Genomic DNA, 53,951 nt, shown 5'->3' with positions numbered 1-53,951 from the left:
CAGCCTCACCCCGTACGGAGGATCCCGCACCGGGCCGGGCGGCCCGCTGGGTGCCCCGGTCGGCCCTGGCGCCGGACGCCGGCGAGCGCCGAGGCTGAGGTGAGGGGGGTCCCGCGCGGCGGGATCCGCCGCGCCGGCACCGGAGGTGCGTGATGAACGGACCGGTCGTCGTCGGACTCGACGGTTCTCCCGCAAGCATGACAGCCGTTCGGTGGGCCGCGCGCGAAGCCGTGACGCGACGGCTGCCCCTCCTGCTCCTGCACTCCTGGACCACCCAACCGCTGGATGTACCGACCGCTCAGGATGCGGAGCGGCAGCGGTACGGCCAGGACCTCCTGCGGCAGGCCGCTGCCGGACTGCGGCACCGGCACGGTGGCCCGAACCTCACCACGGACCTGGTCGCGGCGCCCGCCGCGCAGGCCCTGCTGGAGCGCGCGCAGGACGCCTCGTTGCTCGTGGTGGGCTCGCGTGGACACGGCTCGCCGGCGGGCTTCCTCCTCGGCTCCGTCGCCATGCACGTCCTGGGCCTCGCACGGTGCCCGGTCGTCGCCGTACGGGCGGACGGCCCGGAGGGGGGAGGAACGGACGAGATCGTCGTAGGGATAGGGCGGACCGGGCCGGCCGCGGACCCGCTGCTGGAGTTCGCCCTGGTCACGGCCGCGGCGCGCGGGCTGGGCGTGCGGGCCGTGGCGGCCGTCCCGGGGACGGCCGCGGGGACGCGGCCGGCCGACGCCCTGGAGCCTTGGCGGGATAAGTTCCCCGAGGTGCCCCTCACCGAGCAGGCCGTGCCCGGATCGGCCGCTCAGGTGCTCCCGGCCGCCTCCGCGGGGGCCTGCCTGACCGTCGTGGGACGCGGGCACCGGTCCTCGCGCCCGGTCTGGAAGCTCGGGCCGGTCGCCCACGCGGTCCTCCACCACGCGCCGGGGCCGGTCGCCGTCGTCCCGCACGAGTGAGTAAGGGCGCAAACGCGTGATCAGTCCGGCAGCGTCAGCCGTGCCGTCTTCCCCGGCTCGACGACGACCGTGCGGTCCGGCAGCCGTACGTCGATCGGAGACGCGGAGGAGGACGGGACCGCGATGTCCAGCTCACCGCGCTCCAGGTGCAGCCGTACTCCCCAATGCCCTTGGTAGCGCAGGGCGAAGCCGTAGGAGGAGAGCTCCGGCAGGGGCACCGGGTCGAGCCAGAGCGCGCCCTCGCGGGTCTCCAGGCCGGTCAGTCCGCGCTGCACCAGGTCGAGAGTGCCGGCCATGGCACCGAGGTGGATGCCCTCGCCGGTGGTGCCGCCCTGGATGTCGGCGATGTCGCCCTGGAGGGCCTCCTGGCAGAACTTCCACGCCTCCGCGCGGCGGGCGCGGGCCAGCACCCACCCGTGGACCAGGCCGCTGAGAGTGGAGCCGTGGCTGGTGCGGTGGAGGTAGTAGTCGACGGTGCGGTGCCAGAGGTCGTCGTCGAGGTCCGTGCCCAACCGGCGGAACAGGCCGCGCAGTTCGGCGGGTGCGAAGAGATAGCCGAGCATCAGGACGTCGGCCTGCTTGGAGGCCTGGTAGCGGTTGACGGTGTCGCCCTCCGCCTCCAGGATCCGGTCCAGGCGCCGGATGTCGCCGTAGCGCTGCCGGTACTCCGTCCAGGGCAGCTCGGCGAGGTCGCCGTACCCCTCGAACTGGCTGATGACGCCGCCGTGGAAGGGCACGTGCAGGGTGCGCGAGACGTCCTCCCACCGCTCCAGCTCACTGTGGTCGAGGCCGATGCGTTCGGCGAGTTCGCGGTGCCTCGGCTCGGGGAGGATGTCGACCAGCTCCAGCGCCCGACTGAGCACCCAGGCGGCGGTGACGTTGGTGTAGGCGTTGTCGTCGAGGCCGGGCGCGGTCGCGTCGGGATAGGCCTCGTGGTACTCGTCCGGCCCGACCACGCCTTTGATGCGGTGCCGTCCGAGGCGGTCGTCGTACACGGCCGCGTCCGCCCAGAAGCGGGCGATCTGCAGCAGCATCTCGGCGCCCTTGGTGTGCAGGAACTCCATGTCGCCGCTGGCCTCGCAGTACTGCCACACGTTGTACGCGATGGCCGAACCGACGTGGTACTGCAGCCGGGAGTGGTCGGGCAGCCAGCGCCCGGAGCGGGGGTTGAGATGGAGCTGCTGGGTTTCCTCGCGGCCGTCGCTGCCGCTCTGCCAGGGATACATGGCGCCCCTGCGGCCCGCGGCCAGAGCCGATGTGCAGGCCTGTTCCAGGCGACGGTGGCGGTAGCGCAGCAGAGCTCGGGAGACCTCGGGGAAGTGCAGGTTGAGAAAGGGCAGCACGAACAGCTCGTCCCAGAAGACATGGCCCCGGTAGGCCTCACCGTGCAGACCCCGGGCGGGTACGCCGACATCCAGGTCGGCGGTGTGCGGGGAGAGGGTCTGCAGGACGTGGAACAGGTGCAGGCGCAGGATGCGGCCCGACTCCCCGGCGACGTCGAGGGCGGCCCGGCGCCACAGTTGGTTCCAGGCCGTGCCGTGGGAGGCGAGCAGGGCGTCGAAGCCGGGGGCTCTGCCGACCCGGTCGACCGCTGCGTGCAACGGGTCGCTGATGGCCGGGTCGCGCGAGGTGTGCAGGGCGACGGTCTTGTCGACGGTGCTGGTCCGGCCCTCGGTCAGGGGCAGGACGGTGTGCTGGGTGGTGCGCGGGTTCCTGTTCCGGATGGTGACGAGCGCGTCGGAGGTCAAGCGGGCGGCCATGCCGATCCGCAGGTCGGAGGTACGGGTGCGGCAGCGCAGCCACACCGTGTCCGGGGTGGCCGTGCCCGCGTGCGAGTGGATCAGGTGGCGGCCGTCGAGGTCCCGGTACCGGGCCACGCCGGAGTTGGTCACGCCGCCGTCGAGGGAGGCCTCCACCTCCAGCTCGCCGGAGAAGCCCTCGGCGGTGAACTCGGTACGCAGCGCGGCCAGATGGGGATCGCCCATGTGGACGATACGCAGCTGGCGCACCGCCAGAACCCGTCCTTCGCCGAGGTCGTACCGGGTGTGGCGTTCCAGCATCCCGGCGTCCAGGACGAGCTGCATGCGGTGCTCCAGCACCGGCGCGGTGTCGGGCGTGAGCCATGCTCCGCCGCGCAGCCGGAAGCGCAGCGGCAGCCAGTTCGGGAGGTTGACCATGTCCTCGTTCTCGACCTGGCGCCCGGACACGTCGGTGGTGAGCCGGTTGTAGCAGCCCGCGACGTACGTCCCCGGGTAGTGGGTGTCGTCGGCGGAGCACTCCGGCAGCGCGCCCCGGGTGGCGAAGTAGCCGTTGCCCAGGGTGCACAGGGACTCGCGCAGGCGTTGGTCCGCGGGCTCGTAGCCCTCGTACTCCCAGGTCCATTCCGTCACGGCGACTCCTCACCGAGCAGTTCCGCCAGATCCCGTACGACGATGTCCGCGCCGTGCCGGCGCAGTCCGGCCGCCGAGTCCCCCGCGGCGGCCCGGTCCACGCCCACCACGAGCGCGAATCCGCCCCGCCTGCCCGCCTCCACGCCTGCCAGGGCGTCCTCCACGACGGCGGCGCGGTCGGCGGGGACGCCGAGTCGGTCGGCCGCGGTGAGGAAGAGGTCGGGGTGCGGCTTGCCCGGCAGGCCCAGTCGGGCCGCCTCGCCGCCGTCCACGAGCACGTCGAACAGATCACGGACACCGGCCCGGTCCAGCAGTTCGCCGGCGTGCCGGGAGGCCGAGGCCGCCGCCACCGGCACGCCGACCCGGCGCAGGGCGCGGACGACCCGGACGGTGCCGGGAAAGGCCTGCACGCCGTCCTCGCGCAGCCGCCGGGTGAACAGTTCCTCCTTGTCGGCGGCGACCGCGGCCACGGTCCCGTCCGAGGCATCGATGCCGCGTGCGGCGAGGAAGGCGGCGGCGCCGTCGAGGCGTGATCTGCCGTCGACGTAACGCAGATAGTCGTCCCTGACGTCGAAGGGGCGGCGCTGTGCGGGGTCGGCGGGCGGATGTGCCCGCAAGTAGGCGTCGAACGCCTCCTTCCAGGCCGCCGCGTGCACCCGGGCCGAGTCGGTGATCACTCCGTCCGTGTCGAACACGACGGCGCGGACCTCGCTCAAGGGGGTGGCGAGCTGCTCCATGGTCACTCCGGTTGCGGGACGACGGCGACGGGGCAGTGGGCGTGGTGCAGGAGGGTGTGGGCGACACGGCCGAGCTGGAGCCCGAAGTGGCCCGACCGGTGTCGCGCCCCGATGATCACGAGGTCCGCGGCGGCCGAGCGGTCGAGCAGCACCCTGCGCGCCGGGCCTTCCACCGTAGCGCGGCGCAAGCGGGTGCCCGCGTGATCGGCCATCGGTTCGTGCAGCAGGCAGTCGAGCAGTGCGGAGGCGCGTTCCTCGTGTTCCCCTGCCGTCGTCGCCCGCGCGGGATGACGCCAGGCCCGTACGACGTCCAGGACACAGCCGCGTGCCGCGGCCTCGCGGAAGGCGAACCGCGTCGCCTCACCCGCGACGGCGGGGTCGGCGGCGCCGAGAAGGATCCGCCCGTGGGTGCCCGCGAGGCCCGCTCTGTCGCCGCGGACCACGATCACGGGTCCGTGGGCGCGGGCGGCGACGGTCAGTGAGACGGACCCCAGGAGCAGTCCGGCGAGTCCGCCCCGGCCGCGCGAGCCCGTCACGACCGCGAAGGCGTGGTGGGCCTCGCCCAGCAGCGCGTGGGTCGCCTCGTCGGGGACCACCTCGACGGAGACCCTCGCCGCCGGGTCGAGGCGGCGGGCGCGCTCCGCGGCGGTCGTGACGATATCCTCGGCGAGCTTCTGATCGGACGGACGGCCCGGGTCACCGCCCGGCGCCTCGCCCTCGTAGCGCTCCCACAGCGAGGCGTACACCAGGCGCAGCGGCAGACCGTGTCGCGCGGCCTCCGCCACGGCCCAGTCCACCGCCTGGAGGCCGTCGGCCGATCCGTCGACGCCCACGACCAGGGGCAGCTCCATCGTCGCCCACCGCCTTCCGTCGGACTACAGCGTGCGGGGCGGTACCCGCACTCCACCGTCGCACGGGTGACCGGGTCGACGCAGTGGGTGAGCCGACCGGAGGACCGCCGGGCCTCACGACCACGACCGCGGACGACCGCGTTCGGCGACACGGATGCTCAGCAGCTGACCGACGGGCGATGAGAGGTGGTCCGGGGCCGTGGCGCGGCCACCGCCGAGGTGGCCTGTGCCCTGTGCGCCCGGCGGCTCCGTCGACGCAGCACCAGCGCGTCGAAGAGCGCGGCGAGCGCGAAGGTCACCCCCGTCGCCGCGAACAGCAACAGCGCGAACCGCTCCCAGAACTCAGGTGTGAGACTCGTACCCATGGTCCTCTCCCCCTCGGGTCGGTGCCGTTCCTCCTCACCTCCAGCCTTCTGCGCCACGGCCTCGGCCGCATGAGCCGTGCGTCCCGGTCTCGGGGCCGGACCAGCCCTTGCGCACCGGGCAGGGCCGGGCAGGGCCGGTCGGCCCTGGTGGTTCCGCGGGGGGTGTGGTGTGCTTGAGGTGCGGAAAGGACCCCTCAGGCGCGGGGAAGCGGCTTCGGGCCGTGCACCGCGCAATCAGGATCCGCGAGAAGTGGATGGGTCCTTTCCGCCTTTTCGCGAGGCCTTCGAGCAGCGCTTCGGGGCGCGCCCGGAAGCGCCTGGCCCCGACCGGTCAGGATCTGTCGGAGGCCGCGACCCGGCGAGGGCGTGGCGCGTCGGTGCGGCTTCGGTAGACCAGGTAGGGCCGCACCAGATAGCCGACCGGCGCACTCCACACATGGACCAGGCGGGTGAACGGCCAGGCCGCGAAGAGCAGGCACGCGGTGAGGGCGTGCAGTTGGAACAGCAGGGGCGCGTCGGTGATGGCCTCGGGTTCGGGGCGGAGGGTGAAGACACCGCGGAACCAGACGGAGACGGTGGTGCGGTAGTCGTACCCGCCCCCGAAGACGTTGTGGGCGGCCGTCGCACTGATGCCGAGCAGCACCGCGGCCGACAGCAACGGGAAGAGGAGTTTGTCGCTGCGGTCGGTGCCCAGGCGGATCCGCCGGGTCAGCAGGCGGCGCGCGCAGAGCATGCCGAGGCCGGTGACCATGGTGACGCCGGCGATCGAACCGGCCCAGACGGCCACGGTGTGGTACGCGTGCTCGCTGATGCCGACGGCCTCCGTCCAGGAGGCGGGTACGGCGAGGCCGACCACATGTCCGGCGATCACCAGGAACGCGCCGAGGTGGAACAGCGGGCTGCCCCAGCGCAGCCCGCGGTGTTCGAGGAGCTGGCTGGTGTGGGTGGTCCAGCCGAACTGGTCATGGCGGTAGCGCCAGACATGGCCCGCGGCGAACACGGCGAGGCAGATGTAGGGGAAGGCGACCCACACGAGGAGGTCCGCTCCTGACACGTTCATCGGTGTTCCCCCTGAGGGCTCACGGCATAGGGATCGAGGCCCACGGCCTCGGCGGGAGGACCCTGCGCGGCCAGTTCGGCGACCGCCCGCAGATCCGCCTCGGTCGGTGCCGGGAGCAGGGCGAGCAGCGCGGCCAGGACCTGCCGGTAGGGCGAGCCGGCGTCCGTCAGCGAGCGGTGGATCAGCTGCAACCCGCGCCGGTGCTGACGCAGCGGTGCCTCACCCGGGCCGGGTCCGGACAGCGCCGCGAACTCCAGCACCACCGGAAGATGGTCGGGAAGTTCCCGGCCGTCGGTGTCCCAGCCGGCGGCCCGGTACCGCTGGGCCAGCGCGAGCAGGGCCATGCCGCGGCGGCGGGTGTCGCCGTGCAGGTAGTAGGTCAGGTAGAGGCTGCTCTTGCGGCGCAGGTCGAACATCTCGACGTAGTGTCGGGCGAGTGCGTCGGGGTCCTCCCGGGTGAACCAGTCGGTGAACTCGCCCAGTTGAGCGACAGCCCGGGACTGCGGGCAGGCGGCCACGGCAGCGGCCACCGAGGGCCGGGCGGCGACGAGTTCGGCGTCCGGGTACTGCAGCAGGAGGGACATCAGCCGCAGCAGCAGGGCACGGCGTTCGTCCGCCACGGGGTCGACGCGACGACGGACGGCGGCGCGGATGCGGGTGCGGACGATCGCCGGCACGGTGGCGGGCAGAGGGCTCATTCGGGGTCTCCCGTCGGGGTGCGGCGCAGGGTGGGCATGCCGAGCGGCACACGGGGGTCCGACGGCTCGACCGGGCAGCGGCTCTCCATCGCCGTCAGCGCCGCCGCGTCCTCCTTGTGGGCGGCGGGGACGACGTAGCGGTCCTCGTACTTGGCGACGGCGAGCAGCCGGTGCAGGTCCTCCGCCTCCCGCACGGTCAGCCCCACGGCCTTGAGCGCGGCCTGCGCACCGGCCTCGCCGAGCGTGCGCGAGCGCATGTGGGAGCGCAGTGCCGTCAGCTTCATCAGTACGCCCGCGACGACGCCGGTGTCCCCCGCCGTGAACAGGCTCGCCAGGTAGTCCAGCGGAATCCGCAGCCGGGTGACAGCGGCGAACACGTGATCCGGGTCGTCCTGGTCGCCGCCCGCCTCACTCACCGCGTCCAGGACGGGCGAGAGCGGCGGCACGTACCAGACCATGGGCAGGGTGCGGTACTCCGGGTGCAGCGGCAAGGCCACTTTGTGGCGGGAGACCAACTCGTACACGGGCGAGCGGCGGGCCGCCGCCAGCCAGTCCTCGGGAATTCCCGACGCACGTGCCGCCGCGGCGACTTCGGGGTCGTGCGGGTCGAGGAAGACGTCCCGCTGGGCGTCGAGGAGGTCCTTCTCGTCGGGGGTGGCGGCGGCCGCTCCGACGCGGTCGGCGTCGTAGAGGAGCAGACCGAGGTAGCGGAGCCGGCCGACGCAGGTCTCGGAGCAGACGGTGGGCTGTCCGGCCTCGACGCGCGGGAAGCAGAACGTGCACTTCTCGGCCTTGCCGGTGGCATGGTTGACGTAGACCTTCTTGTACGGGCACGCCGACACGCACATCCGCCAGCCGCGGCACCTGTCCTGGTCGACGAGGACGATGCCGTCCTCCACCCGCTTGTACATCGCGCCGGACGGACAGGCGGACACGCAGGCGGGGTTGAGGCAGTGCTCGCACAGGCGGGGCAGGTGGAAGAGGAAGGTCTGCTCGAACTCGAAGCGGACCTTCTCGGCCCACTCCCCCGTCAGGTTCGGGTCCTCGCCGGCGTGCTCCGGTGCGCCGCCGAGGCCGTCCTCCCAGTTGGCACCCCAGGTGACGGCGGTGGGTCTGCCGGTGAGGACGGAGCGGGGCCGGGCGACCGGGAGATCCTGGCCGGCGGGGGCGTTCACGAGCGTGTCGTAGTCGTACGTGACCGGCTCGTAGTAGTCCTCCAGGGACGGCAGGTCGGGGTTGGCGAACAGCGACAGCAGGCGCTTGACGCGGCCACCCGAGCGCAGGACCAGACGTCCGCGCCTGTCCAGCGTCCAGCCGCCCTTCCAGTGATCCTGGTCCTCGTACCGGCGCGGGTAGCCGACACCCGGTTTGGTCTCGACGTTGTTGAACCAGGCGTACTCGACGCCCGGCCGGTTGGACCACGTCTGCTTGCAGGTGACCGAGCAGGTGTGGCAGCCGATGCACTTGTCGAGGTTCATCACCATCGCGATCTGGGCCATGACGCGCATCTCAGTACTCCACGTCCTGCGAGCGACGGCGAATGACGGTGACCTCGTCGCGCTGGTTGCCGGTCGGGCCGTAGTAGTTGAAGGCGTACGTGAACTGCGCGTAGCCGCCCGCGAGATGGGTGGGCTTGAGCAGCAGCCGGGTCAGGGAGTTGTGGATGCCGCCGCGCCGCCCGCTGACCTCGGTCTTCGGGACGTTCACCGTGCGGTCCTTGGCGTGGTACATGTACACCGTGCCCTCGGGCATCCGGTGCGTGACGACCACTCGCGCCGCTACGACGCCGTTGCGGTTGTAGGCCTCGATCCACTCGTTGTCCTTGACGCCGATCTTCTCGGCGTCCGCGGCGGACATCCAGATGACGGGGCCGCCGCGGGACAGGGCGAGCATGTACGCGTTGTCCTGGTACTCGGAGTGGATGGACCACTTGGAGTGAGGGGTGAGGTAGCGGACCGTCACCTCCGCCTGACCGTCGCGCAGATGCTCGTCGCCGTAGTGGCGCCGCGCGTCCAACGGGGGCCGGTAGACCGGTAGTTGTTCGCCCAGCTCCGCGATCCAGTCGTGGCTGACGAAGAAGTGCTGGCGGCCGGTGAGGGTGTGCCAGGGCTTGAGGTGCTCGGTGTTGATGACGAACGGCGAGTACCGGCGGCCGCCGGTCTCACTGCCCGACCACTCATACGACGTCATGACCGCCCGGGGTTGGGTGCGGGTGTCGGCGAAGGTGATGCGTTCCGCCTCCCGCTCGGCGGCGAGTTCGACCAGTCCCTCGCTCCCGGTCCGTGCCTGCAGTTCCCTGAAGCCCTCGGTGGCGAGCCGGCCGTTGGTCGTGCCGGACAGGGCGAGGATCGCCTCGCACATCTGCGTCGCGGTGGCCAGTGAGGGCCGTCCGGCCGCCGCCCCCTCGCGTTGCGTGCCGCAGCGGCGGCGCAGTTCGTCGATCTCGCGGTCGGGGTGGACGGTGATGCCCTTGGTGGTGGTGCCGAGGGTGTCGAGAAGCGGGCCGACGGCGCGGATCTTGTCGGCGACGGCCGCGTAGTCCCGCTCGATGACCACGAGCCGCGGCATGGTCTTGCCGGGAACCGGTTCGCACTCCCCCGTCCTCCAGTCCCGTACGACGCCGCCGGGCTGGGCGAGTTCGTCGGGGGTGTCGTGCAGCAGCGGCACGGCCAGGACGTCGGTGCGGGCACCCAGATGGGTGCGGGCCAGCTCGCTGAACCGGTCGGCGATCGTCAGGAACGTGTCGTAGTCGGTGCGGGCCTGCCAGGGCGGGGCGATGGCCGGGGTGAAGGCGTGCACGAAGGGATGCATGTCCGTGCTGGACAGGTCGTCCTTCTCGTACCAGGTCGCGGCCGGCAGGACGACGTCGGCGAGCAGGCCCGTGGACGTCATCCGGAAGTCCATGGTGACCAGCAGGTCGAGTTTGCCCTCGGGAGCCTCCTGCCGCCACACCACGTCCGTCGGCCGTTGCCCGGGCGGGGTCTCCTCGGAGCGGACGGCCGCGTCCGTGCCCAGCAGGTGGCGCAGGAAGTACTCGTTGCCCTTGCCGGAGGACCCGAGGAGATTGGCGCGCCAGACCGTCAGGACCCGTGGGAAGTTGGCCGGGTCGTCGGGGTCCTCGGCGGCGAACTTCAGCCGCCGGGACTTGAGTTCGTCCACGATGTGCTCGGCGACCGGCTTCCCTCGGGCCGCGGCCTCGTCCGCCAGGTCCAGCGGGTTGCGGTTGAAGCCCGGATGGCCGGGCGTCCAGCCGAGCCGGACGGCCTGGGCGAGGCAGTCGGCGAACCCCTTGCCCGCGAACCGCCCCGCCCCCAGCGGCGAGGCCAGCTCCTCGGGCCCGAAGGCCTCGTACCGCCACTGGTCGGTGTTCAGGTACCAGTAGGAGGTGCCGGCCATGTGCCGGGTGGGCCGTTGCCAGTCGAAGGCGAAGGCGAGGTGCTGGAGTCCGGTGATCGGGCGGATCTTCTCCTGGCCGACGTAGTGGGCCCAGCCGCCGCCGTTGACGCCCTGGCAGCCGGTCATCGTCGTCAGCGCCAGGAAGGCGCGGTAGATGGTGTCGGAGTGGAACCAGTGGTTCGTCCCCGCACCCATCGCGATCATCGAACGGCCCTCGGTGCGTTCGGCGTTACGGGCGAACTCGCGGGCGATCCGGGCCGCCTGCACGGCCGGTACGGAGGTGATGGTCTCCTGCCAGGCAGGGGTGTACGGCTGGGTCGCGTCCTCGTACGACTCCGGCCAGTCGCCCGGCAGTCCGGGGCGGTGGACGCCGTACTGCGCCAGCATCAGATCGAAGACGGTGGTGACGAGCCGCCCGCCGATCCGGCGGACCGGAACGCCCCGGACCATGGTCGAGCCGCCCTCCGTGGCGCCCTGGTCGAAGCGGGGCAGGGCTATCTCCACGGTGTCCTCAGCCGTGTCGATCAGGCTCAGCTCCGGCACAACCTCGCCCAGATCGAGGTTCCAGCGGCCTCGCCCGGCCTCCCCCCACCGGAAGCCGAGCGAGCCGCCGGGGACCACCGGTTCGCCGGTGGCCCGGTCCAGAAGAACGGTCTTGAAGTCCGCGTGCTCCTCGCCGCTGCCGAGATCGGCGGCGGTCAGGAAGCCGTCGGGGACGAGGCCGTGGTCGTGCTCGCGGAGGGTCACCAGGAAGGGCGCGTCCGTGAAGGAGCGCAAGTACCGCCGGAAGTACGGCACTTCACGATCGACGAGGAACTCGCGCAGAATCACGTGCCCCATGGCCATCGCCAGCGCCCCGTCGGTGCCCGGGTGCGGGGCGAGCCACTCGTCGGCGTGCTTGACGTTGTCGGCGTAGTCGGGACTGACCGCGACGACCTTGGTGCCGTTGTAGCGAGCCTCGGTGAGGAAGTGCGCGTCGGGGGTGCGGGTGACGGGGATGTTGGAGCCCCACATGACCAGATACCCGGCGTTCCACCAGTCGGCCGCCTCGGGCACGTCCGTCTGGTCGCCGAAGACCTGCGGTGAGGCGATGGGCAGATCGGCGTACCAGTCGTAGAAGGACAGCAGCGTGCCGCCGATCAGCGACAGGAAGCGGGCGCCGGACGCGAAGGACGCCATGGACATCGCCGGGATGGGTGAGAAGCCGGCGACCCGGTCGGGGCCGTACGCCTTGATGGTGTGCACGTGGGCGGCGGCGATCAGCTCGGTCACCTCGTCCCAGTCGGCGCGCACGAGGCCGCCCTTGCCACGGGCCCGCTTGTAGGCGCGGGCCTTCGCCGGATCGCCGGTGATCTCGGCCCAGGCCGCGACGGGATCGCCGAGCCGCGCACGGGCCGCGCGCCACAGCTTCAGCAACTCGCCCCGCACGTACGGGTACCGGACGCGGCTGGGCGAGTAGGTGTACCAGGAGAAGGACGCCCCGCGGGGGCAGCCGCGCGGCTCGTACTCGGGGCAGTCCGCGCCGATCGACGGGTAGTCGGTGGCCTGGTGCTCCCAGGTGATGATGCCGTCCTTGACGTACACCATCCACGAGCAGGAACCGGTGCAGTTGACGCCGTGGGTGGAGCGCACGACCTTGTCGTGTGCCCAGCGGTCCCGGTAGAAGCCCTCCCACGTGGGGTCGCCCGCCCCGAACACGGCACGGCCGTCGGCCGACACCTCACGGCGGGTCAGGAGCCTGCGCGCGGCCAGGGGCCAGCCCTCCGCGGCGCGCCGGTGCGGCGGTCGCGCTGTCTCGTCGTTCTCCATGGCCGGGAACGCTAAGCGCCTGCGCGCGCCGCCACCTTGGGCCGAAGGTCCCTCCCGGCGGCCCCGTCGGCCCCGCGCTTTGACGCCTGCCCGGGGCCGCCCGGACCGCGGGCGGGGCCCTTCGGCCCACGGGCTGCGGGAGGGGGGTTCGGCGAATCTGATCACAGAGCCGCCCGCACACCGAAAGGGATCCCGTGATGCCCCCGTCAGCGCCCCCCAAGCCCCCGAGCAGCCAGGTGCCTTCGCGTGCCTGGCTGATGCTGACCCTGGCCACCCTCGGGTTCGCCGTGAACTTCTGGGCATGGGCGCTGCTCAGCCCGCTCGGCCCGCGGCTGAAGGACGACCTGGATCTGTCCTCGTTCGAGCAGTCCCTGCTGGTGGCCGTTCCGGTCGTGGTGGGGTCGCTGGGGCGGATACCGGTCGGCGCGCTGACCGACCGCTTCGGCGGCGGCACGATGTTTGCGCTGGTGTCGGCGGCGACGGTCGTGCCGGTGCTCTTTCTCGGGCTCGCCGGCCACTCCTCACTGACCGCGCTGCTCATCGGCGGGTTCTTCCTCGGGATCGGGGGGACGGCGTTCGCCGTCGGCGTGCCCTTCGTCAGCGCCTGGTTCCCGCCCGAGCGGCGAGGTTTCGCCATCGGTGTCTTCGGGACGGGCATGGGCGGTACGGCGATCAGCGCGCTGACCACGGTGAAGCTGGTGGACGCGTACGGCACCGCGAACCCGTTCCTCGTCACGGCCGCCGTCCTGCTCGGCTACGCGGTCGTGGCCGCCGTGTTCCTGCGCGACGCACCCGGGCGGTCGACGCCCGTCGAGCCGCTCGCGCGCCGACTGGCGGCCACCGTGCGCATGGGCGTCACCTGGCAGGCGTCCGCCCTCTACGCGGTGACGTTCGGCGGCTATGTCGCCTTCTCCGTGTACCTGCCGACGTACCTCAGGACCGGCTACGGACTCGGCCAGGCGGACGCGGCGAACCGCATGGCCGGGTTCGTGCTGCTCGCGGTGGCGATGCGGCCGGTCGGCGGCTGGCTGTCGGACCGGTTCGGGCCGGTGCGGGTGCTGGCCGCCGCGCTGGCGGCGGTGGTCGCGGGCGCGCTCGCCCAGGCCTTCACCCCGGCGCTGACCCCCGTGGGCACCCTCGCATTCCTGACCATGGCCGCGGCGCTGGGTGCCGGCAGCGGGGCGACGTTCGCCTTCGTGGCCCTGCTCGCCCCGCCGGAGCGCACCGGCTCGGTGACCGGCGTCGTCGGGGCGGCGGGCGGCCTCGGCGGCTTCCTCCCGCCCCTGCTGATGGGCTCGCTCTACGGCGCCTACGGTTCGTACGCGCTGGGCCTGTTGCTGCTCGCCGCGGTCGCGGCGTCCGCGCTGGTCTTCACGGGAACCGGAGTGCGCCGTGCGGCGATCCGGCGAGTCCCGGCCGCCCAGCTGCCGTGAGTCGCGGCAAAGGGCCGTTCGACCCTGGGGACGGGCCGTGGCGGCCCCTGTCGGACGCGATCGCGGCGCGGGATCCTGACAGTGCGGGACCCGCACACCCGTGTGGGCCGCGCTCCGGGAGGTGTCGGTCATGCTGCGCCCCGTCGTCGTAGGACTGGACGGTTCACGTGAGAGCCTCGCCGCGGCCGACTGGGCGGCCCGGGAGGCCCTCAGACGCGGTCTGCCGCTGCGTCTGGTGCACGCCTGGGAGGGCGGTGCCGCGCCCGGCGAGTCGGACCTGCCGGAGCTCGAGGCTCCGCGCTACTGGGCGCGGCGCGTCCTGCGGAGTGCCATGGACCGTGTCAACGAGCGTTACCCGCAGGTGTACCTGAGCGCCGACCAGGTCTCCCGCTCCCCGGTCGACGCCCTGCTCGCGGAGGGCGACGAGGCCGAGCTCCTGGTCCTCGGCAGCCGGGCGTTCAGCGGTCTCGGCGGCTTCATGGCCGGTTCCGTGGCCCTGGCGACGGTGGCCCGTGCGACGCGGCCGGTCGTGCTCGTCCGGGCCGACCAAACCCTCGCGGACGAGCACGAGCCGGACGGGGCGGGCACGCCGTCGGCGCACACGCCGTACCGGCCGGTCGTCGTCGGCGTGGACCCGGCGCACGCGTGTGAGGAGCTGCTGGCCTTCGCCTTCGAGAGCGCGGCGTCGCGCGCCGCGCCGTTGCGGGTGGTGCACGCCTGGCGCCTGCCGTACGTGCCGACCGCGCTGGAGGCGAAGGCGCACCGAGAGGTCCGGCGAGCCGCCGAACGGGCGGTCGAGACCGTGCTGGCTCCGTGGCGGGAGAAGTATCCGGCGGTGCGGGTCGAGGCGCTGGTCGGGGAGGGGCGCCCGGCGCAGGGGCTGCTCGACGCCGCCCGGGACGCCGGGCTGCTCGTCGTCGGCCGCAAGGTCCGTCCGGCCAGGATCGGCACCCACACCGGTCCGGTGGCACACGCGGTGATGCACCACGTACGGTGCCCGGTCGCGGTCGTGCCGCACGGGTGAAGCGGCGCCACTGGTTCTGTGCAGGAGTGGCGCACAGGCTGCACACCGTCTGTCGAAAGGCTCGCTACGGTTCTGGCCGATCACTCCCATGTGCGCGGAGGTCCCACGTGCGGATTGACACCCCGTAGGGACCGATGCCGGGCGCGGATCGGTCCCCCAGGCGAACCCCGAATCAGGAAGACCGCGGATGGACTACTGCTCCACATGCCGTCGGCATCTCAACGGCGCCCTGGTGTGCCCCGGGTGCGGCGCCTACGCCCCGGACATCGCGCCTCCCCTGCCGATGGCTCCCGCGGCACCCCTCGCCCGCGACCCGTGGGACGAGATCGCTCTCCCCGCCCAGGGCCCGGCCGCGGCGCCCCGGGCGGAGACCGACCCCATGCCCGCCGCGCCGCAGGGACGTGCGGCTCGGCGACGTCAGCGGGCCCGTTGGAAGAAGAACCAGCGCAAGGCCGTGGTGGCCACCGCTGTCGCCCTGGTCGGCGGCGGTCTCACCGTCGCCTCGCTGAACGGGCAGTCGGCGAACCGCGCCCAGGCGACCACCGCGCCGGACGACACGGCCATGGGCGTGACCCAGGAGCAGGCCTCGGCGCTGCCTACGGAGGCGTCGACACCGACCGCCCCGCCGCCGTCCCGGCCCAAAACCCCCACCGCGCCCCCGACCGCCACCAACGCGCCCCGCGAGCAGTCCGTCGCCACCACACCCAGCACGGCCCAGCCGCGCACGCCCACCTCGCCCGCGACGACCGCGACCTCGGCCGCCCAGTCCCAGCCGGTCACGGCGACGATCCCGGAGCCCACGGCGGTCCCCGCCACGCCCTCGGCCACCGCCACACAGCCCGCCTCGCCGGCCCCCTCGCCCTCCGCCACGTCACCCTCGGGGCTGTGCGTGCTGGTGCTGTGCGTCAACTGATCCCGGGGGCGAAGCACTACCGCCCGAACCGGGTCCTCACTCCCCGGGCGGAACCGGAACCCGCCACAACAACCGGGTCCCTCCGCCCTCCGGTGCGCTCAACTCCAGGTCGCCGCCGAGTTGTCGGGCCCGCTCGGCCATGTTCCGCAGACCGCTGCGGCGGCCCTCAGGCGGGATGCCCACGCCGTTGTCGGTGACCGACAGCCGCACCTCACGGCCGTCGGTCTCCAGCACCACCTCGGCCCGGCCGGCGCGGGCGTGCCGCGCGACGTTGGTCAGGGCCTCGGAGAGCACGGCCATCACCTGGTCGGCGATCTCCCGGGGCACGTCGGTGTCGACCAGGCCCTCCATCCGCACACTGGGCGCGAAGCCCAGCACGGGCGCAGCCTCCCCGGCCGCCCGCACGACGCGGGCGCGCAGCCCGGTCCCGGCCCCCTCCTCGCGCACCCGCAGCCCGAAGATGGTCGACCTGATGATCTTGATGGTCTCGTCCAGGTCGTCCACGGCCCGTGCCACCCGGTCCCCGGCCTCCGGGTGCTCGATGAAGCGACCCGCGCTCTGCAGGGTCATACCGGTCGCGAAAAGCCGCTGGATCGCCAGGTCGTGCAGGTCGCGGGCGATCCGGTCGCGGTCCTTCAGCACCGCGATCTCCTCGGCGTCCCGGCGCCGCTCGGCCAGCTCCATCGCGATGGCGGCCTGTGCGGCGAACCCCCGCAGCGGCTCGGTCTCCTTCGCGGAGAAGACCGTCCGGCCCGTCGCGCGCACCAGCAGGACGACGCCGCGCGCCCCGTCGCCCGTTCCGATGGGCACGGCCACGGCCGGTCCGAGCCCGGTGTACCGGGGGCCGCCTTTCGCGACGCGCTCGTCGCGCGTGACGTCCGCGCTGGTGACCGGAGCGGCCGTGGCGAAAGCCCGGCCGATCAGGCTCTCGTCCACCGGCAGGACCAGCCCCCGATGGGCCTCCGCGCCCTTGCCCACGGCCAGCTCCACCCGCAGCGCGTCGGTGTCCTCCACCGGCATCGCCACCACGGCCAGGACGGCACCGGTGATCTCCTTGGCGCGCCGGGCGATCAGTCCCAGCGCCTCGCCCCGCGCGGCCCCGGACATCAGGCTGTGGGTGATCTCGGCGTTGGCCTGGAGCCAGCGCTCCCGCAGCCGGGACTCCTCGTACAGGCGGGCGTTGTCGATGGCCACGCCGGCCGCCACGGCGAGGGTCGACAGGACCGACTCGTCCTCCTCGTCGAACTGCGCCCCGCCCGCCTTCTCGGTCAGATACAGGTTGCCGAAGATCTGGTCGCGGACCCGGATCGGGACGCCGAGGAAGGTGTTCATCGGCGGGTGGTGGGGCGGGAAGCCGTAGGAGGCGGGGTGCTCGGAGAGCTTCGTCAAACGGAGCGGCTCGGGGTGGCGGATCAGCTCCCCCAGGATGCCGTGCCCCTGGGGGAACGGGCCGATCTTGGCGATCTGTTCCTCGCTGACGCCGATCGTGTGGAAGGCGGACAGGCGCTTGCCGTCCGCCCCGATCACCCCGAGCGCCGCGTACTGGGCGTCCACCAGCACCGCCGCGGCCTCGACGATGCTGTGCAGCGCCTGTTCCAGATCCAGTTCCCGCCCGACCGACAGCACCGCCTCCAGCAGGCTGTGCACCCGGTCCCGGGTGCCGCGGGCCGCGTCCAGGCGGGCCTGGAGCTCCTCCAGCAGCTCGTCCAGCTTCAGCTGCGGCAGCCGTACCCGGGCCTGGCCGGCCTGCTCCTGGCTCTCCACCGGTTCCTCCACGTCCCCTCGCCCCGTCTCTCAAGGGCCACCGTAACGGTCGGGGACGGGTGGCGACACAGCATCCGGCCAGGTCGAAAGGTTGACGGACCACGTCGTGGCGCTCCGGATCGTACGCGCCCTCGTCGACACCCGTCACGGGATGGGGACTAGTGCCCCTCCTGTCGCCGCAGCCGGTCCTGGGCCTGGGTGGCGATGACGGCCGCCTGGATGCGGCGCTCCACACCGAGCTTGGCCAGCAGCCGGGAGATGTGGTTCTTGACGGTCTTCTCCGCGAGGAAGAGCCGCTGGCCGATCTGGCGGTTGGTCAGACCCTCACCGATGAGGGCGAGGATCTCCCGCTCCCGCCCGGTGAGGCCGGGCAGCGCGTCCGGCTCCTCCTCCTGCCGCTGGTCGTGCCGGAGCCGCGCCATCAGCCGGGTGGTGGCGCTCGGATCGAGGAGCGACTGGCCCGCGGCGACGGTCCGCACGGCCGACACCAGGTCCGAACCCTGGATCTGCTTCAGCACGTAACCGGACGCCCCTGCCATGATCGAGTCGAGCAGGGCGTCCTCGTCGTCGAACGAGGTCAGCATCAGACAGGCCAACTCGGGCAGGCGGGAGCGCAGCTCACGGCAGACGGTCACGCCGTCGCCGTCGGGCAGGCGGACATCGAGCACCGCCACGTCCGGGCGCAGCGCGGGCACCCTGGCCAGGGCCTGCTCCGCCGTGGCCGCCTCACCGACCACGCTGATGTCGGGCTCGTCGTTCAACAGATCGTGCACGCCGCGCCGGACCACCTCGTGGTCGTCCAGCAGGAAGACCCGGATCGGGTCGCCGGGACCCGGCCGTTCGCCGTCCGCCATCAATTGCTCCTCGTCCTGTTCGGCTGTCGCGCTCCTGGAAGCGATCTTCGACCCCTCATGGGCCGAAAGGCCAGGGCCGGTCGGCCCTGATTCGGCGGTACGGCCGACGGGTACCCGCATGCGCGCCGGGACGCCCGGCCCGGTCCCGAGGGCCGGGGGGCCGGCCGGAGAGGACGCGGGGCCGAACGGCCCTAGCCCGCCCGGCCCCGCCCTGGTTCGAATGATCTGATCGAACACCCACACGACGAGAGACACTCGTCCGCGACCCGTACGGAAGCCCATCATGCGTGACGACACAGGACCGCGCCGAAGCGTCGAGCTCGACGGCGCCGAGGCACTGCGACTGCTGGGCAGCGTGTCCTTCGGACGGATCGTCTTCACCCAGCACGCGCTGCCCACGATCCGCCCGGTCAACCATGTCCTGGACGACGGGGACATCGTGATCCGCACCCATGACGGCGCGGCGCTGACCTCCAGGACACGCCAGTCCGGGGCGCCGGGTGTGGTCGTGGCGTACGAGGCGGACGTCATCGATCCCGACACGCATCTCGGATGGAGCGTGGTCGTCACGGGGTACGCCCATCTGGTCACGGACGCGGACGAGTTGGCGCGTTACGCGGCCGTCCTGCGCCCGTGGTCGCAGCAGACGATGGATCACGCGGTGCGGATCCGCCCGGACCTGGTCACCGGGGTGCGCCTCGTAGCGGCGTGACCCCGGCGGGCCATGGTCACCAGCACACCACGGGGCAGTGCGAGCGGTGCGGCGGGGTGCGCGCGACGCGACCGGACCGAGGCGCCGCGACGGCGGTGCGCGCCGATCACGGCGACGGCGCAGTCGCGCGTGGCCTCCACCAGGGCGCGCGCCGGGCAGGTGCGCAGGGTGCGGGCCTCGACGGCGACCTCGGGACGCCGCTCGCGCAGATCGGCGAGGCTGAAGCGCGTCACGGCGTCCTCGGACCGGCGCCCATCGCCGCGAGCTCGCGCTGTCCCGGGCCGGCCGCCGGGACGAGGTACGGCGGATCGGGCGCGCATCGCTGCGCCCGACAGCGCACTACGTCCGGTCCGACACCGCGCCGTTCGACATCCTCGAAGGCGTGGGCGGCGGCCTCCGCGTCCGCGTCGCTCCCCACGACCCGGGCCGACGGGACCGGACGGCCCCGCCGGAGCTCAGGAGGAGAGGTCGACGCCGTACAGCGTGCGTCCTCCGACGAGCTCACGGCCGGTCACCAGTTCCGGCTCGATCCGGACGAAGACCTCGGTCGGCGACGGCACCCAGGAGCGCGGACCCGCGCGGTCCAGCCGTGCGGTCTCCCGGGGGTCGGTGATCACGGAGGCCGGTCCGGTGACGACGACGCTCCAGCCGGACCGCGTGGCCACGTCGACCTCGTCGGCCTCGAAGGCGACCACGGCACCGTCGATCGCCTTGGCCAGCTCCGAGTCGGCGGCGGTGCGCAGGAGCACCGCGCCGTCGTCCAGCAGGCGGAAGTTGACCGGCAGGACCGCCGGCAACGCGTGACGGGTGTGGACGATACGGCCCACCGGCACCTTCGCCAGCAGCCGCAGGCACTCGCGGCGGTGGAGTTCGCGGAATCCGTCGTTGGAGTACATGAGACCGTCCGTCTGTCGCCTGATCGCTGTCCTGCGCTCCGTCTCCGCGTGCTTCGATTTCACACGGCTATCCGGCGTCCGCTGATGACGCGGGGCTCCAACCGGATCCACAGTGTGCGCTGCCCGCCCGCCCAGGGTTCGCTGTGCGCCCGCTCCGCGAGACGGCGCACCTGCGCCGGGTCGGTCACGGCCCGGGCGTACCCGCGGACGAGGACGCTCCAGCCGCTGCTGAAGGCGTCGTCGATGCGATCGACCTCGAATGCCACCGGCAGGCCCGCCGCCAGCGCGGGCGTGGCTCCCGCAGCGGTCCGGAAGACGATCGCGCCGTCCACGACGGTGTAGTTGACGGGGACGACGGCGGGACCGGTCGCGGCGGGCACAGCCAGGCGGCCCACGCCGTGGGTGGCGAGCAGGGCCCGGCACTCGGCCGTGGTGAGCGCGGTGAACTCGGCGTGGGGAGTCGCCCGGCCCGGCCCGGGCGGCCGTTCGACGTCTCCCCCGGTCAGCTCCGTCACGGTGGTGAGCAGGGCTCCCGCGAGCCGTAGGAGCGCCCCCATGCCGGGTGCCACCACGGGCTGCTCCTCCAGGTAGCGGAGGTAGCTGGTGGCCATGCCCGCCCGAGCCGCCGTCTCCTCACGGGACATGCCCAGCAGGGTTCGGCGCTGCACAAGGCGCCGCCCGAGGTCGCCCACGGGTGGGAACTCGGCCGTCTTCGACGAGAACTGTTCGGTCATGGCCCGTCGCCTCCTCCTGTCGGCCCCCCGGACCGGTGTGCTCCCCCTTTCTCCAGCGTGTGCGGGTGTGCGGGGTCCCGCTTGGGCCGGTCGGTCCCGGCCGACGTGCCGGTCGGGGTCGATTCCGCCGGAGGGGGTCCGTACGGCCCTGTCGAACCGGCACGTAGGGCCGACCGGCCCTTCCGGCTCGCCGACGGCTCCCGATTGTCTTCGACCATGTCCGAGAACCTCACCCGCCGGCAGCCACCGCCGCTCCCGGAGCCCGCCGGGCCGGAGGCCACCGTCGTGGCACTGCGCGGCGAACTCGACGTGCAGTCGGAACCACTGCTGCTGGCCCGGCTCGACGCCCTCACGGCCCCGCCGTGCCCCGATCTGGTGCTCGATCTGCGGGACGTGTCGTTCGTCGACTGCCGCGGGCTCGGCATCCTGTGCCGGGCCCGGTCCCGAGCCCTCGCCCGCAACGGACGGGTACGGCTGGTCACCGACAGCCCTCGCTTCCTGCGGATGCTCTGGCTGACCGGCCTGTCCGGCGTCTTCGAGACGTACCCCACCTTGCCGGCCGCCTGGTCCTCCAGGCCGACGCGGTCCGGGTGACTGCCGCCGGGTCAGTCGATGACCGAACGGACGGCGCGCCGCGGGGTGATCGGCCCCTGGGCGCCGTATCCGAGACGGATGAGCACGCGGGCGCGGCCTCCCGCCCGGCTCGGGGACCGCGGGAGGTCGGGCCACTCCAGCGCCGCGGCTCCGGATCTCATGGCGAGGGCGGCGGGCGGCTCCTGGCGGTCCGGCCGAAGTGGGCCGGCGCGACGAGGGGATTGAACACGCGCGCTCCCACGGACCCGGCTGGGAGTTGTGGAGCGAGGGGCGGCCACGGCCGCCGCGACGCGGGTCTCCAGGGCCGTGGCGTCAAAAGACGTGCCGCGCATGGTGCCGTCCTCACTCCGGAGCGTTGCTGTCCTTCGAGCCTGGGCACCCGATCCCCCGGCCGGTGAGGGGCCGTTGGTCCCCCGCAGGGAGCTGATGGTCGCGAGCGCGCCCGCGCAGGGCCCAACGGCCCGCTGCAGACCGCCGGTCGGACCCCGACCGGTCCCTCGGTCCACCTGTTCGGCCCATGCCGTCCCCGGGCCGTGGGTGCCAGTTTCGTGGCAGCGAGCGGCAGGAAGCGACGAGGAGGTGCGGACCGATGGACGGCACGCAGTGCGCGAAGCGGCGGATGTGGCGCTGGCGGAGCAACCCGCTGCGCCGACGCGACGACGTCGTCGAGGCCTGGATCGCTCTGGCCGTCTGGGTGGTCGCCATCGTCGGCGGCACCCTCGTCGGCATGGTGACGGCCGGCGCCGCCGACGAGGTGTTCGTCCGAGAGCGCAACGAGCGTCATCCGGTCACGGCCGTCCTGCTGACCGACGTCCCCAAGGCGGCGACGTCGGTCGGCCCGGCGGGCGGGCAAGCCGTGGCCAAGGTCCGCTGGACCGCCGACGACGGCACCCCGCGCACGGGCGAAACGCTGGTGGCCAGGGGCCGGAAGGCCGGTGCCGAGACGGTCGTATGGGTGGACCGCCGGGGCGCTCTCGCCCCCGAGCCGCCGAGCCCCACGGCGGCCGCGGTGGAGGCCGGCGTCCTGGGTTCGGCCGCCGCGCTGGCGCTGGCGGGCGCGGCGTTCGGCGTGGGCGCGGCGGCCCGGTGGCGGCTGGACCGGCGGCGCGTGGAGCGATGGGGCCGGGAGTGGGAGCAGGTGGGTCCCCAGTGGCGTCGCCAGACCCTGTGACGGGCGGCCGCCGGGGGTAGGGCACGGCGAGGGAACACCGTCTCCGGCGGGCCGTCGCTCGCCGGAGCGGCGACGAGACCCGACGCCCTCACTGCGGCAGACGCCCAGGGCCCTGAGCCAAACAGAGCACCCCCGCCTGAGCCACTGACGACCGCAGTGCGGCGGACACCCAGCGCCCTGAGCCGAGCCGAACAGCCGCTGTCTTCGCCGCTGTGGACCGCCGACCTCACCGCCCCGGTGTGTCGCCCCGGTACAGCGCCGTGAGCAGTTCCACCGCCGCCTGGGTGGCCGGATGCGGGTCGTCGCGCCACCAGCCGAGCCGTACCGCGATCGGCTCGGCGTCCCGCACCGGCCGGTAGACGACTCCGGGGCGCGGGTACTGGTGCGCGGTCGCCTCGGCGGTCATTCCGACGCACCGGCCGGTGGCGATCACGGTGAGCCAGTCGTCGACGTCGTGGGTCTCCTCGGTGGCGGGCCGGGCGTCCGGCGGCCACAGCTCGGCGGTCGTGGTCCCGGTACGGCGGTCGACGAGCAGTGTGCGTCCCGCGAGGTCGGCGAGCCGCATCGAGCGCCGCCTGGCCAGCGGGTCGTCGGCGGCCACGGCACACAGCCTTCGCTCCAGACCGACGATGGCCGAGTCGAACCGCCGGTCGTCCAGCGGCCTGCGGACGACGGACAGGTCGCACGCGCCTTCCGCGAGTCCTGCCGTGGCTGAATTGACGCGGACCAGCTGGAGGTCGGTCCCGGCGTGCGCGGCGGCCCATCGGCGCTGGAATGCCGAGGTGTGCCGGCCGAGGGCGGCCCAGGCGTAGCCCACGCGCAGCCGCTCGTGCCCGGAGGTGGCCTCCCGGACCAGTTCGTCCGCCTCGCCGAGCACCCGGCGGGCGTGGGCCAGCACCCGCAGCCCGGTCCCGGTGGGCGTCACCTCGCGGGAGGTACGGCGCAACAGCCTTGCTCCCAGGACCCGTTCGAGCGAGGCGAGGGTGCGCGAGACGGCGGCCTGGGAGACGCCGAGCGCGATCGCCGCGTCGGTGAAGCCACCCTCGTCGACGATCGCCACGAGGCAGCGCAGCTGGCGGAGCTCGATATCCATAATCGAAGCGTATAGATCGAGCGCCATACGCATTTTGCGTATGCATGGCCGGGGCGCACCATCCCTGTCATGCGCGCCCGAACCGCACCCGCCCCCGCCCCCGAAGTCGCCCTCCCGCGGCCGGAGTCCGCCCGCGCCGGCCTCGCCGGTGTGACCACGATGGTCGGCAGCGGCCTGGCCAACCAGACCGGTGCCGCGATCGGCTCGCTCGCCTTCCCCGTGCTCGGCCCGGTCGGGGTCGTCGCGGTGCGCCAGTATGTCGCCGCGGCCGTCCTGCTGGCCGTGGGCAGGCCGCGGCTGCGCGCCTTCACCTGGCGGCAGTGGTGGCCCGTGATCCTGCTGGCCGTCGTGTTCGGCACCATGAACCTGTCGCTGTACACGTCCATCGGCCGGATCGGCCTCGGCCTCGCCGTGACGCTGGAGTTCCTCGGCCCGCTCGCGATCGCCCTGGCGGGCTCACGCCGTCGGGTGGACGCCCTCTACTCCCTCCTCGCCGCCACGGGAGTCGTGGTCCTGATGCGGCCGCAGCCCTCCGCCGACTACGCCGGCATGGCCCTGGGCCTGCTGGCGGCCGCCTGCTGGGCGTCGTACATCCTGCTGAACCGCACCGTCGGGCAGCGCCTGCCGGGTGCGGAGGGGGCGGGGGCCGCGGCCGCCCTGTCCGCCCTGCTGTTCCTGCCGGTCGGCATCGTGCTGGCGGTACGGCAGCCGCCGACGGCCGGGGCCCTCGCGTGCGCCGTGACGGCCGGGATCCTCTCCTCGGCAGTCCCGTATCTCGCGGACCTGTTCACCCTGCGACACGTCCCGGCCCGCGCCTTCGGGCTCTTCATGAGCGTCAACCCGGTCCTCGCCGCGCTCGTCGGACTCGTCGGCCTCGGGCAAGGACTGGGCCTGCCGGAGTGGGTCGGCATCGGGGCGATCGTCGCCGCCAACGCCCTCGCTCTCCGCAGACCCGGACAGCGGGACCGCTGACCGGCTCGGGGAGGTCTCAGACCGACCAGCCGACCGTCGGACGGACCCCCTGACCGGACTCGGAGGCCCCCATCGCCTCGATGTCGTGCGTGGCGGCACTGACCAACTGCCCGGCGAGGTCGTTCAGGGCCCGGCCCGCCGCCAGTTCGTCACCGATCTCCGGCACGTCCGCGTCCTGGGGGTTGCGGTGCGCGACCCCGCGACCGGTGAGCGACGTGCTCCCGGTGTCCAGTACCACCCGCGCTTTCGTGGTCCCCCCCTCCTCGAAGAGGTAGAGGCGGACGTTCCACTCCATGGTGTGAGACATCGTGTCCTCCTCCCACACGTCCCCCTCCATGGTGGAACCGGACCCGGGCCGCCGCCACGGGGCTCGCCACGCTCAGGTGGACGCCTGGTCGCTGTCCTTGTGCGCGCCCCAGCCGTGCCAGCGCTCCACCTCGATCCAGGCGCTCACGCGGGCGCGGACCCGGTCCGGGTAGGGCTTGCCGATGTAGTGCGTGGCGATCCGGTCGATGTCGGCGAGGCCCTCGTCCTCGTACATCTCGACGACACGGCCGATGAGGGTGACATGCGTGCCCCAGTCCCCGCCGTCCAGGACGGTGAGCGTCACGCGCGGGTCGCGGCGCAGGTGTTTCAGGCGTACGCGGCCCTCGTCCAGGCTGATCAGGGCGCGGCCGTCCGCCCACACGTACCAGGTGGGCGTGGAGACGGGCGCGCCGTCGGAGCGGACGGTGGCCATCACGGCCGGGTTGGGGCGGCGCAGCAGTTCCTGGGCCTCGGGAGGCAGCGGCGGCTCGGACATCTTCGATTCCTCCTGTGCGGTCAGTGCTCTTCGTCGAAGCTCGCGAAGTACGCGGCGGCCATGTCCTCGTCGCCGTGGCCCTGCGCGGCGGCCCGTTCCAGGCGGGCGGCGCCCGCGGCGGCGACGTCCAGGCGGACCCCGCCCCGCTCTCCGGCCTCGACGATCAGCCGGGCGTCCTTGGCGGCGGTGCCCACGGCGAACTGGGCCGGGGAGAGCCGGTCCTCGAGGATCAGCCCCGACTTGGCGCGCAGATAGCCCATGTCGAGCGGTCCGCCCTCGATGAGATCGAAGAAGCGCCGTGGGTCGACGCCGAGGGCCCTGGAGAGGGCGAGGGTCTCGCCGGCCGCGGCCGTGGCCGCGATGACCCAGCTGTTGGCGACCAGCTTCAGCCGGGTCGCGCTGCCCGCGGCACCGTCGTCGCCGGTCCACACCGTCCTCGCGCCGACCGCCTCGAAAACGGGCGTCACCTTCTCCCGGCCGTCCTCCGGCCCGGCGGCCAGCACGGTGAGCTGACCGGCCTCGGCGGGCTGCCGGGTGCCGAGCACGGGGGCGTCGTAGAAGGTGAGTCCGTGCTCGCGGGCGAAGTCGGCGAGGCCGGGCAGGGCGTCGAGGCCCGCGGTGGTCGACTGCACCCATGCCGTGCCGGGCCGCAGGGCGCTCGCGGCCCGGCGCATCACGTCCAGGGCGGCGGGTCCGTCGTGCAGCACGGTCAGCACGACGGCGGCCCCCCGCACGGCCTCGGCCGGGGTGTCCGCGACGTACGCCCCCGCGGGAGCGAGCGGTTCGGCCTTGGCACGAGTGCGGTTCCAGGCGCGGACCTCGTGCCCCGCGCGGGTGAGGTTGCGGGCCATAGCGGCCCCCATGATGCCGGTGCCGAGCACCGCGACCGTGAGCCTCTCGGTCATGACGTTCGCCTTCCTGTCTCGTCCTCGGGTACGTCAGCGGCGGGCGGCGCGGACCAGTCGGTCCAGCCAGGCCTGGTGGCCGTTGGGTGAGGATCCGTACCCGTCCACCGGGCAGATCCTCCACCAGCCGGACGTGCAGTACGTCGAGGCGCTCCACCGGGGCGCCGTCCTCCGGGTGCTGCCCGTGCCGGCGCCGCTCGTGGCCGACGGCGTCCAGCTGCGGGTCCGGACGCGCGACGGGGGACTCGATCCCGCTCCCCTGGCCGAAGAGGAGTACCCGCTGGTCGCGGACCCGGTGCGGCTCGAGCGTGGAGGGCGGGCCGGGGATGTGTGCGCGACGCTGATCGGGATGCCGAGGCTCTGCCGATCCCGCACCGCTACCGGCGCGCGGTCTTCGGCAAGCGGCTCACGGCTCGCGGCTCGCGCGGCGGTCACGGCGCCCCACCTGCACGCCGTGCGCTCCGCGGTCGACGCTTCAGTCGCCGCGCAGGACGAGGTCGAGCAGCCCGGGGAAGCGCGCCTCGAACTCCCCGCGCCGCAGCCGGTTGACGCGCCTGGGCCCCTCGTCCCGCTGCTCGACGAGACCGGCTCCGCGCAGCACGGAGAAGTGATGGCTGAGCGCGGCCTTTCCGACGGGCACGTCGAAGCTGCCGCAACTGCGCGTCCAGTCGGCCGAGCCCGCCAGCTCGCGGATGAGCTGCATGCGTACGGGATCGGCCACCGCCGACAGCGCGACCTGGACGGTGACGTCCTCGGGATCCGTGTGCACGGGTGCGGCCCGATGACTGCCGCCCCCTCCGGCCACCTGGTGCGCCATGTCCGCTCCCCGTCTCGCTTGCCGAGTGTTCGATCCATATCTTACAGTCCGAGTGTTCGCTTTCCGTTGAACACCTTGGATCGAGAGGTCACCCATGCGCGCAGTCGAGTTCCGGGAGTACGGCGGTCCCGAGGTGCTGGAGGTCGTGGAGACCGATGCCCCCGAGCCCGGCCGTGGGCAGGTGACGATCGACGCCGCCTTCGTGGGCGTGAACTTCGCCGACCTCAAGGCACGCTCCGAGGGCTACCGGGTGTCCTCGCTGCCCCACCGGCCCGGCCTGGAGCTCTCGGGGCGGATCCGGGCCGTCGGTGAAGGCGTCGAGGGGCTTCGCCCGGGACAGGAGGTCGCCGCCCTCGTCGGCGGCGGCGCCTACGCGGAGGTCGTCGTCGCCGACGCAGCCACCGTCTTCCCGCTCCCCGCGGGCCTGGGTCTGCGTACCGCGGCCACCCTCCCCACGGTCCTGCCGACCGTCCACGCGCTGCTGCACGAGGTGGGCCGGCTGCGCGCCGGGGAGAGCGTGCTGGTGCACGGCGCGGCGGGTGGCATCGGCACGGTGGCCGGACAACTGGCCCGGGCGGCGGGCGCCGGGGCGGTGTACGGCGTGGTCTCCTCTGCGGGCAAGGCCGAGTACGCGCTCAAGCACGGCTACGACGAGGTGTTCACCGCCGACACCTTCGCCGAGGACGTCCGCCGCGCCACCGGTGGCCGGGGCGTCGACCTCGTCCTGGACCCGGTCGGCGGTGACACCCTGCGCCGCGGCCTGGACACGCTGGCCGTCTTCGGCCGCCTGGTCTCCTTCGGCAACGCGAGCGGAGAGGCACCCTGGCAGGTCGGCCAGCCCGAGCTCTACGCCCGGGGCCGCTCCGTCGCGGGCTTCTCCGTCCTGGCCCTCGCCCAGACCGCGCCACGGGAACTGCGGGCGCTGGCCGAGCGGGCCTTCCGTACGGTGACCGACGGGACCGTCGAGCTGCCGATCACCGCGGAGTTCACCCTGTCGGACGCGGGCGGGGCGCACCGGCTGATGGGCGGGCGCACCTCCACCGGCAAGCTGGTCCTGCGGGTGGCCGACTGAGGCCTGCGGCCGGGCGGACCCTGTCGGGTCCTCCGGCCCTCCGGCTCGGCGGGCCGTCCCGGGCCGGTGGCCCGGGCTGCGTAACGTGAACAGAGATGAGCACCAGACCCTCACCCCCCAGGACGTCCCCCGAAGTCTTCGACACCGGCGAGCCGTTGAGCAACGTCGAACTCGTCGCCGGTGTGGTGTCCGTGACGGTCCTGGTGGAGGTCCTCGGCGCCCTGTCCGGCTCGGGGGTGTGGCTGCTCGGCCTGCTGGTGTTCCTGCCGGGAACGGCGTCGGCGCTGTGCACGGAGCGGCAGACCTGGTTCGTGTCCGCGTGGACGGCCGTGGTCGTCACCGTCTCGGTGCTGACCCGCCCGGCCGGCACCGAGCACTGGCTGGACCGGCTGCTGCTGGTGCTGCTCACCCTCGCGCTGGGCGTCACCTCCGTCTACGCCTGCCGCCGACGCGTCCAGCGCGAGCGGGAGATGCTGAGCCTGCGCTCCGCCGCCGCGGCCATGCAGCGGCACATCCTGCACCCCCTGCCCGTGGTCAGCGAGGACGTCCTGGTGAACGGCGTCTACGAGCCGGTGCACGAGGACCGGCTCGTCGGCGGCGACATCTACGACGTCGTCGACTCGCCCTGGGGCACCCGGATCCTGATCGGCGATGTGCAGGGCAAGGGTCTGGCCGCCGTGGGCGCCGCGTTCGCCGTGGTCGGCGCCTTCCGCGAGGCGGCCTACCGGGAGCCCACGCTCACCAAGCTCGTCGACATCCTGGACGCCGCCGTCGTACGCCACAACGCCCAGGCCCACCAGGCCGGCGACGACGAGCGGTTCGTCACCGCGCTCGTCCTCGGCATCGACGCGGACAGCGAGGTGCAGGCGGTCAACTGCGGGCACATCCCGCCCCGGCTCCTCACCGGTGGCCGGGTCACCGTGCCGCCGCTGGACTCCGGAGTGCCGCTCGGGCTGGCCGAACTCGCCGTCGAGCCCACCACCGTGGACTGGTTCGACTTCCCGCCGGGCGGCACGCTGCTGCTGACCACCGACGGCCTCACCGAGACCCGCGCCGCGGACGGCACGTTCTACCCGCTGGACGAGCGCCTCGCCGAGCACCTCGCCCTGTCCCCCACGGACCTGCCCCGCGCACTGCACGACGAGGCCCGTGCTTTCGCCGGCGACACCCGCCGCCACGACGACATCGCCGTCCTGACGGTCCGCCGCTCCCCCCGCGCCCTCCCGTGACCTACTCGGCCACAAGGTCAATACTGCCTCCATAAGGCACTCGTTCGTACCCGTCCGGCCCATCCACCCAGGAGGTACCCATGAGGATGCTCATCAACGTCGCCGAGACCGTCGTCGCCGACGCGCTGCGCGGCATGGCGGCCGCTCATCCCGAACTCACCGTGGACGTGGAGAACCGGGTGATCGTACGGCGGGACGCGCCCGTGGCCGGGAAGGTCGCCCTGGTCTCCGGTGGCGGTTCGGGGCACGAGCCGTTGCACGGCGGTTTCGTGGGGCCCGGGATGCTGTCGGCGGCCTGCCCGGGCGAGGTGTTCACCTCTCCGGTGCCGGACCAGATGGTGCGGGCCGCGGCGGCCGTGGACAGTGGCGCGGGCGTGCTGTTCGTCGTGAAGAACTACACCGGCGACGTCCTCAACTTCGACATGGCCGCCGAACTCGCCGAGGACGAGGGCATCCAGGTGGCCAAGGTCCTCGTCGACGACGACGTGGCGGTCACGGACAGCCTGTACACGGCCGGACGCCGCGGCACCGGCGCGACGCTCTTCGTGGAGAAGATCGCGGGCGCCGCCGCCGACGAGGGCATGCCGCTGGAGCGGGTGGAGGCGATCGCCCGGCAGGTGAACGAGAACTCCCGCAGCTTCGGCGTGGCGCTCAGCGCGTGCACCACGCCCGCCAAGGGCAGCCCCACCTTCGATCTGCCGCCCGGCGAACTGGAGTTGGGCATCGGCATCCACGGCGAGCCCGGCCGGGAGCGGCGGCCCATGATGACCTCGGGCGAGATCGCCGACTTCGCGGTGAACGCGATCCTGGAGGACATGCTCCCGCGCAACCCGGTGCTGGTCCTGGTCAACGGCATGGGCGCCACCCCGCTGCTGGAGCTGTACGGCTTCAACGCCGAGGTCCAGCGGGTGCTCGGCGAGCGCGGGGTCGCCGTGGCCCGCACCCTCGTCGGCAACTACGTCACGTCCCTGGACATGGCGGGCGCCTCGGTCACCCTGTGCCAGATCGACGAGGAGCTGCTGCGGCTGTGGGACGCGCCGGTGAAGACGGCCGGGCTGCGCTGGGGCATGTGAGCGGGCGTCGCTCGGGTGTGAACGTACCTACCACGCAAGGAGAATCCGTGCTCGACGCCGACTTCTTCCGCCGCTGGATGACCGCGACCGCGGCGTCCGTGGAACGAGAGGCGGAACGGCTCACCGCCCTCGACTCGCCCATCGGAGACGCCGACCACGGCAGCAATCTGCTGCGCGGCTTCCGTGCCGTGACCGCCACCCTGGACAAGGAGTCCCCCGACACTCCCGGCGCGGTTCTGACTCTCGCCGGACGGCAGCTGATCTCGACGGTCGGCGGCGCCTCGGGCCCGCTGTACGGAACCTTGCTGCGGCGCACCGGCAAGGCGCTCGGGGAGGCCGCCGAGGTCGACGAGACGCAGTTCGCGACCGCGTTCCGTACCGGGGTCGAGGCGGTGATGACGCTCGGGGGTGCCGCGCCGGGCGACAAGACCATGATCGACGCGCTGCTGCCGGCCGTGGACGCGCTCGACGGCGGTTTCGCAGCGGCGCGGTCCGCCGCCGAGGAGGGGGCGCTGGCCACGACTCCGCTCCAGGCGCGCAAGGGGCGGGCGAGCTATCTCGGCGAGCGCAGTATCGGCCATCAGGATCCGGGGGCGACCTCCTCGGCCCTGCTTATCGCGGCGCTGGCGGAGGCGAACGGTGAGTGAGGACAAGCGGGTCGGGATCGTGCTGGTGTCGCACAGCGCCGAGGTGGCCGCGTCGGTCGCCGAGCTGGCGAAGGGACTCGCGGGCGCCGGGACCGCGGTGCCCGTGGCCCCCGCCGGCGGCACCGAGGGCGGCGAGCTCGGCACCAGCGCCGAACTGATCGCGGCGGCCGCGGCGGCCGTGGACCAGGGGGTGGGGGTGGCCGTCCTGACCGACCTGGGCAGCGCGGTCCTGACCGTGAAGGCGCTCCTGGCCGAGGGCGACGAACTCCCCGGCGACACCGTGCTGGTGGACGCCCCGTTCGTGGAGGGCGCGGTGGCGGCGGTGGTCACGGCGGCGACGGGCGCCGACCTCGCGGCGGTGCGGGCGGCCGCGGAGGAGGCGTACTCCTACCGCAAGGCCTAGCGGCTACGCGATAGCGCGCGCCGCCACATCAGTGCCGTGCGCGGCATCGGCTCCAGTTCGGCCCTCGACGCCGTCGCGTCGGGGGCCGGCTCCGTGGTGTGCCACACGTGGTGTTCCACCGCCGCCCGCAGGGCCGCGTCGAACATGGCCGCCTGGATCACCGGACGCGGATCGTCGGCGGGCAGTCCGGCCCGTTCGGCGAGCACCCGGGCGAAGGCCGGCTCGCCCCTGGGCGCCGAAGGCCGGCGCCGCGGCCCGGCCGATGCCCGAACCCGCTGCTGTGACGATCACCCGGCGTCCGCCGGTCATGCACCGCTCCTGTTCCACCGCGGCGGCGACCACCACGTCCACGACCGGCTGCTCGCTCAGATCCCCGGAGACGGCGGCGTCGAGATCCGCCGCCACGACCCGCGCACGCCAACGGCGTGGTGCTGCCCGTGGACGACGCCTGGTCGGCGGTCTGAGGCCGGACCTCAGGGGGCGAGCAGGAACTGGCGCGCCAGCCGCTCCCCCACCGTGCCGGCGGCCTCGCGGTCCTCGATCGGCTCCACCCGCGTGTCCTTGAAGACGATGTAGGTGACGCCCGAGTCGGTCCCGCCGCCGTGCGGGTCGGGGTTGACGCCGAGTTCCTCGGCGGCGGCGTAGGAGGCCTCGCCGATGATGCCGGCGGGCCCCACGTCGCCGACGACGGCGTACCGCACGCGGTCCCGGTGCACCAGGGCGACCACCGAGCCGCCGCGGATTCCGTGGTCCCGGTAGTCGAAGACCCGGCTCGGCGCGGGCACGACGACGTACGGGAGGGTCTCGGCATCCAACTGGCGCCCGTCGGACTGCTGGAAGGCGGTCGCGTCACTGAAGTGCGGGTCGGTACGGCCGTTGCAGCGACGCCCCGGCCGACCGTCGCAGTCGATGTCCAGATCGGCCTTCCAGAACACGGCCTCCCGGGTGCCGCAGACCGGGATCGTCGCGGGGCCGCCGGCGTCACTGCTGTAGCGCCCCCGGGAGATCTGGGCGCACTTGCCCGTCCTGGCCAGCAGGTCGGCGGCGCGGACCTCACCCAGCGGCCGCACCTCGGGCCACTCCTCGGCGCGCGGTGGGGCGTCCGGCAGGGCGGTCGGGGCGAGAAGGGCGGCACTGGCCGCGACCAGCGTCAACGACTGGACACGCACGATAAGGGACCCTCTCCGGGGAAGCACTGACGGACACTCAGCCCACCCTGGTGCCTGGTCGATCACGCGGCCACCGTTCGGGGGCCAGACGGTGCACGCGTCCGCACGTGCGGCGGTACGGCAACCCGAACTTCCGGCAGCGACCGGGAGTCTGAGCCGGTATCGGCTCGGCCTCCCGGCCGCGCACGGCCGGCGCGGGAACAGCGACGACAGCGGTCCGCGCCACCGGCATGAACTATCGATCCCTCAGGGGGAGTTCAGCCGCGAGGATCAGCATACGTAACCGCCACGACCGCGCACCGACGACCGCCCTCTTGATGTGATCGCGTCAGCCGCGTCATATTGGTCCGGACCATTGCCGCGCCGGTGTCGTCACCCCATCGGCCGCGGCCCCTGACCCGGGGAGGCCAAGTCGTGCGTCGCGTTCCCGTACCCGCCGGTCCGCGCCGGCTCGCGCCGCTGTGCGGCGCGCTCGTCCTGATCGCCTCCTGCGGCTGGCAGGGCCGGGCCGACGAGGGCCCGCTGCCGGGCGCCCCCCGAGGCGTCACGGCCGAGGCGGGCAGCGCGACCAGCGTGCACGTGATGTGGAACGCCGTGGCGGCGAGCCAGGGCATCGACGGCTACGAGGTGTATCGCGGCACCACCAAGGTGAAGGACGTGCCGGGTGACGAACACATGGTGGATGTCACCCGGCTCCGGCCGGGCACGGCCTACGTCTTCACCGTCAGGGCCCGCGACTCCGACGGCCGCCTGGGACCGCCGAGCCAGGGGGTGAGGGCCACGACCCCGGCCTCCGGCCCGGCCGACCGCGCGGCACCGACCGCGCCGGGCGCCCTCCGGGGGCGGGCGGTGGGCAGCCGGGCGGTGCAGCTGTCCTGGTCCGCGGCGGAGGACAACCGGGGTGTGGTGTCGTACGACGTCCATCAGGGCGGCACGAAGATCCACAGCGTGGGCGGGAACCAGACCGCGACCGTGGTCACGGGACTGCGCCCAGGCACCCGCTACACCTTCACCGTGCGCGCCCGCGACGCCGCCGACAACGCCTCACCGGCCGGGACCCCGGTCCGGCTCACCACCCCCGGCACCGACGACGGCCGCGGCACCGCACCGGCCGACTTCGGCGCCACCACCCACCTCGACAAGGTGGAAGGCGCCTATTACATCGACCTGAGCTGGGTTCCGCCGCGCACGGACGGCGTGGTCACGGAGTACCAGGTGTATCTGGACGGGCGGTCCGCCACCTCGGTGGTGTACGGCGGTGACGCGCCGCGCCAGCGGGGCACGTACAGCTTCTACGCGGGCACCGATGCCGGGGTGAGCCACCGGGTGAAGCTCAGGGCCCGGCTGCCCGACGGGACCTGGGGCGGGTTCTCGGCGGAGCGGACGGTGACCACGGGCGAGGCGGCACCGTGATCCGGTGCCCTCCATGGGCCGGACGAAGGAATCCGTCACCTGCCCGGGGGCGGTCCGCATGCGGGACGGGCCGGGTGCGCGTTGGCTGCCCCTGAGGCAGCGCGGACGTTTCCCGACCCTCGGCGGCGCAAGGGATGTACCGCCAACCGTGCCGCCGGAGGGCAGTCCACATGCGCAACTCATCGCCACTCCTCCGCTCGGGGCTGATCGTGGCCGCCGCAGCGCTTCCGCTCGCCCTGACCGCTCCGACGGCCGGCGCGCAGTCCGGGATCTCGGTGAGCACCAGCGGCTCCACCGTCTCGGTCACCACCAGCGCCTGCAGCCAGACCAACACCAGCGGCAGCTGGGGCACCGCCTCGCTGCTGACCAGCAGCCAGGCGAACTTCGCCCAGGGCCGTCAGGTGGCCCTGTCCGGCAACACCAACCAGCAGTCCGCCGCGTGGTCGGGTGTCAGCCCGGGGACGTACACCGTCATCGTGCAGTGCGCGTTCAACAACCAGACCGCGGGCACCCAGTCCGTCGTCGTCTCCGCGGCCTCCACGCCCACCGTCTCGGCCACGGCCTCGCCCTCGCGCGGGGTCATGGGCGGCATCGGCGGCGCCGCCAAGGACTACGGCGCGGTGACGCTCGCGGCGGGCGGCGGACTGGTGGCGCTCGGCGCCGCGGCCACGGTCTGGTTCCTGCGCCGCCGCTCGCGGCCGTACCGCCTCTGAGCGGGGCGCCGGCCGGTCCGCCGGCCTCGGACGGGCATCGAGGTGACCGGGCGGCGGCCGATGGAGTTCGTGACCGAGGCCGACGCCCTGCTGGTCGGCAGCGGGGTGAGGACCCGGGACGTCGTCGCCGACGACCGGCTGGTCTCCCGACTACCGCTCGACCCCGAGCGGCAGTCGATCGGCGCGCAGTGCTCGGGCGCGCTGGTGCCGGCCCGGCTCGGGTTGCTGAAGGACATGCCCGCGCGCACCGACCGGACGAGCCGCCCCTTCGTCGAGGCACGCGGGGTCACGGTGCTGGACGCGGCGTTCCACGCCGGGGGGAACGCCGCCACGGCGGGCGGTTGCCCGGCTTCCCAGTACCTCGGCACCTGGGTGATCACCGGGCTGCTCGGGGAGGGGGCCGCGCGGGGCGTCCTCGACCACGTGGCTCCCGTCGGCGAGAACGAGGAGACGGTCGAGCGCGCCTCGCGTGCGGTCACGGCTGTCGCAGTTCGCCGAACTCCTCCAGCGCGTGGGCGAGCCAGCGGGTCCAGAAGGTCTCCAGGTCGATCCCCGCCCGCAGCACCAGGTGGCGCAGCCGGTCCTCGGGGCCGTCCTTGCCGGCCGGGAAGTCGCGCTGCTCGATCTCCTCGTACTCCGCCAGCTGCCGCCGGTGCAGTTCGAGATGGCGTCGCAGGTCGGCCTCGATGCCCTCGGTGCCCACCACGGCCGCCGCGCGCAGCCGCAGCAGCAGCGTGTCCCGGTGCGGCTTGGGCTCCTGCGCCGCGGCGGTCCAGCGGGCCAGTTCGGCGCGGCCCGCGGGCAGGACCTCGTAGCTCTTCTTCTGCCCGCGGGCCGGCTGCTCGGACGGCAGGGTGCGGATGAGCCCGTCGGCCTCCAGTTTTCCCAGCTCGCGATAGATCTGCTGATGCGTCGCGGACCAGAAGTACCCGATCGACTTGTCGAAGCGCCGGGTCAGCTCCAGCCCCGAGGACGGCTTCTCGAGCAGGGCGGTGAGGATCGCGTGCGGGAGTGACATGACGTCATCCTAGGGACGGCCCCTTGGATCGGGGACGGCCCCGTCAGAGGGCCGCGGCGATCTCCGTGCCCTGCTTGATGGCCCGCTTGGCGTCGAGTTCGGCGGCCACGTCGGCGCCGCCGATCAGGTGCGCGCTGCGGCCCGCCGCCACCAGCTCCTCGTACAGGCCGCGGCGCGGTTCCTGGCCGGTGCACAGGACGATCGTGTCGACCGGGAGGACCGTGCTCTCCTCGCCGACGGTCACATGCAGTCCGGCGTCGTCGATCCGGTCGTAGCGCACCCCGGGGACCATGCTGACCCCGCGGTGCTTGAGCTCGGTGCGGTGGATCCAGCCGGTGGTCTTGCCGAGGCCCGCGCCGACCTTGGTGGTCTTGCGCTGGAGCAGGTGGACGGTGCGCGGCGGGGCGGGGCGTTCGGGAGCCGTCAGCCCGCCGGGGGCCTCGTAGGCCATGTCGACGCCCCACTGGCGGAAGTACGTCTCCGGGTCCTCGTGCGCCTTGTCGCCGCCGTCGGTGAGGAACTCCGCGACGTCGAACCCGATGCCGCCCGCGCCGAGGATGGCGACCCGGTCGCCGACGGGTGCCTTGTCGCGCAGCACGTCCAGGTAGCCGACCACGCTCGGGTGGTCGATGCCGGGGATGTCCGGGGTGCGGGGGGTGACGCCGGTGGCGACGACGACCTCGTCGTACCCGGAGAGGTCCTCGGCGGACACCCACGTGTTCAGCCGTACGTCCACGCCCTGCTCGTCGAGCCGGTGGCGGAAGTAGCGCAGGGTCTCGTCGAACTCCTGCTTGCCGGGGACCTGGCGGGCGACGTTCAGCTGGCCGCCGATCTCGCTCGCGGCGTCGAACAGGGTGACCTCGTGGCCGCGTTCGGCGGCCGAGACCGCGCAGGCGAGACCGGCGGGGCCCGCGCCGACGACCGCGACCCGCTTGCGCAGCCGGGTCGGGGACAGCACCAGCTCGGTCTCGTGGCAGGCGCGCGGGTTCACCAGACAGGAGGTGATCTTCAGGCTGAAGGTGTGGTCCAGGCAGGCCTGGTTGCAGCCGATGCAGGTGTTGATGGCCTCGGGGCGGCCCTCGGCGGCCTTGTTCACGAAGTCGGGGTCGGCGAGCATCGGGCGGGCCATGGAGACCATGTCCGCGTACCCCTCGGCGAGCAACTCCTCGGCCAGCTCGGGGGTGTTGATCCGGTTGGTGGTCACGAGCGGGACCGACACCTCACCCATGAGCCGCTTGGTGACCCAGGTGTAGGCGCCGCGCGGCACCGACGTGGCGATGGTGGGGATGCGGGCCTCGTGCCAGCCGATGCCGGTGTTGATGATGGTCGCCCCGGCGGCCTCGACGGCCTTCGCGAGGGTGATCACCTCGTCCAGCGTGGAGCCGCCGGGGACCAGGTCCAGCATGGACAGCCGGTAGACGATGATGAAGTCCTCGCCGACGGCCTCGCGCACCCGGCGCACGATCTCGACCGGGAAGCGCATCCGGTTCTCGTACGAGCCGCCCCAGCGGTCGGTGCGGTGGTTGGTCTGCGTGACGATGAACTCGTTGATGAGGTAGCCCTCGGAGCCCATGATCTCCACGCCGTCGTAGCCGGCCTGCCGGGCGAGGCGGGCGGCGCGGGCGTAGTCCTCGATGGTCCGTTCCACGTCCGCGTCGGTGAGCTCGCGCGGCGGGAAGGGGCTGATCGGCGCCTGGATCGGGCTCGGCGCGACCAGGTCCTGGTGGTAGGCGTACCGGCCGAAGTGCAGGATCTGCATCGCGATCCGGCCGCCCTCGGCGTGCACGGCGTCGGTGATGACCCGGTGCTGCTCGGCCTCCGCCTCGGTGGTGAGCTTGGCGCCGCCCTCGTAGGGCCGCCCCTCGTCGTTGGGGGCGATGCCGCCGGTGACGATGAGGCCCACCCCGCCGCGCGCACGCTCCGCGTAGAAGGCCGCCATGCGCTCGAAGCCGCGCTCCGCTTCCTCCAGACCGACGTGCATGGAGCCCATGAGGACGCGGTTGGGCAGCGTGGTGAAGCCCAGGTCGAGCGGGTTCAGCAGGTGCGGGTAACGGCTCATCGGGGCCCTCCGTGCGCGGTGTCGTCCCTCTTGTTGTAGAGGACCGCGCACGGTTTATGCAACTAGTTGCACAACAGGAGAGACCCAGGTCACCGGCTTTCCAGCCGGACGTGCAGCTCACGCTCCTGGTCGCCGGAGGCGGTGCTGAGGTCGTGCACCGTGAACAGGTCGTCCAGGGTGCTGCGGAAGCGGTCGATGGCCCAGTAGCCGCCCTGCACATCGGCCTCGACGGACCGGGACAGCCGAGCGCTGGGACGGCCGCCCGCATGCGGTTCGGAGACGTCGAAGGTGCCCAGCCACACCGTCGGCCGGGTCTCGTGCCACTCGCGAGGTACGTCGTCGGAGCACCGGTCGGAATCGAAGTACGCGCACAGGGCGTCGAACACGATCCGTGCGTCCTCCTTGCTGCATCCGCTGATCTCCACCGAGACGGATTCCGGGTGCAGTCGCTCACTGTCCATCGTGATCGCTCCTCTCGAGGCCGCGCCGCGTCACGGCGCCGGGTTCCCCCACGACACCGTGTCGCACTCCCAGAAAACCACTACATTCCGGGATGTACAGCCCCGAGAGGAGCGAGAGGTCAGCTCCGGGTGAAGCGGTAGGTCTTGCTGTCGGTCAGGACGCAGAAGCCCGGCGACAGGACGATCACCCGCAGGGTGCCGGTACGGCGGTCGTAGTCGACGCCCTCCGTCTCGAAGCTCCCCGAGCAGCCGCTGCGCAGCGGGAGCTGGCGCAGGGCGGTGACGCGACCGGTGACGTCGGCGGAGCCGGGCTCGGCGGACAGGTCGATCCGCAGCAGCGGCTTGGTGATGCCGAAGAGGGTGCCGGCCGGGTCGTCCGAGGAGCACAGCAGGGTGGTCGGGCCCGAGAAGTCACAGCCCTGCACATCACGTACGGCGCGGTCCAGGTGGACGGTGGAGGCCTGCGGGAGGTTCACCGAGGGGGAGGTGCTCGCGTTGACGCCCGGCGTCGGGAAGACGAGCAGCCGGTTCATCGTGCCCCACTCCCCCGCCAGCATCCACTGGCCGCCGGGCGAGACGGCGACCCAGGAGTTGTTGAGCGCCTCACCACCGCTGAGCCGGTGCACGTACTCCGACCAGGCGCCGCCCGGCGCCTGCACGCGGAACATCTTCGCCGTGCCGGAGTCGGCCTGGTAGGGCTCGATGTAGTAGCCGTTGTAGGAGGCGTCCGGGTCACCGACATGGTTCCAGCCCCGGCTGCTGACGCCGAAGGGGATGGTGCCGATGCCGGTGTAGCGGTTGGGGCTGTTCGCCGGGACCTCGACGGAGGTCAGGCCCTGGCTCTCGGTCAGCGGGTCGGCGCGGTCGGAGCCGACCTCGGTCCAGACGTCGGCGGCGTGGGCGGGCGGAGCCGCGGACAGGACGGCGGCACTGGCGAGGGCGACAAGGCCGGTCAGAACGGCATGACAACGTTGCCGGGCGCGCAGGGGCATGGGCCGACTCCTCGGTTGGGGGGTGGGTGGCGCGTGCTCGGCGGACAGTCTGGCGGTGCATGGTGGTCATGTACAGACCAACAGCGGAACGGCGGTGGTCATCTTCGTCGCGCTTCCCCGGACGACCGGCGCGGTGTTGAGGGATGGTGGAGGTGAGCGACGCGAGAGGTCGCGGAGACGGTTGAGCGCGGTAGAACAAGGGGAGCCGGCACGGGGGACGACGTGCCGCGAGATATGGCGAAGGCGGTGCGTGGGCATGACTCCAGCCGGATCTCCGGTGGCCCGGGGCGACGAGCCGGTGCCGGGCGGCGCTCCGCAGCCCGCGTCAGCCCGTGGTGACGCGTCGCCTGATGACGGGTCGTCGCCCACTCCGGCACCCGGTGATGCCTCGGCGCCTGCTGCGGCTCCGGGCGAGCAGCGTGTGCGGGGTCCTGTGCGGCCCAGCGGGCTGCTGGACGTGCTGGGTGTGGGGTCCGTGGTGCTGGACACCGAGGGCCGGATCGTGCTGTGGAGCCCCCAGGCCGAGGAGCTCTTCGGCTATACGGCACAGGAGGCGCTGGGCCGGTCCGCCGTCAAGCTGATGATCCACGAGCAGCACCTGGACATGGTCGTCAAACTCTTCGCCGACGTCATGGAGACCGGCGAGAGCTGGGCCGGGGCCTTCCCGATCCGCCACAAGGACGGCGGCACGCGTCTGGTGGAGTTCCGCAACCAGCGGCTGCTGGACGACCGCGGCGATGTCTACGCCCTCGGCCTCGCCGCCGACCAGTCGACCGTGCGCCGGCTGGAACGGGACGTCGCGCTGTCCACCCGGGTCGTCGCACAGGCGCCGCTCGGCCTCGCCGTCCTGGACACCGACCTGCGGTACGTGTCCGTCAACCCGGCGCTGGAGCGGATCAACGGCGTACCCGCCACGGCGCATCTGGGCCGCACCGTCCCGGAGGTGCTGCCGGACCTGGACACCGCCGCCCTGGAGGCCGCGGTCCGGCAGGTGCTGGAGAGCGGGGTGCCGCTGGTCGACCAGTTCACGGTCGGGCGCACCCCGGCCGATCCGGACGCGGACCACGCCTGGTCGGTGTCGATGTACCGCCTGGAGGACGCCCTCGGGACCGTCCTGGGCGTCGCGTGCATGGTCGTCGACGTCACCGAGCAGCACCACGCCCAACTCGAGGCCGAGGAGGCGCGCAGACGCCTCGCCGTCATCGCCGACGCCTCCACCCGCATCGGCACCACCCTGGAACTGGACCGCACGGCCCATGAACTCGCCGACGTCGCCGTCCCGGAGCTCGCCGACATCGCGGCCGTCGATCTGCTGGAGGCCGTGGTGGAGGGCCGCCGCAGCAGCCTCGGCCCCGCCGAACCGGCCGTGATCCGCGCCCTGGCCGTCCAGGCGGAGCAGCCCTCGGAGGCCCTGGACGCCGCCGATCCGCCCGGGCAGATCGCCCGGTACGGACCCGACCGGCTGGTCACCCAGTGCGTGCGCACCGGCAGCCCGGTGCTGGTGGCCGAGGTCGAACCCGCCGATCTGCCCCGCATAGCCCGCTCCCCCGAGGCGGCCGAGCGGTTGGCCCGCGCGGGGGTGCACTCCTATCTGGCCGTGCCGTTGATCGCTCGCGGCGAGGTACTGGGCGCCCTCGACCTGAAGCGGATCTCCAACCCGCTGCCCTTCGGGGAGGACGATCTGCTGCTGGCCCGTGAGTTGGCGGCGCGTGCGGCGGTGCAGATCGACAACGCCCGCTGGTACCAGAACGCCCGCGACACCGCCCTCACCCTCCAGCGCAGCCTGCTGCCCAGCCATCCGCCGGTGACCGGGGGCCTGGAGGTCGCCTCCCGCTACCAGCCCGCGGGCGCGACCGCCGAGGTCGGCGGTGACTGGTTCGACGTGATTCCCCTGGACGGCGGTAAGACCGCGCTGGTCGTCGGGGACGTCATGGGGAGCGGGGTGAACGCCGCCGCGACCATGGGCCGGCTGCGGACCGCGACCAACACCCTGGCCAACCTCGACCTCGATCCGGCCCGCCTGCTGGAGCACCTGGACCGCACCACGGAGGGCCTCGACCACTCCATCGCCACCTGCGTGTACGCCGTCCACGACCCGCGTCTGCGCCAGTGCCGGATCGCCAACGCCGGGCATCTGCCGCCGGTCCGGCTCCGCGAAGGGCACGCCCCCGAACTTCTCGAACTGCCCACCGGAGCGCCGCTCGGGGTGGGCGGGGTGGCCTTCTCCACCACCACCGTGGCCCTGGGGCCCGGCGACCGGCTGGTGTTCTACACCGACGGCCTGGTCGAGACCCGCCAGCACCCCCTCGACGAACGGCTCGACGCGCTCCTGGAGCTCCTCGACGGACCCGACCAGCCCCTGGAAGAGGTGTGCGACCTCCTCCTGCGCACCTTGCACCAGCCGGACAACACCGACGACGTGGCGCTGCTCATCGCCCGTGTTCAGACGCCTGGTTGACCTTCGCAGCGGCAGGGGAAACAGCTACGTTGGTCTTACGGCCCGCAGCCCGTGGCGTGCCGACGTCGGGTGCCGTGGCCGCTGGGAGCGAGCCATGACGCACGATCCGGATCGAGAGACGACACCACCCGAGGTACTCGCCGGAGGGTCCGAACGCACCCCGCTCGGTGAGCGCTGGCGGGGCCTGTCGCGGCGGACGCGGGCGGTGACGACGGCGGTCGCGGTCGCCGTGCTCGCCCTCGGCGGCACCTACGCCTTCGACGCGGTCTCAGGCGGCGGGAAGGGCGGCACGACACCGGCGGCCTCCGGATCCGCCTCGGGGTCCGACGCGTCCGACCGGGGCGGCGACTGGTACCGGAGCCTGTGGTTCGGCCTGGCCGTGCACGGCGAGTCGACGGTGAAGGACCCGGACAGCGGCGACTGGGTCGTGCGCGTCTGGCAGTGGGGCACCGCCGAGGAGGTGGACGGCGACCGGGTCACGGTACGCAGCGAGGACGGCGCGCAGTGGACCTGGAGCCTCGACTCGGACACCACGGTCCACCGGGAAGGCTCCGGCGGCCTGACGAACGGGGACGAGCTGTACCTGGCAGGCACCCGCTCCGCCGAGGGCAGGCACTCCGCCGACCACGTACTGGCCGGCGCATGGGACAAGCGAGCCGGCCAGGACGGCGGTGGGCCCGCCTGACGCCGACAGCGTGCCGACAACAGGGTGCCCACGCCGACGGGGGACCCCCTCACCGACCGGGACCGACCGGCCCGAGGCCGTCAGCGGGTGCCCATGACCACCTGGGCGTACCGCTCCTCGCACGCCGCCGTCCGGGGCGTCAGGCCGCCCCGGGCGAACGCCTCCATGGCCGCCGGTGTCTGCCGCTCGCTCGTCTCGACCAGCAGGCAGCCGCCCGGGGCCAGCCAGTGCGCGGCCTCGGCGGCGACCCGGCGCAGCAGGTCCAGTCCGTCCGTACCGCCGTCCAGCGCGGTCAGCGGTTCGTGGTCACGTGCCTCGGCGGGCAGGAGGGCGACCTCGCCGGTGGGGACGTAGGGGACGTTGGCGGCGAGTATGTCGACCCGGCCGCGCAACGCGTCGGGCAGCGCGTGGAACAGGTCACCGACGTGGACCTCGCCGCCGTACGCGGCCACGTTACGGCGGGCGCAGCGCACCGCGACCGGGTCGATGTCGGCGGCGTGCAGTTCCACCGGGCCCAGCGCGGTGGCCAGGGCGGCGCCCACGGCACCCGAGCCGCAGCACAGGTCCACCACGACCGAGGCGTACGGGACTTGGGCGAGCGCCTGCTCGACCAGGAACTCGGTACGGCGGCGGGGCACGAAGACGCCGGGCTCCACGACGATCCGCAGGTCCCGGAACTCGGCCCAACCGAGGACGAGTTCGAGGGGATGACCGGCGGCCCGCCGGTCCACCATGGCGGCCAGCTCGCCAGGAGACGCGGCGGCGGCCATCAGCAAGCGCGCCTCGTCCTCGGCGAACACACAGCCCGCGGTGCGCAGCGCGACGACGACGGAGTCATACGGCAGGGAGAGAGAGGACAACGGGGATGCCTTTCGAGATCCGAAGGGCGCTCCCTCGGTCACCGACGACCGGCGACCGTACCGACTCGTGGGGAGAGCACCCGACCTGACACAGCGGTAATGGGTCTCACCCCCTCGGTTCGACACGTCCGGGACGCTCCGCGGACGGCCGTCAGCGTACCCCAGTGATCACGCGTCCACGCTGAGTTGTACTCTGCAACCATGAGCCCGAGGGACGTTTCGGACACTTCCGTGGAGATCATCCAACGCGAGATGACGGCCTTCGCCCGCCGCGCCCGCGCCTCGGCGGGGCGGATGCACCCGGAGCTGTCGCTGGTGTCGTACACCCTGCTCGGTCACCTGGAGGAGAGCGGCGGCTGCCGGGCCACCGACCTCGCGGCGCACTACGCGCTGGACAAGTCGACCGTGAGCCGTCAGGTAGCGGTGCTGGAGCGCGACGGGCTGATCGGGCGGAGCCCCGACCCGGACGACCACCGGGTGCAGCTGCTGCACCTGACGGACTCCGGGCGCCGACTGCTCGCCCAGGTCACCGAGCGGCGGCGGGAGGTCGTGCGGGAGCGGCTCGCCGACTGGTCCGAAGAGGATCTGGAGCGGTTCGCCGGGTACTTGGTGCGCTACAACGCGGGTTAGGCCGCGGCTTCTGGACGGACCGCGGACTGCGGACGCCTCCGGTCAGGCAGCCGGCTCCAGGCGCTGGTCCGGGATCCGGGTGCCGAGGAAGACGGTGGTGCGGCGGTGCCGGAAGCCCAGGGACTCGTAGAGCCGGATCGCGCCCGTGTTGTCGGCGCCGGTGTGCAGGAAGGGCGTCTCGCCGCGCTCCCGTATGCCGTGGGCGACGGCCAGCACCAGCCGTTTGCCGAGGCCCTGGCCACGCACGGCGGGGTCGGTGCAGACCGCGCTGATCTCGGTCCAGCCGGGCGGCCGCAGCCGCTCCCCCGCCATGGCGACAAGGGCGCCCTCCCGCCGGATGCCCAGGTAGGTGCCGAGTTCCAGGGTGCGGGGCAGGAAGGGGCCGGGGCGGGTCCGGGCGACCAGGTCGAGCATCTCGGGCACGTCGTCCGGACCCAGGCGCACCGCTTCCGTGTCCGGAGCGCCGGCCACGTCCTCGCCGACGAGCTGCACGCCCTCGGCGCGGAAGACGGTCTCCCAGTCCTCGGGCGTCCGCCCCCGCAAGCCGATGATCAGGGCCTCGTTGCCGGGACCGGCGAGCGCGGCGACGTCCGCCCAGTCGGCGTCGTCCGGCTCGTCGGGCAGCGCCACCCACGGGGACACGTCGACGGGGTAGCGCAGCACCCGGCCGCGGGTCTCGGCGAACCGGGCGTGCGGGCCGGTCAGCGCGGCCAGGGTCGGATTGTCGAGGACCCCGTCGAACGCGTTGGACATCTGCTCCCTCTCTCGTGCGCTGCCACAAGATCCAAGCAAGACCGGCGGCCGGCTATTCCCGTACACCCGAACCAGTACGGTTGAATGTGCAACGTACTGATCACGGCCGTCGCGCACGGCGGTCTGGAGGCACCACCCACATGCACGTCACCCGAGGCTTCACCGGGCGCCCACGCGTCGACAACCCCGGACTGCCACCCGGGCAGTACGACGCGGGCGACGACTGGCCGGTCCTGTCCGCCGAGGTCACTCCCGACCTCGCCCCCGAGGCGTGGACGTTCCGCGTGGACGGCCTGGTCGAGGCACCGCGCACCTGGACCTGGGACGAGGCCCACGCGCTGCCCGGTTCGGTGTACGAGGGTGACATCCACTGCGTGACGAGCTGGTCGAAGTTCGGGGTGCGGTTCGGGGGCGTCTCCCTGGACGCCTTCCTGGATGCGGTCCGCCCCCATGCTTCGGCCACCCACGTCGTGGCGTACTCCCACACCGGGTACACCACGAATCTCCCGCTCGCGGACCTCACCGGCGGCCGGGCCTGGATCGCCTGGGAGTACGACGGACGGCCGCTGGCCCAGGAGCACGGCGGCCCGGCGCGGCTGCTGGTGCCCCACCTGTACTTCTGGAAGAGCGCCAAGTGGATCGCGGGCCTGCGCGTCCTCGACCACGACGAGCCGGGCTTCTGGGAGCAGAACGGCTACCACGCGCGGGGCAACCCGTGGGAGGAGCAGCGGTACTCCGGTGACTGACACGACCTCCGCCACGCGGTTCGCCGTACCCGGCCGGATCGCGGTGAGCAACACGACCGCCACGACCTGGCAGACCGCCACCGTCACCGAGATCCGGCGCGAGACCCCGCGCGCGGCCACCGTGCGGCTCGCGGTGCCCGCGTGGGCGGGGCATCTGCCCGGCCAGCACCTGATGCTGCGGCTGACCGCGGCGGACGGGTACGTGGCACAGCGGCACTACTCGATCGCGTCCGCGTCCGACGGCTCCGGGCACATCGAGCTGACTCTGGACCATGTCGAGGGCGGCGAGGTCTCCGGCTGGTTCCACACCGTGGCGAGGACCGGCGACCGGGTGGAGGTGCGCGGCCCGCTGAGCGGCTTCTTCGCCTGGCCCGGGGACCGGCCCGCGCTGCTGATCGGCGCCGGATCCGGAGTCGTACCGCTGATGTCGATGATCCGGCACCACCGTGCGCACGGCCTGGACGTGCCGCTGCGGCTGCTGGTCTCGGCCCGCAGCCCCGAAGAGCTGATCTACGCGCGGGAGTACGGCGCGGAGACCACGCCCGTGTTCACGCGGAGCGCCCCGGCCGGGGTGCCGGTGGGACGGGTGTCGGCGGCACATGTGGCGCCGCTCCTGGCCGAGCGGCCGCCGGGTGGGTGGGAAGCCTATGTCTGCGGCTCCAACGCGTTCGCCGAGCACGCCTCCCGGCTGCTCGTCGAGGCGGGGCAGCCGGTCGATCGGATCCGAATCGAACGCTTCGGCTGACGTCCGGGGGTACCCGTGGGGCGTGAGGACCCAGGTACTTGGCCGGCGCCGGCGGCACAATCCGCTGCGGCGCCGGTCGGACGTCATAGAGGGATGGACTCTGCTGGCCGTCGCCGTCCTGCTGTTGCTGGGCGCGCCCCTGGCCGGAGCGGTGGCCGGGTGGTGGGCCCACGACGAGGCCCGGGCCACGGCCGCGGCTCAACGCGCCGATCGGCACCGGGTGCGCGCGGAAGTCGGCGGCCGGGCCGACGCGCCCCTTCCTTCGGTCCAGAACACCGAGCGCAAACACCGCGCGACGGTCCGCTGGACGGCCCCGGACGGCACCCCGCGCACGAGTACGGCCATGGTCCCGGTCGGCACCCACCCCGGTGAACGCGTCGACGTGTGGCTCGACTCCAGCGGCCGCAGTGTGCAACCACCACCCGGCGAGGCCGCGATCTGGCAGCACACGGTGACGATCGGCGCCTGCGCGGCCGTGGGCACGGGCGGCCTGATCCTCCTCGCCCACACCACGGTCCGCCGCCTCCTCGACAGGCAGCGGCTGGCCGAGTGGGACCGGGCGTGGGCGCGAACGGAACCGGAGTGGAGCCGTAGAGAGGCCTGAGAGAGCTGGTCTGTCCGCACACCGGCCTGCTCCACACCCCCCGCATCCGCCGTTGATGCCCCGTTGACCCGACCACCGGAGACGGTCACCCAGCCGCCCGCGATCTCCCCGCCACCGCCCACGACGAGCAGGCCCGGCAGCTGTGACCAGCAGTTCCGTGGTTTCGACGGATATGTCGACGGCAGCCGTCAGGGCGCCGGCGTCGGGTCCGACCGCGGGCATGACCTGGCGAAAGGTCCGATCACCCACGTACCGTGTGATCATCCGCACCCCCTCGCCACCAAGGTGGTCATCGATGGCCCTGTTCGACCTTCCGCTCGACGAACTGCGCGAGTATCACAGCGATTCCGTGGCCCCCGAGGACTTCGACGCGTTCTGGTCCAAGACGCTCCAGGAGGCCCGCGAGCATGATCTGGCCGCCCGCTTCGAGCCGGTGGACACGGGTCTGTCCACGGTGACGGTGTACGACGTGACGTTCGCCGGATTCGGCGGCCACCCGGTCAAGGGCTGGCTGACGCTTCCGGCGGGGGCCGCGGAACCGCTGCCGCTGGTCGTGGAGTTCATCGGGTACGGCGGCGGACGCGGGCTGCCGCACGAGCATCTGCTGTGGGCGTCCTCGGGCCGGGCGCACTTCGTGATGGACACCCGCGGCCAGGGCAGCGCCTGGGGCGGTGGCGGCGGTACGGCGGATCCGGTGGGCGGGGCCCCCGCCTATCCCGGGTTCATGACGCGCGGGATCGACGCGCCGGAGAACTACTACTACCGGCGGGTGTTCACGGACGGGGTGCGGGCCGTGGAGGCGGCCCGGTCGCACCCGCTGACCGACGCCGCACGGACGGTGGTGCTCGGTTCCAGCCAGGGCGGCGGCATCTCGATCGCGGTGGGCGGCCTGGTGCCGGATCTGACGGCGGTCGCCCCGGACGTGCCCTTCCTGTGCGACTACCCGCGTGCGACGACCTTGACGGACCGTCACCCGTACCGGGAGATCGCCCTGTTCCTCAAGACGCATCGCGGCCGCAGCGAGGACGTGATGCGCACCCTCTCCTACTTCGACGGCGTCCATTTCGCGGCCCGCGGCCGGGCCCCGGCCCTGTTCTCGGCCGCGCTGGAGGACCAGACCTGCCCGCCCTCGACCGTGTTCGCGGCCTTCAACGCCTGGGCCCACGAGGACAAGGCGATCGAGGTCTACGAGTTCAACGACCACGAGGGCGGCGGCCCCTACCACCACGCGGCGAAGCTGCGCTGGGTGCGGTCGTACGTCTGACGTCGCCTCCGCGGGCCGGTTTCAGCCGAACCGGCCCGCCGCCCTTCCCTGGTGGTTTAGACCAATGCTAGATCTGGTGGCGCAATGAGTCGGCACGACTACGGCACGTCATCAACAGGAGGGCGCGGCATGGCCCGCACCACCCCGCACGACCACCCCTTCACCGAGGATCAGCCCCTGTACTGGCGGATCGCGACGCAGTTGCTCGGCGAGCTGCGCGACGGCACCATCCCGCCCGGCGAACGCCTACCGGGCGAACGGCACTTGGCGCGGCACTTCGGGGTCAGCAGAGAGACCGTACGGCAGGCGCTGGAGGTGCTGCGGTGCGACGGTCTCGTCGCCACCGACCGACGCGGCAGCCATGCCACGCTGCCGGGCCTGCCGGTGGAGAACCCGGCGGCGCTCACCTTCCCGGTCGGCGCGCGAACGGCCGATCCGGGCGCCGTGGACCGGACCACGGTCACCTGGGAGACACCCCCGCCGGGCCACGCCGAGGCACTGGGGCTCGCCCCGCACCGCCCGACCCTGGTGCATCGCTACGAGTCCGCCGGCGCCGACGGAGAGGGCCGCCGTACGGCCGTGACGTCGTTCTCCGCGGTGGCGCTGGCAGAGGTCGAGCAGCTCCGCCGCTACCGGGAGCGCGCCGACGGCTCGACCTCGGCCCAACTCCGGCGCGCCTACGACTGGATGCGCAAGGCGGGCCTGGCCCTGCACCACCGGGACTGCATCACCCCACTCGCGGGCGCCCCCTCGGTCCGGGTCACCAGACGCGTCCACGACCAGTACGACCGCCCGCTGGAGATCACCGACCTGGTGGTGGACGCCCGACAGGACGCGCTGGTCTACGAGTTCACGCTGCCGGCGGCCGTCTGACCACCGGGCCGCCGCGCGACCACCATCCGCACCCGCGGACTCCCGTCACGGCGCCGCCCGAACCCGGGCAGCGCCGTGAGCTCCACGTCCAGTCCGGCCCGTTCCAGTTCGCGGCGCACCTCGCCGAGCCGGAAGGCGCGGTAGTACATGACGAACGGGGGGCGCCAGACGGCGTTGCGCACCCGCATCACCGCGTCGAAGCCCAGGAGCATCCAGGAGGCCGGTGATCCGGGCCGTGGCGGGGCGACCACGGGGAACACGAACGCCCCGCCGGGTCGTAGCACCGAGTGCACCTGGGTGAACAGGTTGGGCAGTTCGCGCGGCAGGAAGTGCCCGAACGCCCCGAAGCTCACCACCAGGTCGAAGACGGGGGCGAAGGGCAGGGCGCGGGCGTCGGCACGGACGTAGGAGACCCCGCCGCCGCGCTTGCGCGCCTCCTCGAGCATGCCCGTGCTGAAGTCGACCCCGACGAGCCGGCCCTCGCACACGCGCGTGAGCACGTCCGCCCCGGCGCCCGTGCCGCAGCACAGATCGAGCCCGGGACCGAAGGGACCCATGAGCTCCAGTGCCGCGGCGACGGCGTCGAGGACCGAGTCGGGGGTGCGGAAGGGGGTGTGGTCGAACTTCGGGGCGAGCAGGTCGTAGCCGCGCTCGACGGAGGACAGGGCCTGGACGGCGAGTTCGCGCAGGGAGGGGCCCTCGGGGTCGAACATCCGCGTCACCCCAGCGGAGCGCGCTGCTCGACGACGGTGAGGACGCGCGCGCACCAGGCCACGTTCTCCCGCTCGTAGGCGATCCCGGCCATCAGGGTGAGGTACGGGCCGACGCGGTCGGTCTCACGCAGGTACTCCTCCTCGGTCCGCCCGGCCAGGAGGCGTTCGCGGACCCGCTCGTAGCGGGCGAGCTTGCCGTGCGCCCAGGACATCCGCTCCTCGACGAGCGCGCGGGTCGCCACGGGATCCGACTCGTCCATGGCCTGGATCTTGATGAGCAGTTCGTCGCGCATGGCGGCGGGTCTGCGGACCGGTTCGGAGGCGAAGGACCGCAAGTCCTCGCGCCCGGCCGCGGTGAGCGTGAACATCCGCTTGTTGGGCCGGCGTTCCTGCTGCACCACCCGGGCCTGGACCAGGCCGTCCTGCGCCAGCCGCTCCAGCTCGCGGTAGAGCTGCTGCGGGGTCGCGGCCCAGAAGTTCGCGAGGGACACGTCGAACAGCTTGGACAGCTCGTATCCGGACGCCTCCCCCTCCAGGAGGGCGGCCAGGACGGCGTACTTCAGCGACATGTGGACACGCTAGCAGGAGGTGACTAATCTCTTCCGCACCTACTCAATTAATTGACTATGGAGGCTTCGATGCAGGCGTTCCGCGAGGCGATCGAGAAGGGGGACCTCGACGCCGCCGAGGCTCTGCTGGCGGAGGACGTCGTCTTCACCAGCCCGGTGGTGTTCAAGCCGTATCCCGGAAAGCCGATCACGGCCGCGATCCTGCGCGGGGTGGCACGCGTCTTCGAGGACTTCCGCTACGTCCGGGAGATCAACGACGCAGGCGGCCGCGATCACGCCCTGGTGTTCACCGCCCGCGTCGGCGACCGCGAGATCCAGGGCTGCGACTTCATCCACGTCGACGAGGACGGCCTGATCGACGACTTCACCGTCATGGTCCGCCCGCTGTCCGCCGCGCAGGCCCTCCAGGCCGCCATGGGCGCGCAGTTCGACCGGATCGCGGCGGAGGCGCAGGCGCGTTCCGTGTGACGGGCCCCCTTCCGCGCCGGTTCGCGGTTGGATGTCCTCATGAGCGCCGACGAGCACACCCGGCTGATGCGGGCCAACCAGGCGAACTGGGACGCCCGCACCCCCGTCCACCTCGCCAGCCGCTTCTACGGCCTCGATCAGGACCTCGACCCCGAGCGCTGGTTCGCCCCTTTCGAGTGGACGGACCTGGGCGACCTGGCCGGCCGTGACGTGCTCCACCTTCAGTGCCATCTCGGCACCGAGACGATCGCCCTCGCCCGACGCGGGGCCCGGGCGGTCGGCCTCGACTTCTCCGCCGCCTCCGTCGCCGCCGCACGTGACCTCACCGACAAGGCGGGCGCGGACGTCACCTACGTACAGGCGAACGTGTACGACGCCGTCGAGGCGCTCGGGCGGGAGCGGTTCGACGTCGTGTACACCGGCAAGGGCGCACTGTGCTACCTGCCGGACCTGCCGCGCTGGGCGGACGTGGTCGCCGAACTCCTGCGGCCCGGCGGCCTGTTGTACATCGTGGAGTTCCATCCGCTGCTCAACTCCCTGGGCCCGAAGCCGGCGCCCGGCGAAGGACCCGAGCTGCTGCTCCGGCACGACTACCTGGGCGGCGGCGGTCCCGTGCACCGGGACGCGACCCACACCTACACGGACGGCCCGGCCGTCGAGGGTGCCACCGACAGCTTCGAGTGGATGCACGGAATGGGAGAGGTCGTCACCGCGTTGAACGAGGCGGGACTGACCGTCCGGCGGCTGCGCGAGAGCGACGAGCTGCCCTGGCAGCGCTGGCCGCAGATGGTGCGTACGCCGTCCGGCTGGTGGCGGCTGCCCGAGCCGCGCATCCCCCTGCTGTACGGACTCCTCGCCACCCGCTGATACGGCGTGGTACCGTCCCGTTAGTACTCGTGTACGCCCCGTCCGGGGCGCCGGTGCCAGTTCTCCTCCATTCAGCCGGCTTCCGTACCGGCTTTGTCACCACCTCATGACCTGCGGTTCCGCCGCATCCGAGGTGCTGTTCCCGCCGCCCGAAGGCGCTCTGTCCGCCTCGTTCTCTTCCGCGGCTCCCTCCCCTTCGCAAGTCTCATGCCGTACGTCCGTGAAAGGACCCACCCCCATGACCACCACACTCGAACCCCCCGTACAGAAGTCCGCCCCGCAGACCGTCACCGGTGTGCTCGACGTCGACGCGAGCGGGAAGGGGCACCTGCGCGCCGACACCCTGCTGCCCACCTCCTCCGACCTCCAGGTCTCCGCCGCCCTGATCCGCCGCCACGGCCTGCGCAAGGGTGACCGCGTCGAAGGCGTACGAGGCGCCCAACGGACCCTCTCCGACATCGCCCGCGTCAACGGCCGGGCACCGGAGAGGAACCGCCGCCGGTTCGGCGATCTGACACCGCTTCACCCCAGCGAGCGGATCCGTCTTGAACACCCGGGCGCCGGGCTCACCGGGCGCGTGGCCGATCTGATCGCGCCGGTCGGCAAGGGCCAGCGCGGGCTGATCGTGGCCCCGCCCAAGACCGGCAAGACCGTGCTGCTCCAGCAGCTCGCCGCCGCGGTGGCCGGCAACCACCCCGAGTGCCGCCTGATGGTGGTGCTCCTCGACGAGCGCCCCGAGGAGGTCACCGAGATGCGGCGCTCGGTGCGCGGCGAGGTGTACGCCTCGACCTTCGACCGGGCGCCCAAGCAGCACATCGCGCTCGCCGAACTCGTCGTCGAGCGGGCCAAACGGCTCGTCGAGGCGGGCGAGGACGTCGTGATCCTGCTCGACTCGCTGACCCGGCTGTGCCGGGCGCACAACAACGCGGCCGCCGCCGGTGGCCGCACCCTCAGCGGGGGTGTGGACGCCACCGCGCTCATCGGCCCGAAGCGGTTCTTCGGCGCCGCCCGCGCGGCCGAGGAGGGCGGCTCGCTCACCATCCTCGCCACCGCCCTGGTGGAGACCGGCTCCCGCGCCGACGCGTTCTACTTCGAGGAGCTGAAGAGCACCGGCAACATGGAGCTCCGCCTGGACCGCGAACTGGCCGCCCGCCGCGTCTTCCCGGCCATCGACATCACCCCCTCCGGCACTCGCCGTGAGGAACTCCTCCTGACCCCGGCCGAGTTGACGACCGCCCGCGGCCTGCGGCGCGTCCTCCAGGCCAAGGACGGCCTGGAGACCCTGCTCGAACGGATGCGCCAGACGCCGGACAACGCGACGTTCCTGCGACGCATCCAGCCGACGCTGCCGGCGGATCCCGCCTGACGTGCGGCATCCGGGTGCTCGCGGGCGACGCTCCGCCAGGGCAGCCCGGTGTGTCGGCGAGGTCTTCCTACGTTGATTGTATGAAGATCGGATTCTCTTCCCGGGTGACTGTCTCGGCCTGTGTGCTGTGTGTGGCGGGCCTGTTGGGGCTCGCTCCCGCCGCGGTCGCCGACCGGGGCGGCGCGGAGCCCGTCGAGCATCAACGAGCGCGGACGATGCCGCAGCCCTCCCTGCTGCATCGGTCCGGCACGCAGGTGCGGCCACGGGCGGGGGCGCCCCGGCTGCCGCGGGTCTCCGCACTGTCCTGGGTAGTCGCCGACGCCCGGACCGGCGAGGTCCTCGCCGCGCACGACGCGCACCGCAGACTGCCGCCCGCCAGCACCCTCAAGACCCTGTTCGCGCTGACCGTGCTGCCCGTCCTGCCCGGCGGGATCCGGCACACGGTCGACGAGGAGGAGCTGTCGGGCGTCGGGGCGGGCAGCAGCCTGGTCGGGGTCGCCGAGGGACGCACGTACCGGGTGTCCGATCTGTGGCACGGGGTCTTCCTCAACTCCGGCAACGACGCCGTGCACGTCCTCGCGCGCCTCAACGGCGGCTGGCGGGCCACGGCCGCGCGGATGCAGGCCAGGGCACGGGCGCTCGGCGCCCTGGACACCCGGGTGCTGTCACCGGACGGCTACGACAGCCCGGGCCAGGTGTCCTCGGCGTACGACCTCGCCGTGTTCGGCCGGGCCGGGCTGCGCAACAAGGACTTCGCGCGGTACTGCGCCACCGTCGAGGCCAGATTCCCGGGCCGCGGCGGCTCGTCGTACCCCATCCGCAACACCAACCGTCTGCTGACCGGCGCCGACGGAGTAGCACCCTACCCCGGCCTGATCGGCGTCAAGAACGGCTACACCAGCAAAGCCGGGCACACACTCGTCTCCGCCGCCCGCCAGGGCGGCCGCACGCTCGTCGTCACGGTGATGAACCCGCGGTACGGCGGCGGCCGTGCCGTCTACGAAGAGGCCCGGGAGCTGCTGGACTGGGGATTCGCAGCGGCCGACCGGGTCGACCCCGTGGGCCCAGCGCAGTGTGGAACCGACGCCCTCCACGACGTATCCCATCCGCCCGATCGGCACCGTCGTGAACTCCGACGAGGACGGGGAGAAGTTCCGC

General features: G+C 72.9%; 54 protein-coding genes and 2 pseudogenes. 28 read left to right on the top strand and 28 right to left on the bottom strand.

Features of this window, described 5'->3' with window-relative positions; genetic code table 11:
• The first annotated feature begins 152 nt into the window (after positions 1-152).
• Positions 153-953, top strand: a complete 801-nt coding sequence (locus ACWDRW_RS14965) for a universal stress protein (protein ID WP_451723281.1) — start codon at positions 153-155, stop codon at positions 951-953.
• Positions 954-973: 20 nt separating this feature from the next.
• Here ACWDRW_RS14965 and ACWDRW_RS14960 read toward each other — a convergent pair whose 3' ends face one another.
• From ACWDRW_RS14960 to ACWDRW_RS14925, 8 genes are all read right to left on the bottom strand, one after another.
• The gene (locus ACWDRW_RS14960; protein WP_451723280.1) at positions 974-3,343 is read right to left on the bottom strand and encodes a glycoside hydrolase family 65 protein; all 2,370 of its coding nucleotides are present in this window, start codon (positions 3,341-3,343) and stop codon (positions 974-976) included.
• Positions 3,340-4,080: an HAD family hydrolase gene (locus ACWDRW_RS14955; RefSeq protein WP_451723279.1), complete on the bottom strand. Its 741-nt coding sequence runs from the start codon at positions 4,078-4,080 to the stop codon at positions 3,340-3,342. Before ACWDRW_RS14955 ends, ACWDRW_RS14960 begins: the two co-directional genes overlap by 4 nt.
• A gap of 2 nt (positions 4,081-4,082) precedes the next feature.
• Positions 4,083-4,931 (bottom strand): universal stress protein, encoded by an 849-nt coding sequence (locus ACWDRW_RS14950; RefSeq protein WP_451723277.1) that lies wholly within the window; start codon positions 4,929-4,931, stop codon positions 4,083-4,085.
• Positions 4,932-5,089: 158 nt separating this feature from the next.
• A complete protein-coding gene (locus ACWDRW_RS14945) occupies positions 5,090-5,296 on the bottom strand; it encodes a hypothetical protein (RefSeq protein ID WP_451723275.1) in 207 nt (68 codons plus the stop codon).
• A 331-nt stretch (positions 5,297-5,627) separates the two neighbouring features.
• Positions 5,628-6,356 carry a respiratory nitrate reductase subunit gamma gene (narI, locus tag ACWDRW_RS14940; RefSeq protein ID WP_451723274.1) on the bottom strand — a complete coding sequence of 243 codons (729 nt, stop codon included), beginning with the start codon at positions 6,354-6,356 and terminating at the stop codon, positions 5,628-5,630.
• Positions 6,353-7,054 carry a nitrate reductase molybdenum cofactor assembly chaperone gene (narJ, locus tag ACWDRW_RS14935; RefSeq protein ID WP_451723272.1) on the bottom strand — a complete coding sequence of 234 codons (702 nt, stop codon included), beginning with the start codon at positions 7,052-7,054 and terminating at the stop codon, positions 6,353-6,355. Before narJ ends, narI begins: the two co-directional genes overlap by 4 nt.
• Positions 7,051-8,562, bottom strand: coding sequence for a nitrate reductase subunit beta (gene narH / locus ACWDRW_RS14930; RefSeq protein ID WP_451723271.1), 1,512 nt, complete (start codon positions 8,560-8,562; stop codon positions 7,051-7,053). Before narH ends, narJ begins: the two co-directional genes overlap by 4 nt.
• 1 nt (position 8,563) lies before the next feature.
• Positions 8,564-12,259: a nitrate reductase subunit alpha gene (locus tag ACWDRW_RS14925; RefSeq protein WP_451723269.1), complete on the bottom strand. Its 3,696-nt coding sequence runs from the start codon at positions 12,257-12,259 to the stop codon at positions 8,564-8,566.
• 197 nt (positions 12,260-12,456) lie between these two features.
• Between ACWDRW_RS14925 and ACWDRW_RS14920 the strand changes: the two genes are divergently transcribed.
• The 3 genes from ACWDRW_RS14920 (at position 12,457) to ACWDRW_RS14910 (ending at position 15,629) form a co-directional block, all read left to right on the top strand.
• Entirely contained in the window at positions 12,457-13,692 is a 1,236-nt protein-coding gene (locus ACWDRW_RS14920) for an MFS transporter (RefSeq protein ID WP_451723268.1), read from the top strand.
• A gap of 130 nt (positions 13,693-13,822) precedes the next feature.
• Positions 13,823-14,716 carry a universal stress protein gene (locus ACWDRW_RS14915; protein WP_451723267.1) on the top strand — a complete coding sequence of 298 codons (894 nt, stop codon included), beginning with the start codon at positions 13,823-13,825 and terminating at the stop codon, positions 14,714-14,716.
• Between the two features lie 187 nt (positions 14,717-14,903).
• Positions 14,904-15,629 carry an SCO2400 family protein gene (locus ACWDRW_RS14910; RefSeq protein WP_451723266.1) on the top strand — a complete coding sequence of 242 codons (726 nt, stop codon included), beginning with the start codon at positions 14,904-14,906 and terminating at the stop codon, positions 15,627-15,629.
• Positions 15,630-15,665: 36 nt separating this feature from the next.
• Here the strand turns inward: ACWDRW_RS14910 and ACWDRW_RS14905 are convergent, their stop codons facing one another.
• Together ACWDRW_RS14905 and ACWDRW_RS14900 are read right to left on the bottom strand one after the other, a co-directional pair.
• Positions 15,666-17,393: a GAF domain-containing protein gene (locus tag ACWDRW_RS14905; RefSeq protein ID WP_451723264.1), complete on the bottom strand. Its 1,728-nt coding sequence runs from the start codon at positions 17,391-17,393 to the stop codon at positions 15,666-15,668.
• A 158-nt stretch (positions 17,394-17,551) separates the two neighbouring features.
• Positions 17,552-18,247, bottom strand: a complete 696-nt coding sequence (locus ACWDRW_RS14900; protein ID WP_451723262.1) for a response regulator — start codon at positions 18,245-18,247, stop codon at positions 17,552-17,554.
• A 283-nt stretch (positions 18,248-18,530) separates the two neighbouring features.
• Between ACWDRW_RS14900 and ACWDRW_RS14895 the strand changes: the two genes are divergently transcribed.
• Positions 18,531-18,959 (top strand): pyridoxamine 5'-phosphate oxidase family protein, encoded by a 429-nt coding sequence (locus ACWDRW_RS14895; protein WP_451723260.1) that lies wholly within the window; start codon positions 18,531-18,533, stop codon positions 18,957-18,959.
• Here ACWDRW_RS14895 and ACWDRW_RS14890 read toward each other — a convergent pair.
• The 3 genes from ACWDRW_RS14890 to ACWDRW_RS14880 all read right to left on the bottom strand — a co-directional run bounded on the left by ACWDRW_RS14890 (position 18,902) and on the right by ACWDRW_RS14880 (position 20,589).
• Complete coding sequence (locus ACWDRW_RS14890; RefSeq protein WP_451723259.1) at positions 18,902-19,192, bottom strand: hypothetical protein; 291 nt, start codon at positions 19,190-19,192, stop codon at positions 18,902-18,904. The genes ACWDRW_RS14895 and ACWDRW_RS14890 overlap by 58 nt on opposite strands.
• 222 nt (positions 19,193-19,414) lie before the next feature.
• The gene (locus ACWDRW_RS14885) at positions 19,415-19,855 is read right to left on the bottom strand and encodes a pyridoxamine 5'-phosphate oxidase family protein (protein ID WP_451723258.1); all 441 of its coding nucleotides are present in this window, start codon (positions 19,853-19,855) and stop codon (positions 19,415-19,417) included.
• A gap of 59 nt (positions 19,856-19,914) precedes the next feature.
• Positions 19,915-20,589, bottom strand: coding sequence for a helix-turn-helix domain-containing protein (locus ACWDRW_RS14880; RefSeq protein ID WP_451723256.1), 675 nt, complete (start codon positions 20,587-20,589; stop codon positions 19,915-19,917).
• 216 nt (positions 20,590-20,805) lie between these two features.
• Between ACWDRW_RS14880 and ACWDRW_RS14875 the strand changes: the two genes are divergently transcribed.
• The gene (locus ACWDRW_RS14875) at positions 20,806-21,183 is read left to right on the top strand and encodes an STAS domain-containing protein (RefSeq protein WP_451723254.1); all 378 of its coding nucleotides are present in this window, start codon (positions 20,806-20,808) and stop codon (positions 21,181-21,183) included.
• A 589-nt stretch (positions 21,184-21,772) separates the two neighbouring features.
• Positions 21,773-22,354, top strand: a complete 582-nt coding sequence (locus ACWDRW_RS14870; RefSeq protein ID WP_451723251.1) for an Rv1733c family protein — start codon at positions 21,773-21,775, stop codon at positions 22,352-22,354.
• 226 nt (positions 22,355-22,580) lie between these two features.
• On the opposite strand, the gene ACWDRW_RS14865 is transcribed toward ACWDRW_RS14870, so the two are convergent.
• Positions 22,581-23,447 carry a LysR family transcriptional regulator gene (locus ACWDRW_RS14865; protein WP_451723249.1) on the bottom strand — a complete coding sequence of 289 codons (867 nt, stop codon included), beginning with the start codon at positions 23,445-23,447 and terminating at the stop codon, positions 22,581-22,583.
• Between the two features lie 69 nt (positions 23,448-23,516).
• On the opposite strand from ACWDRW_RS14865, the gene ACWDRW_RS14860 reads away from it, so the two are divergent.
• On the top strand, positions 23,517-24,419 hold the full coding sequence (locus tag ACWDRW_RS14860) for an EamA family transporter (RefSeq protein ID WP_451723247.1): 903 nt from the start codon (positions 23,517-23,519) through the stop codon (positions 24,417-24,419).
• A gap of 16 nt (positions 24,420-24,435) precedes the next feature.
• Here the strand turns inward: ACWDRW_RS14860 and ACWDRW_RS14855 are convergent, their stop codons facing one another.
• The 4 genes from ACWDRW_RS14855 to ACWDRW_RS14840 all read right to left on the bottom strand — a co-directional run bounded on the left by ACWDRW_RS14855 (position 24,436) and on the right by ACWDRW_RS14840 (position 26,943).
• On the bottom strand, positions 24,436-24,726 hold the full coding sequence (locus tag ACWDRW_RS14855; RefSeq protein WP_451723245.1) for a DUF1876 domain-containing protein: 291 nt from the start codon (positions 24,724-24,726) through the stop codon (positions 24,436-24,438).
• A 72-nt stretch (positions 24,727-24,798) separates the two neighbouring features.
• Complete coding sequence (locus ACWDRW_RS14850; RefSeq protein WP_451723243.1) at positions 24,799-25,221, bottom strand: PPOX class F420-dependent oxidoreductase; 423 nt, start codon at positions 25,219-25,221, stop codon at positions 24,799-24,801.
• A gap of 20 nt (positions 25,222-25,241) precedes the next feature.
• Positions 25,242-26,126, bottom strand: a complete 885-nt coding sequence (locus ACWDRW_RS14845; protein WP_451723241.1) for an NAD(P)-dependent oxidoreductase — start codon at positions 26,124-26,126, stop codon at positions 25,242-25,244.
• Positions 26,127-26,601: 475 nt separating this feature from the next.
• Complete coding sequence (locus ACWDRW_RS14840) at positions 26,602-26,943, bottom strand: ArsR/SmtB family transcription factor (RefSeq protein WP_451723239.1); 342 nt, start codon at positions 26,941-26,943, stop codon at positions 26,602-26,604.
• Between the two features lie 94 nt (positions 26,944-27,037).
• On the opposite strand from ACWDRW_RS14840, the gene ACWDRW_RS14835 reads away from it, so the two are divergent.
• From ACWDRW_RS14835 to ACWDRW_RS14815, 5 genes are all read left to right on the top strand, one after another.
• A complete protein-coding gene (locus ACWDRW_RS14835; RefSeq protein WP_451723236.1) occupies positions 27,038-28,015 on the top strand; it encodes a quinone oxidoreductase family protein in 978 nt (325 codons plus the stop codon).
• A gap of 95 nt (positions 28,016-28,110) precedes the next feature.
• Positions 28,111-29,244 (top strand): PP2C family protein-serine/threonine phosphatase, encoded by a 1,134-nt coding sequence (locus tag ACWDRW_RS14830; protein ID WP_451723234.1) that lies wholly within the window; start codon positions 28,111-28,113, stop codon positions 29,242-29,244.
• A gap of 80 nt (positions 29,245-29,324) precedes the next feature.
• Positions 29,325-30,317 (top strand): dihydroxyacetone kinase subunit DhaK, encoded by a 993-nt coding sequence (gene dhaK, locus ACWDRW_RS14825; RefSeq protein WP_451723232.1) that lies wholly within the window; start codon positions 29,325-29,327, stop codon positions 30,315-30,317.
• Positions 30,318-30,364: 47 nt separating this feature from the next.
• Positions 30,365-30,964, top strand: coding sequence for a dihydroxyacetone kinase subunit DhaL (gene dhaL / locus ACWDRW_RS14820; RefSeq protein WP_451723230.1), 600 nt, complete (start codon positions 30,365-30,367; stop codon positions 30,962-30,964).
• The gene (locus ACWDRW_RS14815; protein ID WP_451723228.1) at positions 30,957-31,367 is read left to right on the top strand and encodes a PTS-dependent dihydroxyacetone kinase phosphotransferase subunit DhaM; all 411 of its coding nucleotides are present in this window, start codon (positions 30,957-30,959) and stop codon (positions 31,365-31,367) included. The genes dhaL and ACWDRW_RS14815 overlap by 8 nt, the downstream gene beginning before the upstream one ends.
• Here the strand turns inward: ACWDRW_RS14815 and ACWDRW_RS14810 are convergent.
• Positions 31,364-31,573, bottom strand: a complete 210-nt coding sequence (locus tag ACWDRW_RS14810; RefSeq protein ID WP_451723226.1) for a hypothetical protein — start codon at positions 31,571-31,573, stop codon at positions 31,364-31,366. The two genes, ACWDRW_RS14815 and ACWDRW_RS14810, sit on opposite strands and share 4 nt — an antisense overlap.
• A gap of 267 nt (positions 31,574-31,840) precedes the next feature.
• Positions 31,841-32,536, bottom strand: a complete 696-nt coding sequence (locus ACWDRW_RS14805) for a glycoside hydrolase family 75 protein (protein ID WP_451723224.1) — start codon at positions 32,534-32,536, stop codon at positions 31,841-31,843.
• Positions 32,537-32,950: 414 nt separating this feature from the next.
• Here ACWDRW_RS14805 and ACWDRW_RS14800 point away from each other — a divergent pair, with 414 nt between their 5' ends.
• From ACWDRW_RS14800 to ACWDRW_RS14790, 3 genes and pseudogenes are all read left to right on the top strand, one after another.
• A complete protein-coding gene (locus ACWDRW_RS14800) occupies positions 32,951-33,949 on the top strand; it encodes a fibronectin type III domain-containing protein (protein ID WP_451723221.1) in 999 nt (332 codons plus the stop codon).
• A gap of 170 nt (positions 33,950-34,119) precedes the next feature.
• Positions 34,120-34,662 carry a hypothetical protein gene (locus tag ACWDRW_RS14795; protein ID WP_451723219.1) on the top strand — a complete coding sequence of 181 codons (543 nt, stop codon included), beginning with the start codon at positions 34,120-34,122 and terminating at the stop codon, positions 34,660-34,662.
• A 33-nt stretch (positions 34,663-34,695) separates the two neighbouring features.
• Positions 34,696-35,145, top strand: a pseudogene (locus tag ACWDRW_RS14790) (AraC family transcriptional regulator); the annotation flags it as partial.
• Here ACWDRW_RS14790 and ACWDRW_RS14785 read toward each other — a convergent pair.
• From ACWDRW_RS14785 to ACWDRW_RS14770, 4 genes are all read right to left on the bottom strand, one after another.
• On the bottom strand, positions 35,138-35,680 hold the full coding sequence (locus ACWDRW_RS14785) for a PadR family transcriptional regulator (protein WP_451723217.1): 543 nt from the start codon (positions 35,678-35,680) through the stop codon (positions 35,138-35,140). The pseudogene ACWDRW_RS14790 and the gene ACWDRW_RS14785 sit on opposite strands and share 8 nt — an antisense overlap.
• Before the next feature lie 43 nt (positions 35,681-35,723).
• Complete coding sequence (locus ACWDRW_RS14780) at positions 35,724-37,739, bottom strand: FAD-dependent oxidoreductase (RefSeq protein WP_451723215.1); 2,016 nt, start codon at positions 37,737-37,739, stop codon at positions 35,724-35,726.
• An 89-nt stretch (positions 37,740-37,828) separates the two neighbouring features.
• Positions 37,829-38,200 (bottom strand): hypothetical protein, encoded by a 372-nt coding sequence (locus tag ACWDRW_RS14775; RefSeq protein ID WP_451723214.1) that lies wholly within the window; start codon positions 38,198-38,200, stop codon positions 37,829-37,831.
• Positions 38,201-38,319: 119 nt separating this feature from the next.
• Positions 38,320-39,192, bottom strand: coding sequence for a hypothetical protein (locus ACWDRW_RS14770; protein WP_451723212.1), 873 nt, complete (start codon positions 39,190-39,192; stop codon positions 38,320-38,322).
• Positions 39,193-39,448: 256 nt separating this feature from the next.
• On the opposite strand from ACWDRW_RS14770, the gene ACWDRW_RS14765 reads away from it, so the two are divergent.
• The gene (locus ACWDRW_RS14765; RefSeq protein ID WP_451723210.1) at positions 39,449-41,650 is read left to right on the top strand and encodes a SpoIIE family protein phosphatase; all 2,202 of its coding nucleotides are present in this window, start codon (positions 39,449-39,451) and stop codon (positions 41,648-41,650) included.
• Between the two features lie 94 nt (positions 41,651-41,744).
• Positions 41,745-42,335 (top strand): hypothetical protein, encoded by a 591-nt coding sequence (locus tag ACWDRW_RS14760; RefSeq protein ID WP_451723209.1) that lies wholly within the window; start codon positions 41,745-41,747, stop codon positions 42,333-42,335.
• An 80-nt stretch (positions 42,336-42,415) separates the two neighbouring features.
• Here the strand turns inward: ACWDRW_RS14760 and ACWDRW_RS14755 are convergent, their stop codons facing one another.
• Entirely contained in the window at positions 42,416-43,195 is a 780-nt protein-coding gene (locus ACWDRW_RS14755; protein ID WP_451723208.1) for a putative protein N(5)-glutamine methyltransferase, read from the bottom strand.
• Between the two features lie 201 nt (positions 43,196-43,396).
• On the opposite strand from ACWDRW_RS14755, the gene ACWDRW_RS14750 reads away from it, so the two are divergent.
• A complete protein-coding gene (locus ACWDRW_RS14750) occupies positions 43,397-43,825 on the top strand; it encodes a MarR family winged helix-turn-helix transcriptional regulator (protein WP_451723207.1) in 429 nt (142 codons plus the stop codon).
• Between the two features lie 42 nt (positions 43,826-43,867).
• Here the strand turns inward: ACWDRW_RS14750 and ACWDRW_RS14745 are convergent, their stop codons facing one another.
• Positions 43,868-44,578, bottom strand: coding sequence for a GNAT family N-acetyltransferase (locus ACWDRW_RS14745; RefSeq protein ID WP_451723205.1), 711 nt, complete (start codon positions 44,576-44,578; stop codon positions 43,868-43,870).
• A 140-nt stretch (positions 44,579-44,718) separates the two neighbouring features.
• Here ACWDRW_RS14745 and ACWDRW_RS14740 point away from each other — a divergent pair, with 140 nt between their 5' ends.
• From ACWDRW_RS14740 to ACWDRW_RS14720, 5 genes are all read left to right on the top strand, one after another.
• Positions 44,719-45,324 (top strand): sulfite oxidase-like oxidoreductase, encoded by a 606-nt coding sequence (locus ACWDRW_RS14740; RefSeq protein WP_451723204.1) that lies wholly within the window; start codon positions 44,719-44,721, stop codon positions 45,322-45,324.
• A complete protein-coding gene (locus ACWDRW_RS14735; protein ID WP_451723202.1) occupies positions 45,317-46,069 on the top strand; it encodes a ferredoxin reductase in 753 nt (250 codons plus the stop codon). Before ACWDRW_RS14740 ends, ACWDRW_RS14735 begins: the two co-directional genes overlap by 8 nt.
• Positions 46,070-46,091: 22 nt before the next feature.
• Positions 46,092-46,673, top strand: a complete 582-nt coding sequence (locus ACWDRW_RS14730; RefSeq protein WP_451723200.1) for an Rv1733c family protein — start codon at positions 46,092-46,094, stop codon at positions 46,671-46,673.
• A gap of 295 nt (positions 46,674-46,968) precedes the next feature.
• Entirely contained in the window at positions 46,969-47,937 is a 969-nt protein-coding gene (locus ACWDRW_RS14725; protein ID WP_451723199.1) for an acetylxylan esterase, read from the top strand.
• Between the two features lie 129 nt (positions 47,938-48,066).
• Entirely contained in the window at positions 48,067-48,810 is a 744-nt protein-coding gene (locus ACWDRW_RS14720) for a GntR family transcriptional regulator (protein WP_451723198.1), read from the top strand.
• Here ACWDRW_RS14720 and ACWDRW_RS14715 read toward each other — a convergent pair.
• The gene (locus tag ACWDRW_RS14715) at positions 48,780-49,523 is read right to left on the bottom strand and encodes a class I SAM-dependent DNA methyltransferase (RefSeq protein WP_451723196.1); all 744 of its coding nucleotides are present in this window, start codon (positions 49,521-49,523) and stop codon (positions 48,780-48,782) included. The genes ACWDRW_RS14720 and ACWDRW_RS14715 overlap by 31 nt on opposite strands.
• 5 nt (positions 49,524-49,528) lie before the next feature.
• The gene (locus ACWDRW_RS14710) at positions 49,529-50,092 is read right to left on the bottom strand and encodes a PadR family transcriptional regulator (protein ID WP_451723194.1); all 564 of its coding nucleotides are present in this window, start codon (positions 50,090-50,092) and stop codon (positions 49,529-49,531) included.
• A gap of 69 nt (positions 50,093-50,161) precedes the next feature.
• On the opposite strand from ACWDRW_RS14710, the gene ACWDRW_RS14705 reads away from it, so the two are divergent.
• The 4 genes and pseudogenes from ACWDRW_RS14705 to ACWDRW_RS14690 all read left to right on the top strand — a co-directional run.
• Entirely contained in the window at positions 50,162-50,560 is a 399-nt protein-coding gene (locus ACWDRW_RS14705) for a nuclear transport factor 2 family protein (protein ID WP_451723193.1), read from the top strand.
• A 39-nt stretch (positions 50,561-50,599) separates the two neighbouring features.
• Complete coding sequence (locus ACWDRW_RS14700; RefSeq protein ID WP_451723190.1) at positions 50,600-51,427, top strand: class I SAM-dependent methyltransferase; 828 nt, start codon at positions 50,600-50,602, stop codon at positions 51,425-51,427.
• A gap of 238 nt (positions 51,428-51,665) precedes the next feature.
• Positions 51,666-52,793 (top strand): transcription termination factor Rho, encoded by a 1,128-nt coding sequence (gene rho / locus ACWDRW_RS14695; protein WP_451723188.1) that lies wholly within the window; start codon positions 51,666-51,668, stop codon positions 52,791-52,793.
• Between the two features lie 80 nt (positions 52,794-52,873).
• Positions 52,874-53,857, top strand: a pseudogene (locus ACWDRW_RS14690) (D-alanyl-D-alanine carboxypeptidase family protein); the annotation flags it as partial.
• Positions 53,858-53,951: the final 94 nt, after the last annotated feature.

It is taken from the genome of Streptomyces sp. NPDC003635 (assembly GCF_053587635.1).
Note: the sequence above shows the minus strand (reverse complement) of the source record. Positions and strands in the feature narration are given on the sequence as shown.

Excerpts from the sequence above, each read along its gene's own strand:
- ACWDRW_RS14900 (WP_451723262.1), bottom strand. The coding sequence starts at position 18,247 with ATGGCGGACGGCGAACGGCCGGGTCCCGGCGACCCGATCCGGGTCTTC.
- ACWDRW_RS14750 (WP_451723207.1), top strand. The coding sequence starts at position 43,397 with ATGAGCCCGAGGGACGTTTCGGACACTTCCGTGGAGATCATCCAACGC.
- ACWDRW_RS14840 (WP_451723239.1), bottom strand. The coding sequence starts at position 26,943 with ATGGCGCACCAGGTGGCCGGAGGGGGCGGCAGTCATCGGGCCGCACCC.
- ACWDRW_RS14920 (WP_451723268.1), top strand. The coding sequence starts at position 12,457 with ATGCCCCCGTCAGCGCCCCCCAAGCCCCCGAGCAGCCAGGTGCCTTCG.
- ACWDRW_RS14705 (WP_451723193.1), top strand. The coding sequence starts at position 50,162 with ATGCAGGCGTTCCGCGAGGCGATCGAGAAGGGGGACCTCGACGCCGCC.
- rho (WP_451723188.1), top strand. The coding sequence starts at position 51,666 with ATGACCACCACACTCGAACCCCCCGTACAGAAGTCCGCCCCGCAGACC.
- ACWDRW_RS14785 (WP_451723217.1), bottom strand. The coding sequence starts at position 35,680 with ATGTCACTCCCGCACGCGATCCTCACCGCCCTGCTCGAGAAGCCGTCC.
- narJ (WP_451723272.1), bottom strand. The coding sequence starts at position 7,054 with ATGAGCCCTCTGCCCGCCACCGTGCCGGCGATCGTCCGCACCCGCATC.
- ACWDRW_RS14845 (WP_451723241.1), bottom strand. The coding sequence starts at position 26,126 with ATGACCGAGAGGCTCACGGTCGCGGTGCTCGGCACCGGCATCATGGGG.
- ACWDRW_RS14895 (WP_451723260.1), top strand. The coding sequence starts at position 18,531 with ATGCGTGACGACACAGGACCGCGCCGAAGCGTCGAGCTCGACGGCGCC.
- ACWDRW_RS14740 (WP_451723204.1), top strand. The coding sequence starts at position 44,719 with ATGCACGTCACCCGAGGCTTCACCGGGCGCCCACGCGTCGACAACCCC.
- ACWDRW_RS14710 (WP_451723194.1), bottom strand. The coding sequence starts at position 50,092 with ATGTCGCTGAAGTACGCCGTCCTGGCCGCCCTCCTGGAGGGGGAGGCG.
- ACWDRW_RS14915 (WP_451723267.1), top strand. The coding sequence starts at position 13,823 with ATGCTGCGCCCCGTCGTCGTAGGACTGGACGGTTCACGTGAGAGCCTC.
- ACWDRW_RS14725 (WP_451723199.1), top strand. The coding sequence starts at position 46,969 with ATGGCCCTGTTCGACCTTCCGCTCGACGAACTGCGCGAGTATCACAGC.
- ACWDRW_RS14860 (WP_451723247.1), top strand. The coding sequence starts at position 23,517 with ATGCGCGCCCGAACCGCACCCGCCCCCGCCCCCGAAGTCGCCCTCCCG.
- dhaK (WP_451723232.1), top strand. The coding sequence starts at position 29,325 with ATGAGGATGCTCATCAACGTCGCCGAGACCGTCGTCGCCGACGCGCTG.
- ACWDRW_RS14830 (WP_451723234.1), top strand. The coding sequence starts at position 28,111 with ATGAGCACCAGACCCTCACCCCCCAGGACGTCCCCCGAAGTCTTCGAC.
- ACWDRW_RS14770 (WP_451723212.1), bottom strand. The coding sequence starts at position 39,192 with ATGCCCCTGCGCGCCCGGCAACGTTGTCATGCCGTTCTGACCGGCCTT.
- ACWDRW_RS14700 (WP_451723190.1), top strand. The coding sequence starts at position 50,600 with ATGAGCGCCGACGAGCACACCCGGCTGATGCGGGCCAACCAGGCGAAC.
- narH (WP_451723271.1), bottom strand. The coding sequence starts at position 8,562 with ATGCGCGTCATGGCCCAGATCGCGATGGTGATGAACCTCGACAAGTGC.
- ACWDRW_RS14925 (WP_451723269.1), bottom strand. The coding sequence starts at position 12,259 with ATGGAGAACGACGAGACAGCGCGACCGCCGCACCGGCGCGCCGCGGAG.
- ACWDRW_RS14855 (WP_451723245.1), bottom strand. The coding sequence starts at position 24,726 with ATGTCTCACACCATGGAGTGGAACGTCCGCCTCTACCTCTTCGAGGAG.
- ACWDRW_RS14795 (WP_451723219.1), top strand. The coding sequence starts at position 34,120 with ATGCGCAACTCATCGCCACTCCTCCGCTCGGGGCTGATCGTGGCCGCC.
- ACWDRW_RS14720 (WP_451723198.1), top strand. The coding sequence starts at position 48,067 with ATGGCCCGCACCACCCCGCACGACCACCCCTTCACCGAGGATCAGCCC.
- ACWDRW_RS14715 (WP_451723196.1), bottom strand. The coding sequence starts at position 49,523 with ATGTTCGACCCCGAGGGCCCCTCCCTGCGCGAACTCGCCGTCCAGGCC.
- ACWDRW_RS14880 (WP_451723256.1), bottom strand. The coding sequence starts at position 20,589 with ATGACCGAACAGTTCTCGTCGAAGACGGCCGAGTTCCCACCCGTGGGC.
- ACWDRW_RS14850 (WP_451723243.1), bottom strand. The coding sequence starts at position 25,221 with ATGTCCGAGCCGCCGCTGCCTCCCGAGGCCCAGGAACTGCTGCGCCGC.
- ACWDRW_RS14910 (WP_451723266.1), top strand. The coding sequence starts at position 14,904 with ATGGACTACTGCTCCACATGCCGTCGGCATCTCAACGGCGCCCTGGTG.
- ACWDRW_RS14950 (WP_451723277.1), bottom strand. The coding sequence starts at position 4,931 with ATGGAGCTGCCCCTGGTCGTGGGCGTCGACGGATCGGCCGACGGCCTC.
- ACWDRW_RS14745 (WP_451723205.1), bottom strand. The coding sequence starts at position 44,578 with ATGTCCAACGCGTTCGACGGGGTCCTCGACAATCCGACCCTGGCCGCG.
- ACWDRW_RS14870 (WP_451723251.1), top strand. The coding sequence starts at position 21,773 with ATGGACGGCACGCAGTGCGCGAAGCGGCGGATGTGGCGCTGGCGGAGC.
- ACWDRW_RS14865 (WP_451723249.1), bottom strand. The coding sequence starts at position 23,447 with ATGGATATCGAGCTCCGCCAGCTGCGCTGCCTCGTGGCGATCGTCGAC.
- ACWDRW_RS14765 (WP_451723210.1), top strand. The coding sequence starts at position 39,449 with ATGACTCCAGCCGGATCTCCGGTGGCCCGGGGCGACGAGCCGGTGCCG.
- ACWDRW_RS14775 (WP_451723214.1), bottom strand. The coding sequence starts at position 38,200 with ATGGACAGTGAGCGACTGCACCCGGAATCCGTCTCGGTGGAGATCAGC.
- ACWDRW_RS14955 (WP_451723279.1), bottom strand. The coding sequence starts at position 4,080 with ATGGAGCAGCTCGCCACCCCCTTGAGCGAGGTCCGCGCCGTCGTGTTC.
- ACWDRW_RS14965 (WP_451723281.1), top strand. The coding sequence starts at position 153 with ATGAACGGACCGGTCGTCGTCGGACTCGACGGTTCTCCCGCAAGCATG.
- narI (WP_451723274.1), bottom strand. The coding sequence starts at position 6,356 with ATGAACGTGTCAGGAGCGGACCTCCTCGTGTGGGTCGCCTTCCCCTAC.
- ACWDRW_RS14885 (WP_451723258.1), bottom strand. The coding sequence starts at position 19,855 with ATGTACTCCAACGACGGATTCCGCGAACTCCACCGCCGCGAGTGCCTG.
- ACWDRW_RS14835 (WP_451723236.1), top strand. The coding sequence starts at position 27,038 with ATGCGCGCAGTCGAGTTCCGGGAGTACGGCGGTCCCGAGGTGCTGGAG.
- ACWDRW_RS14760 (WP_451723209.1), top strand. The coding sequence starts at position 41,745 with ATGACGCACGATCCGGATCGAGAGACGACACCACCCGAGGTACTCGCC.
- ACWDRW_RS14780 (WP_451723215.1), bottom strand. The coding sequence starts at position 37,739 with ATGAGCCGTTACCCGCACCTGCTGAACCCGCTCGACCTGGGCTTCACC.
- ACWDRW_RS14875 (WP_451723254.1), top strand. The coding sequence starts at position 20,806 with ATGTCCGAGAACCTCACCCGCCGGCAGCCACCGCCGCTCCCGGAGCCC.
- ACWDRW_RS14945 (WP_451723275.1), bottom strand. The coding sequence starts at position 5,296 with ATGGGTACGAGTCTCACACCTGAGTTCTGGGAGCGGTTCGCGCTGTTG.